Source organism: Streptomyces sp. NPDC005863 (genome assembly GCF_042871345.1).
GTDB lineage: Bacteria > Actinomycetota > Actinomycetes > Streptomycetales > Streptomycetaceae > Streptomyces.
On sequence record NZ_JBIAII010000002.1, the window covers coordinates 1,311,470 to 1,369,140 of the forward strand.

At 68.3% G+C, this 57,671-nt stretch carries 47 protein-coding genes and 4 pseudogenes (2 of these 51 running past the window's edge); 22 read left to right on the forward strand and 29 right to left on the reverse strand.

What is annotated here, in order from left to right:
- The 7 genes from ACFYO9_RS11860 to ACFYO9_RS11890 all read right to left on the reverse strand — a co-directional run.
- Positions 1-211: the beginning of an 8-oxoguanine deaminase gene (locus ACFYO9_RS11860; RefSeq protein ID WP_355805643.1), read on the reverse strand. Its footprint begins 1,199 nt before the window's first position; only the first 211 of its 1,410 coding nucleotides appear in the window; the start codon lies at positions 209-211; the stop codon falls past the left edge of the window.
- 49 nt (positions 212-260) lie between these two features.
- The gene (locus tag ACFYO9_RS11865) at positions 261-1,679 is read right to left on the reverse strand and encodes a nucleobase:cation symporter-2 family protein (RefSeq protein WP_358773494.1); all 1,419 of its coding nucleotides are present in this window, start codon (positions 1,677-1,679) and stop codon (positions 261-263) included.
- Between the two features lie 67 nt (positions 1,680-1,746).
- On the reverse strand, positions 1,747-2,679 hold the full coding sequence (gene pucL / locus ACFYO9_RS11870; RefSeq protein WP_355805637.1) for a factor-independent urate hydroxylase: 933 nt from the start codon (positions 2,677-2,679) through the stop codon (positions 1,747-1,749).
- Positions 2,680-2,684: 5 nt separating this feature from the next.
- On the reverse strand, positions 2,685-3,092 hold the full coding sequence (gene uraH, locus ACFYO9_RS11875) for a hydroxyisourate hydrolase (RefSeq protein WP_355805634.1): 408 nt from the start codon (positions 3,090-3,092) through the stop codon (positions 2,685-2,687).
- On the reverse strand, positions 3,089-3,634 hold the full coding sequence (gene uraD, locus ACFYO9_RS11880; protein WP_355805631.1) for a 2-oxo-4-hydroxy-4-carboxy-5-ureidoimidazoline decarboxylase: 546 nt from the start codon (positions 3,632-3,634) through the stop codon (positions 3,089-3,091). Before uraD ends, uraH begins: the two co-directional genes overlap by 4 nt.
- A gap of 179 nt (positions 3,635-3,813) precedes the next feature.
- The gene (locus ACFYO9_RS11885) at positions 3,814-4,191 is read right to left on the reverse strand and encodes a helix-turn-helix domain-containing protein (protein WP_358773491.1); all 378 of its coding nucleotides are present in this window, start codon (positions 4,189-4,191) and stop codon (positions 3,814-3,816) included.
- A complete protein-coding gene (locus tag ACFYO9_RS11890) occupies positions 4,188-4,466 on the reverse strand; it encodes a hypothetical protein (RefSeq protein WP_355805625.1) in 279 nt (92 codons plus the stop codon). Before ACFYO9_RS11890 ends, ACFYO9_RS11885 begins: the two co-directional genes overlap by 4 nt.
- A 125-nt stretch (positions 4,467-4,591) precedes the next feature.
- Here ACFYO9_RS11890 and ACFYO9_RS11895 point away from each other — a divergent pair, with 125 nt between their 5' ends.
- The 3 genes from ACFYO9_RS11895 (at position 4,592) to ACFYO9_RS11905 (ending at position 8,065) form a co-directional block, all read left to right on the forward strand.
- On the forward strand, positions 4,592-5,431 hold the full coding sequence (locus ACFYO9_RS11895; RefSeq protein ID WP_355805622.1) for a TIM barrel protein: 840 nt from the start codon (positions 4,592-4,594) through the stop codon (positions 5,429-5,431).
- Positions 5,432-5,484: 53 nt separating this feature from the next.
- A complete protein-coding gene (locus ACFYO9_RS11900; RefSeq protein WP_355805619.1) occupies positions 5,485-6,375 on the forward strand; it encodes a 2-hydroxy-3-oxopropionate reductase in 891 nt (296 codons plus the stop codon).
- A gap of 232 nt (positions 6,376-6,607) precedes the next feature.
- Positions 6,608-8,065 (forward strand): catalase, encoded by a 1,458-nt coding sequence (locus ACFYO9_RS11905; RefSeq protein WP_355805616.1) that lies wholly within the window; start codon positions 6,608-6,610, stop codon positions 8,063-8,065.
- Between the two features lie 341 nt (positions 8,066-8,406).
- Here the strand turns inward: ACFYO9_RS11905 and ACFYO9_RS11910 are convergent, their stop codons facing one another.
- A complete protein-coding gene (locus ACFYO9_RS11910) occupies positions 8,407-9,678 on the reverse strand; it encodes a Shedu anti-phage system protein SduA domain-containing protein (RefSeq protein ID WP_358773489.1) in 1,272 nt (423 codons plus the stop codon).
- 105 nt (positions 9,679-9,783) lie between these two features.
- Positions 9,784-11,571: a glyoxylate carboligase gene (gcl, locus tag ACFYO9_RS11915; protein ID WP_358773816.1), complete on the reverse strand. Its 1,788-nt coding sequence runs from the start codon at positions 11,569-11,571 to the stop codon at positions 9,784-9,786.
- Between the two features lie 424 nt (positions 11,572-11,995).
- On the opposite strand from gcl, the gene ACFYO9_RS11920 reads away from it, so the two are divergent.
- Positions 11,996-12,778, forward strand: a complete 783-nt coding sequence (locus ACFYO9_RS11920; protein WP_358773487.1) for a hypothetical protein — start codon at positions 11,996-11,998, stop codon at positions 12,776-12,778.
- Positions 12,779-12,824: 46 nt separating this feature from the next.
- Here ACFYO9_RS11920 and ACFYO9_RS11925 read toward each other — a convergent pair whose 3' ends face one another.
- Entirely contained in the window at positions 12,825-14,090 is a 1,266-nt protein-coding gene (locus tag ACFYO9_RS11925) for an MFS transporter (RefSeq protein ID WP_388666160.1), read from the reverse strand.
- A 120-nt stretch (positions 14,091-14,210) separates the two neighbouring features.
- On the opposite strand from ACFYO9_RS11925, the gene ACFYO9_RS11930 reads away from it, so the two are divergent.
- Positions 14,211-14,831 (forward strand): GNAT family N-acetyltransferase, encoded by a 621-nt coding sequence (locus ACFYO9_RS11930; protein WP_358773485.1) that lies wholly within the window; start codon positions 14,211-14,213, stop codon positions 14,829-14,831.
- On the opposite strand, the gene ACFYO9_RS11935 is transcribed toward ACFYO9_RS11930, so the two are convergent.
- Both ACFYO9_RS11935 and ACFYO9_RS11940 read right to left on the reverse strand, forming a co-directional pair.
- Positions 14,809-16,416: an AMP-binding protein gene (locus tag ACFYO9_RS11935; protein WP_358773483.1), complete on the reverse strand. Its 1,608-nt coding sequence runs from the start codon at positions 16,414-16,416 to the stop codon at positions 14,809-14,811. The genes ACFYO9_RS11930 and ACFYO9_RS11935 overlap by 23 nt on opposite strands.
- A 177-nt stretch (positions 16,417-16,593) precedes the next feature.
- Positions 16,594-17,502 (reverse strand): LysR family transcriptional regulator, encoded by a 909-nt coding sequence (locus ACFYO9_RS11940; RefSeq protein ID WP_358773482.1) that lies wholly within the window; start codon positions 17,500-17,502, stop codon positions 16,594-16,596.
- Between the two features lie 81 nt (positions 17,503-17,583).
- Here ACFYO9_RS11940 and ACFYO9_RS11945 point away from each other — a divergent pair, with 81 nt between their 5' ends.
- On the forward strand, positions 17,584-18,483 hold the full coding sequence (locus tag ACFYO9_RS11945) for a 4-hydroxy-tetrahydrodipicolinate synthase (protein WP_358773480.1): 900 nt from the start codon (positions 17,584-17,586) through the stop codon (positions 18,481-18,483).
- A gap of 131 nt (positions 18,484-18,614) precedes the next feature.
- On the opposite strand, the gene ACFYO9_RS11950 is transcribed toward ACFYO9_RS11945, so the two are convergent.
- The 4 genes from ACFYO9_RS11950 to ACFYO9_RS11965 all read right to left on the reverse strand — a co-directional run bounded on the left by ACFYO9_RS11950 (position 18,615) and on the right by ACFYO9_RS11965 (position 22,557).
- On the reverse strand, positions 18,615-20,354 hold the full coding sequence (locus ACFYO9_RS11950) for an AMP-binding protein (RefSeq protein WP_388666217.1): 1,740 nt from the start codon (positions 20,352-20,354) through the stop codon (positions 18,615-18,617).
- A gap of 315 nt (positions 20,355-20,669) precedes the next feature.
- Complete coding sequence (gene dmpI / locus ACFYO9_RS11955; RefSeq protein ID WP_358706466.1) at positions 20,670-20,852, reverse strand: 4-oxalocrotonate tautomerase DmpI; 183 nt, start codon at positions 20,850-20,852, stop codon at positions 20,670-20,672.
- Between the two features lie 184 nt (positions 20,853-21,036).
- Positions 21,037-21,939: a LysR family transcriptional regulator gene (locus ACFYO9_RS11960; protein WP_358773479.1), complete on the reverse strand. Its 903-nt coding sequence runs from the start codon at positions 21,937-21,939 to the stop codon at positions 21,037-21,039.
- Between the two features lie 111 nt (positions 21,940-22,050).
- Entirely contained in the window at positions 22,051-22,557 is a 507-nt protein-coding gene (locus tag ACFYO9_RS11965) for a carboxymuconolactone decarboxylase family protein (RefSeq protein ID WP_358773477.1), read from the reverse strand.
- A 205-nt stretch (positions 22,558-22,762) separates the two neighbouring features.
- Between ACFYO9_RS11965 and ACFYO9_RS11970 the strand changes: the two genes are divergently transcribed.
- Complete coding sequence (locus ACFYO9_RS11970) at positions 22,763-23,560, forward strand: SDR family oxidoreductase (RefSeq protein ID WP_358773475.1); 798 nt, start codon at positions 22,763-22,765, stop codon at positions 23,558-23,560.
- Between the two features lie 58 nt (positions 23,561-23,618).
- Here the strand turns inward: ACFYO9_RS11970 and ACFYO9_RS11975 are convergent, their stop codons facing one another.
- Positions 23,619-24,923, reverse strand: a complete 1,305-nt coding sequence (locus ACFYO9_RS11975; protein WP_358773473.1) for a winged helix DNA-binding domain-containing protein — start codon at positions 24,921-24,923, stop codon at positions 23,619-23,621.
- Positions 24,924-25,264: 341 nt separating this feature from the next.
- Here ACFYO9_RS11975 and ACFYO9_RS11980 point away from each other — a divergent pair, with 341 nt between their 5' ends.
- Positions 25,265-26,476, forward strand: coding sequence for a magnesium and cobalt transport protein CorA (locus ACFYO9_RS11980; protein WP_358773471.1), 1,212 nt, complete (start codon positions 25,265-25,267; stop codon positions 26,474-26,476).
- Positions 26,477-28,078: 1,602 nt separating this feature from the next.
- Positions 28,079-28,402, forward strand: a complete 324-nt coding sequence (locus ACFYO9_RS11985) for a hypothetical protein (RefSeq protein ID WP_358773469.1) — start codon at positions 28,079-28,081, stop codon at positions 28,400-28,402.
- 23 nt (positions 28,403-28,425) lie between these two features.
- Here ACFYO9_RS11985 and ACFYO9_RS11990 read toward each other — a convergent pair whose 3' ends face one another.
- The 3 genes from ACFYO9_RS11990 to ACFYO9_RS12000 all read right to left on the reverse strand — a co-directional run bounded on the left by ACFYO9_RS11990 (position 28,426) and on the right by ACFYO9_RS12000 (position 32,839).
- Complete coding sequence (locus ACFYO9_RS11990) at positions 28,426-28,671, reverse strand: hypothetical protein (RefSeq protein WP_358773468.1); 246 nt, start codon at positions 28,669-28,671, stop codon at positions 28,426-28,428.
- A gap of 171 nt (positions 28,672-28,842) precedes the next feature.
- Positions 28,843-30,696, reverse strand: a complete 1,854-nt coding sequence (locus ACFYO9_RS11995) for a toll/interleukin-1 receptor domain-containing protein (RefSeq protein ID WP_358773466.1) — start codon at positions 30,694-30,696, stop codon at positions 28,843-28,845.
- A 1,057-nt stretch (positions 30,697-31,753) separates the two neighbouring features.
- Entirely contained in the window at positions 31,754-32,839 is a 1,086-nt protein-coding gene (locus ACFYO9_RS12000) for a hypothetical protein (protein ID WP_358773464.1), read from the reverse strand.
- Positions 32,840-33,209: 370 nt separating this feature from the next.
- Between ACFYO9_RS12000 and ACFYO9_RS12005 the strand changes: the two genes are divergently transcribed.
- Positions 33,210-34,550 carry a hypothetical protein gene (locus ACFYO9_RS12005; protein ID WP_358773462.1) on the forward strand — a complete coding sequence of 447 codons (1,341 nt, stop codon included), beginning with the start codon at positions 33,210-33,212 and terminating at the stop codon, positions 34,548-34,550.
- Positions 34,551-34,904: 354 nt separating this feature from the next.
- On the opposite strand, the gene ACFYO9_RS12010 is transcribed toward ACFYO9_RS12005, so the two are convergent.
- Complete coding sequence (locus ACFYO9_RS12010) at positions 34,905-35,843, reverse strand: hypothetical protein (protein WP_358773460.1); 939 nt, start codon at positions 35,841-35,843, stop codon at positions 34,905-34,907.
- Positions 35,844-36,255: 412 nt separating this feature from the next.
- Here ACFYO9_RS12010 and ACFYO9_RS12015 point away from each other — a divergent pair, with 412 nt between their 5' ends.
- On the forward strand, positions 36,256-37,407 hold the full coding sequence (locus tag ACFYO9_RS12015) for an SAVED domain-containing protein (protein ID WP_358773459.1): 1,152 nt from the start codon (positions 36,256-36,258) through the stop codon (positions 37,405-37,407).
- On the opposite strand, the gene ACFYO9_RS12020 is transcribed toward ACFYO9_RS12015, so the two are convergent.
- From ACFYO9_RS12020 to ACFYO9_RS12035, 4 genes are all read right to left on the reverse strand, one after another.
- Complete coding sequence (locus tag ACFYO9_RS12020) at positions 37,314-39,146, reverse strand: ThiF family adenylyltransferase (protein WP_358773457.1); 1,833 nt, start codon at positions 39,144-39,146, stop codon at positions 37,314-37,316. The two genes, ACFYO9_RS12015 and ACFYO9_RS12020, sit on opposite strands and share 94 nt — an antisense overlap.
- Positions 39,143-40,150, reverse strand: a complete 1,008-nt coding sequence (locus ACFYO9_RS12025) for a cyclic GMP-AMP synthase DncV-like nucleotidyltransferase (RefSeq protein WP_358773455.1) — start codon at positions 40,148-40,150, stop codon at positions 39,143-39,145. The genes ACFYO9_RS12020 and ACFYO9_RS12025 overlap by 4 nt, the downstream gene beginning before the upstream one ends.
- Positions 40,151-40,782: 632 nt before the next feature.
- Entirely contained in the window at positions 40,783-41,301 is a 519-nt protein-coding gene (locus ACFYO9_RS12030) for an ImmA/IrrE family metallo-endopeptidase (protein WP_358773453.1), read from the reverse strand.
- Entirely contained in the window at positions 41,288-41,605 is a 318-nt protein-coding gene (locus ACFYO9_RS12035; RefSeq protein ID WP_358773451.1) for a helix-turn-helix transcriptional regulator, read from the reverse strand. Before ACFYO9_RS12035 ends, ACFYO9_RS12030 begins: the two co-directional genes overlap by 14 nt.
- Positions 41,606-42,052: 447 nt before the next feature.
- Here ACFYO9_RS12035 and ACFYO9_RS12040 point away from each other — a divergent pair.
- From ACFYO9_RS12040 to ACFYO9_RS12070, 7 genes and pseudogenes are all read left to right on the forward strand, one after another.
- Positions 42,053-42,238 (forward strand): annotated as a pseudogene (locus ACFYO9_RS12040) (CorA family divalent cation transporter); the annotation flags it as partial.
- Positions 42,239-43,031: 793 nt separating this feature from the next.
- On the forward strand, positions 43,032-43,613 hold the full coding sequence (locus ACFYO9_RS12045; RefSeq protein WP_388666162.1) for an alpha/beta hydrolase: 582 nt from the start codon (positions 43,032-43,034) through the stop codon (positions 43,611-43,613).
- Positions 43,604-43,849 carry a hypothetical protein gene (locus ACFYO9_RS12050; protein WP_358773447.1) on the forward strand — a complete coding sequence of 82 codons (246 nt, stop codon included), beginning with the start codon at positions 43,604-43,606 and terminating at the stop codon, positions 43,847-43,849. The genes ACFYO9_RS12045 and ACFYO9_RS12050 overlap by 10 nt, the downstream gene beginning before the upstream one ends.
- A 76-nt stretch (positions 43,850-43,925) precedes the next feature.
- Entirely contained in the window at positions 43,926-45,743 is a 1,818-nt protein-coding gene (locus ACFYO9_RS12055) for a stealth family protein (RefSeq protein WP_358773445.1), read from the forward strand.
- Between the two features lie 142 nt (positions 45,744-45,885).
- Entirely contained in the window at positions 45,886-47,190 is a 1,305-nt protein-coding gene (locus ACFYO9_RS12060) for a phospholipase D-like domain-containing protein (RefSeq protein ID WP_358773443.1), read from the forward strand.
- 1,015 nt (positions 47,191-48,205) lie between these two features.
- Positions 48,206-48,466: a CorA family divalent cation transporter gene (locus ACFYO9_RS12065; RefSeq protein ID WP_388666220.1), complete on the forward strand. Its 261-nt coding sequence runs from the start codon at positions 48,206-48,208 to the stop codon at positions 48,464-48,466.
- Between the two features lie 224 nt (positions 48,467-48,690).
- A complete protein-coding gene (locus ACFYO9_RS12070; protein WP_358773441.1) occupies positions 48,691-49,200 on the forward strand; it encodes a hypothetical protein in 510 nt (169 codons plus the stop codon).
- A 296-nt stretch (positions 49,201-49,496) separates the two neighbouring features.
- Here ACFYO9_RS12070 and ACFYO9_RS12075 read toward each other — a convergent pair.
- Positions 49,497-50,114 (reverse strand): annotated as a pseudogene (locus tag ACFYO9_RS12075) (tyrosine-type recombinase/integrase); the annotation flags it as partial.
- A gap of 105 nt (positions 50,115-50,219) precedes the next feature.
- On the opposite strand from ACFYO9_RS12075, the gene ACFYO9_RS12080 reads away from it, so the two are divergent.
- The gene (locus ACFYO9_RS12080; RefSeq protein ID WP_358773439.1) at positions 50,220-51,803 is read left to right on the forward strand and encodes a restriction endonuclease; all 1,584 of its coding nucleotides are present in this window, start codon (positions 50,220-50,222) and stop codon (positions 51,801-51,803) included.
- Positions 51,804-51,874: 71 nt separating this feature from the next.
- On the opposite strand, the gene ACFYO9_RS12085 is transcribed toward ACFYO9_RS12080, so the two are convergent.
- Positions 51,875-53,908, reverse strand: coding sequence for a UvrD-helicase domain-containing protein (locus ACFYO9_RS12085; protein ID WP_358773438.1), 2,034 nt, complete (start codon positions 53,906-53,908; stop codon positions 51,875-51,877).
- A 153-nt stretch (positions 53,909-54,061) separates the two neighbouring features.
- Positions 54,062-54,214: pseudogene (locus ACFYO9_RS12090) on the reverse strand (transporter); the annotation flags it as partial.
- A gap of 348 nt (positions 54,215-54,562) precedes the next feature.
- Between ACFYO9_RS12090 and ACFYO9_RS12095 the strand changes: the two are divergent.
- Both ACFYO9_RS12095 and ACFYO9_RS12100 read left to right on the forward strand, forming a co-directional pair.
- Positions 54,563-55,087: a hypothetical protein gene (locus ACFYO9_RS12095; protein ID WP_358773436.1), complete on the forward strand. Its 525-nt coding sequence runs from the start codon at positions 54,563-54,565 to the stop codon at positions 55,085-55,087.
- A gap of 95 nt (positions 55,088-55,182) precedes the next feature.
- Positions 55,183-55,665 carry a hypothetical protein gene (locus ACFYO9_RS12100; protein WP_358773434.1) on the forward strand — a complete coding sequence of 161 codons (483 nt, stop codon included), beginning with the start codon at positions 55,183-55,185 and terminating at the stop codon, positions 55,663-55,665.
- Positions 55,666-56,617: 952 nt separating this feature from the next.
- On the opposite strand, the pseudogene ACFYO9_RS12105 reads toward ACFYO9_RS12100, so the two are convergent.
- A pseudogene (locus ACFYO9_RS12105) lies at positions 56,618-56,809 on the reverse strand (hypothetical protein); the annotation flags it as partial.
- Positions 56,810-57,123: 314 nt separating this feature from the next.
- Between ACFYO9_RS12105 and ACFYO9_RS12110 the strand changes: the two are divergent.
- Positions 57,124-57,671, forward strand: partial view of a hypothetical protein gene (locus ACFYO9_RS12110; protein ID WP_358773811.1) — the 5' portion only. Its footprint extends 358 nt past the window's final position; the window shows 548 of its 906 coding nt (coding positions 1-548); its start codon is at positions 57,124-57,126; its stop codon lies beyond the right edge, outside the window.

Consider the following 57,671-nt stretch of genomic DNA (forward strand, 5'->3'; position numbering starts at 1 on the left):
GGTGGCCGGTGGCGTCGACGCGGCGCACGACGTTCGCCAGGCCCTCGGGGGCCTTGCCGGCGCCGATCGACTCGATCTTGTTGCCGGCGACGACGACGTACCCCGAGGCGTACTCGGTGTCCTGGGCGTCGACCGTGGCGATCGCGGCGTTCTCGATGACGATGCGCTCTACGGCGCCGTCGTTTCCGTTGGGGGTTGCCGATGCTGCCATGGTGCTTCCTTCTCTACTGGTGGCGATGCGATGTGGGCACGGCATGACCCTAGGAAGATTTGAGTGCCGCGGCGCTTGAGCCACGGGTGCCGAGATGGTGGAAGAACAGATTGAGCGAGACCGCGACGAGCGCGCCGGCGCTGATGCCGGAGCCGAGCACCGTCTGGGCCCAGGCGGGGAACTCCGCGTAGAAGGTGGGCGCGGCGAGGGGGATGATGCCCGCCCCGAGCGACACGGCCACCAGGATGATGTTGGAGCTGTCGTCCAGGCCCGCCTCGGAGAGCGTACGGATGCCGCTGACCGCGATGGAGCCGAAGAGGACGATGCCCGCGCCGCCGAGGACCGGCATCGGGACGACGTTGACGACCGCGCCGAGCACCGGGAAGGCGCCGAGGACGATGAGCGCGCCACCGGCGACGGCGACGACGTACCGGCTGCGCACCCGGGTCAGCGAGACGACGCCGACGTTCTGCGCGAAGGCGGAGGTCGGGAAGCCGCCGAAGACCGGTCCCACCAGGGTGGCGATGCCGTCGGTGCGCAGGCCGCGGGTGATGGTCCTGCCGTCGGTCCTGCGCTCGCAGATCTCGCCGAGGGCGAGCATGCCGGCCGCCGACTCGGTCATCAGGACCAGCATCACGATGCACAGGGAGAGGATCGCGGCGGGCTGGAAGACGGGGGCGCCGGCGGCGAACGGCGTGGGCAGGGCGGCGAGCGGGGCCGTCTGCACCGACGTGAAGTCGGCCATGCCGAACGGGATCGCGGCGAGCGTTCCGATGAACATGCCCGCGAGCAGGGCGACTTGCTTGAGGAAGCCGCGTCCGAAGCGCTGGAAGAGCAGGATCACGACGAGCGTGAAGGCGGCGAGCGCCAGGTACTTCATGGCGCCGAAGGTCGGGTCGGTGTCGTCGCCGCCCTGCGCCCACTTGACGGGCACGGGCATCAGCGTGACGCCGATGAGGGTGATGACGACGCCGGTGACCAGCGGCGGGAAGAAGCGGAGCAGCTTGCCGAAGAAGGGTCCCACGGCGAGGCAGAAGACGCCCGCGACCATCACCGCGCCGTAGATCGCGGGGAGTTGGTCGCCCTTGGCGTTGGTCTCGGCGATGGCGAGGATGGGCGCGATGCCCGCCGAGGACGCGGCGTTGACGAACGGCAGACGGTTGCCGACGAAGCCCTTGACGCCGAGGGTCTGCAGGATGGTGGCGAGACCGGCGATCAGCAGTCCGGCGGCGATGAGCCGGGTCTGCGCCACGGTGTCCAGGCCGCAGGCCTGGCCGATGATGAGCGGAGGGGTGACCACACCCGCGTACATGGCGGCGATGTGCTGGAGCGCGGCGGGGACGAGCCGCGAGGGATGGAGCTTCTCATCCACCGGGTGACAGTCGGGAGTTGATGCGCTGTCAGCTGTGTCCGATGGGGTGGAACACGGGCCTTCGGCTGCTGCCGGCCCCTTTGCAGGCTGTGCCATTGCGGATGTTCCCTCCGGTGTGGCGCGCCCCCGCCCACTGCGGTGGGGTGGGGGCGCGCATCCCGCGTCAGAGGTTGGTCATGTCGACCGGGATCTTCGGCTCGACGCCGTCCCGCAGAATCGTGGCCTCGATGAGGCCGTAGGGACGGTCGGCGGCGTAGTAGACCGCCCCGTCCTTGGCCGCGTTGTCGAGGCCGAAGGGCGAGAGGTCCTGACGGAAGTGGTGCTTGTTGGGCGCGGAGAAGCGGATCTCGTCGATCTCGCTGCGGTTGTTGATGACCCGCGAGCCCATCTGGTAAAGCGTCTGCTGCAGCGACAGCGAGTAGGTCTCCACGAAGGCGTGCAGGATGTGCTTCTTCGCCTGCGCGTAGGACCGCTCCCAGCTCGGCATGCGCTGCTCGTCGCTGGTCCAGTTGTGCCGCCACCAGGTGGAGAGGGAGGTGGCGAGGATGCGGTCGTAGTCTTCCTGGAGGGTCGTGTACTTGTCCTTGATGAAGCCCCAGAACTCGGAGTTCGTGGAGTTCATCACGGTCAGGTCCTTCAGACCCGAGAGGACCTCGAACTTCTCGCCGTCATAGGTGATCTGGGCGAGCCGCGTCTCCTGGCCCTTGCGGACGAAGGAGTGGTTGACCTCGTCGGCGCCGATGAACTTGGCGTTGCTGTCGGAGCCGCCGATGCGCTCCCAGGAGTACTCCTCGATCCGGATCCGCGCGCGGTGGATCGAGGGCTGGCTGTCCACGAAGTGCCGGGCGAGGTGGATGCCGTACTGCTCGGCGGACTCGATGCCGTATTCCTTGGCGAACGCGAAGCAGGTGTTCTTCGTCGTGTCCGTCGGCAGGCAGTTGGCGTTCGAGCCGTTGTAGTGGACGTCGTCCAGGTCGCCGGAGAGGGCGACGGAGACGCTCAGGTCCTTGATGTGATGGGTGTCGCCGTCCCGCGTGATCTTTACGACCCGGTTCTCAGCCTTGCCGTACTGGTTCTGTCCCAGAATGGTGGGCATGTCTGCTAGCTCCCTCGGTAAACGGAGTAGCCGAACGGGTTGAGCAGCAGCGGTACGTGGTAGTGCTCGCCCGGCGTGACGGCGAACGTGATCGCCACCTCCGGGAAGAACGCTCCGGTCGCACCGCTGTCCCGATTCGCGGGGGCGTCCTGCTGCGCCTCGGCTTGCTGATGGTTCTTGCTCAGGAAGTACGGCTCGGTCTCGAAGTCGAGCCGTACGTGCGAGGTCCCCTCCGGCAGGGCCGGCAGGTCCTTGCAGCGCCCGTCCGCGTCGGTCGCACTGCCGCCGAGCGCCTTCCACTCCTCGCCGGCGCCACTGCGGGCCGACAGGGAGATGGCGACGCCCTCGGCGGGACGTCCGACGCTGGTGTCCAGGATGTGCGTGGACACCGAGGCGGTCGTTTCCGTGCTCATGCGTCGTTTCCTTCTTCTACGAGGCGGGTCAGGCGGATGCGGTTGATCTTGCCCAGTTCGGTGCGGACGATCTCGCGCTCTCCCTCCGCCTCGTTCTCGATCCGGATCTTGAGCTGGCCGAGCATGAACTCGGCGGTCGCGCCGGTCGCGCAGATCAGGAAGACGTGACCGAACTTCTCCTGGTAGGCCAGGTTCAGTTCGAGCAGTTCGGCCTTGAGCTCCTCGGAGGCATCGGCCATGCCCCGCTGTTCGCGGGACGAGGTCGGGTCCCCGGGCTTCGGGCGCCCGATCGGCGGGTGCCCCGCCATCGCCTCGGCCAGGTCGTCGGCGGTGAGCTCGGCCATGGCGGCGTCGCTCGCGGCGAGGAGGTCGTCGGCGGTGGCGTAGGGGCGCTGGGAGAGCAGTCTGCTTCCCCAGGCCGAAGAGGCGCAGGCCTCGTGGAGGGCGGCGGTGGCCGCGGCCTCTTCCAAGGCGTTGAACCGGGTCAGACCCGCCGGGGGCGTGGGGGCCTCCCCCACAAAACGCTGTGTACTCGAAGTCACGGGAGCCTCCGTGGCCTTGTGCTGGACGGGCTGCGGAACAGCTAAGACCTTGAACAACACCGCGTCAACAGTTTGTTGAAATAACTTGAACAAAGAAGCCGTCACCCGGTGAAAGGGTGACGGCTCGGCCGCTCAGCGTGACGAAAAGGACGGGGTGCGCGGGGGTCCCACGGGGGGATTTACTCCCCCTTCGCGGCATTCTCCCTGTTCAGGTAGTTGTAGACGGTGAAGCGGCTGACGCCGAGCGCGCCTGCGACCGTTTCGACGCCGTGCCGGACCGAGAAGGCGCCCCGCGCCTCCAGTATGCGCACGACCTCCTGTTTGGCCTTGCGGTCCAGCTCGGAGAGGGGTCTGCCCTGCTTGCGCTCCAGGGCCAGCAGGATGTGGTCCAGCGAGTCGGCGAGCTGCGGCAGCCGTACGGCCACCACGTCCTCGCCCTCCCAGGCGAGGACCACGTCGTCGCTCCCCGCCTGCTCGGGCGGCATCATCTCGCCGCCCATGGCGTCCACCAGCGGTTTCACCGCGGTGACGAAGGGGTCGTCCCCAAAACCGGTCACTTATCCGCCTCCCCCGGGTCCGCCGGGCCGCCCGGCTCGCCGATCACGTTGACCTGGAGCGAGACGCGGGTGGCGCCCGCGCCCAGGGACCGGCGCAGCATCGCGTCGACGGCGGTCAGCACCGCGTCGACGTCCCCCTCGGCCGTATTGCCGAACGGACCTACGTCCACGGCGTCCAGCGGGGCCCCCTGGATGACCTCACGGGCCACCAGCGCATGCGCGGGGGCCTCGTCGAGATCGAAGGGTTCGGTCGTGAACTCCACTCTCAATCGCACGTCCACAACCTAATGCCGCCGATCGAATTTTCGGCAGCCCCCTCTTGACAGCTTCCGCAGACCGCAGGCAGTCTTCCATCAAGCAGAAATGAACTTCCGCAATACGGAAGGAGCGCGGAAGCCCCATGGGATACTCCGACCAGCGCTTCAATGTGAACCTGTCGATCCTCTTCACCGAGCTCCCGCTCCTGGAGCGCCCCGCGGCCGCCGCGAAGGCCGGCTTCAGCGCGGTCGAGCTGTGGTGGCCCTGGGTCGACGCCCCCACCCCCGAGCAGTCCGAGCTCGACGCCCTGAAGAAGGCGATCGAGGACGCGGGCGTGCGGCTGGTGGGTCTGAACTTCTACGCCGGGCAGCTGCCCGGTCCCGACCGCGGCGCCCTGTCGATCCCCGGCGAGGAGAGCGAGAAGTTCCGCGCCAACCTCGCGGTGGCGGCGGACTTCGCGCAGTCGCTCGGCTGCACGGCGCTCAACGCGCTCTACGGCAACCGCGTGGAGGGCGTGGACCCGGCCACCCAGGACGAACTCGCCCTGGAGAACCTGGTGCTCGCCGCCCGCGAGGCCGACCGCGTCGGCGCGATCCTGCTGATCGAGGCCCTCAACAAGCCCGAGTCGCCGCGCTGCCCGATCGTGAGCGCGCCGAAGGCGATCGAGGTCGTGGACCAGGTCAACGCGGCCACCGGCCTCGGCAACGCCAAGTTCCTCATGGACCTGTACCACCTGTCCATGAACGGCGAGGACCTGCCGTCGGTCATCGAGCAGTACGCGGCCAAGACCGGCCACGTGCAGATCGCGGACAACCCCGGCCGCGGCGCCCCCGGCACCGGCTCGCTCCCCCTGGAAGGCCTGCTCGACCAGCTCGCGAAGGCGGGTTACGAGGGCTGGGTCGGCCTGGAGTACAAGGCGGGCGACCGCCCGAGCGCCGAGGCCTTCGACTGGCTGCCCGCCGAGGCCCGCGCCGCGCGCTGAGCGCCAACTCACCGACGTACGACACGCTTGAGAGCAGTAGGAGAGACACCCTCATGAGCAACCTTCCCAAGATCGCGTGGATCGGCCTCGGCATCATGGGCTCCCCCATGTCCGAGAACCTGATCAAGGCGGGTTACTCCGTCACCGGCTTCACCCTTGAGCAGGACAAGCTGGACCGCCTGGCCGCGGCCGGCGGCACCGCGGCGAAGTCCATCGCCGAGGCCGTCAAGGACGCCGACGTCATCGTGACGATGGTGCCCGCCTCCCCGCAGGTCGAGGCCATCGCGTACGGTCCTGACGGCATCCTGGAGAACGCGAGGTCCGGCGCGCTGATCGTCGACATGTCGTCGATCACCCCGCAGACCTCGGTGGACCTGGCCAAGGCCGCCAAGGAGAAGGGCCTGCGCGTCCTGGACGCCCCCGTCTCGGGCGGCGAGGCCGGTGCCATCGAGGCCGTGCTCTCCATCATGGTCGGCGGTGAGCAGGCCGACTTCGACGAGGCCAAGCCGCTCCTGGACGCGCTGGGCAAGACCATCGTGCTGTGCGGTCCGCACGGCTCGGGTCAGACGGTCAAGGCCGCCAACCAGCTCATCGTCGCCGTGAACATCCAGGCGTGCGCCGAGGCCGTGGTCTTCCTGGAGAAGTCCGGCGTGGACCTGAAGGCCGCGCTCGACGTCCTGAACGGCGGTCTGGCCGGCTCGACCGTGCTGACCCGCAAGAAGGACAACTTCCTGAACCGCGACTTCAAGCCCGGTTTCCGGATCGACCTGCACCACAAGGACATGGGCATCGTCACCGACGCCGCCCGCAACGTCGGTGCGGCCCTCCCGGTCGGCGGCGTCGTCGCCCAGCTCGTCGCCTCGCTGCGCGCGCAGGGTGACGGCGGCCTGGACCACTCCGCCCTGCTGCGCTCCGTCGAGCGCCTGTCGGGCGCCGAGCTCTGAGCCACAGCGAGCTCCCCTGAACTTCCGGGCCGTGGCGGCGCTGACACCTGTCCTGTCGCGCCCAGGCGTCGCCGCGGCCCGGAACACCACGCGCACCACCCGCTCCACCCGTCGCACCAAGGCCCACCCAAAAACTTCAACAAACTGTTGACGTAGCTGCTCAGGGCTCCATACGCTCCCGAACACCGTCTGCAGTCGAAGCAGTTCCGTACGGAAGGTCAACCTCGCCACCATGTCGAAGCGTGTGCTCACGACCGAGTCCGGCGCCCCCGTCGCCGACAATCAGAACTCCGCCACCGCCGGCGTCGGTGGCCCGATCCTGCTCCAGGACCAGCACCTCCTGGAGAAGCTGGCCCGCTTCAACCGTGAGCGCATCCCGGAGCGCGTCGTGCACGCCCGCGGCTCCGGCGCGTACGGCTACTTCGAGGTGACCGACGACGTCACCGGCTTCACCCACGCCGACTTCCTGAACGAGATCGGCAAGCGCACCGAGGTCTTCCTGCGCTTCTCGACCGTCGCGGACAGCCTCGGCGGCGCGGACGCGGTCCGTGACCCGCGCGGCTTCGCGCTGAAGTTCTACACCGAAGAGGGCAACTACGACCTCGTCGGCAACAACACCCCGGTGTTCTTCATCAAGGACCCGATCAAGTTCCCCGACTTCATCCACTCCCAGAAGCGCGACCCCTTCACGGGCAAGCAGGAGCCGGACAACGTCTGGGACTTCTGGGCGCACGCCCCCGAGGCCACGCACCAGGTGACCTGGCTGATGGGCGACCGCGGCATCCCCGCCTCGTACCGTCACATGAACGGCTACGGCTCGCACACCTACCAGTGGACGAACGCCAAGGGCGAGGCCTTCTTCGTCAAGTACCACTTCAAGACGAACCAGGGCATCCGCAGCCTCTCCGCCGACCAGGCCGCGGAGACCGTGGGCCAGGACGCCAACTCGCACCAGACGGACCTGCTGCAGGCCATCGAGCGCGGCGTGAACCCGTCCTGGACGCTGCACGTGCAGATCATGCCGGCGGCCGAGGCGGCGGACTACCGCTTCAACCCGTTCGACCTCACCAAGGTGTGGCCGCACGCGGACTACCCGCTGCAGCGCGTGGGCCGTCTGGTCCTCGACCGCAACCCCGACAACGTCTTCGCCGAGGTCGAGCAGGCCGCGTTCTCGCCGAACAACTTCGTGCCGGGCATCGGTCCCTCGCCGGACAAGATGCTCCAGGGCCGCCTGTTCGCCTACGCGGACGCGCACCGCTACCGCCTGGGCGTCAACCACACCCAGCTCGCGGTGAACGCGCCCAAGGCGACGAAGGTCGACAACTACGGCCGCGACGGTCTCATGGCGTCCAACGCCTACGGCCGTGACCGCAAGAACTACGAGCCCAACTCGTACGACGGTCCCGCCGAGACCGGCCAGCCGCTGTCGGCGCCGCTCGCCGTCGCCGGCTACACCGGCACGCACGAGGCCGCGACCCACACCAAGGACGACGACTTCTTCCAGGCGGGCGAGCTCTACCGGCTGATGTCCGAGGACGAGAAGTCCCGTCTGGTGGCGAACATCGCGGGCGGCCTGTCGCAGGTCTCGCGCGACGACGTCATCGAGAAGAACCTCGCCCACTTCCACGCCGCCGACGCCGACTACGGCAAGCGCGTCGAAGAGGCGGTCCGCGCCCTGCGCGAGGACTGAGCGAGCGCGGTAACTCCCATGCTGTGCCGGTGGGTTGACGGGAGGTCGACCCACCGGTGCTGAGCCCGCACCGCCACGGACCCGGATGAGGGGTGGTCCCGTGCGCACCGCGGGCAGTCCGCTGACGCGGACAGGCACGGGTCCGCGGCGGCTCTGCGAGCCAGTGCGGTGGTCAAGGTCCGACGCTTCCCTTCTCGACCTGAGGGAGGGGAATCCTCGGTCCATCGCAGCCGGCCGCCGCGGCCCCGACCGATTCTCCGCCCGCCCCGGAGACACATGGACTCCGCCCGGCAGCGCGTATGCATGTTCCGCCAGTCGCGCGCGGTCGGGCGGTCACAACGTCACACGACGTCAGGCCAGAGCGCCGAGTACGGACGGTCCCGTACTCGGCGCTCTTCTGTGTGCGGGGCGCCCGCCAGGGAGCGGTGCGCGTTGTCGACGAGCTCCTTGTAGGTGAGGACCTCGACGCGGCTGACGTGGGAATTGAACGTCCGCAGCGCCTCGTTGAGCTGCTCCTCCGGCACGTCGGGCTGCACATCGGGGTGGCCGACCAGGACCAGGGCGCTCGCTCTGCGCGTCTCGATGCGGAACTGAGCACGGATGCGGTCACGATTCTCGTCGAGGCCCACGAGGTAGTTGACGGCCTGCCCCACGGCGTCGTGCACCTGCGCCGTCGGAACCCAGGCGTCGCGGTGCTTCTTCACCAGCGCTCCCTTCAGGCCCCTCGCGCGCTTCAGCTCCACGATGTGCAGGGCACCGTCGCCACGGAGCAGCGGAATGTCCAGCTCGTCACCGGGCACGAGGCGCCGCTGTGCGAGCTCGGCGACATAGCGGCCGCCGAAGATCCAGGGCTGCCCCTGGAGGGCCTGCTGCAGGTCGTACTCGGAAGCTTCGGGGTCCTCGACGACCTTGCGCAACGCATCAAGGCCTGCCGCCCGGCGCCGCAACTCGGCTGCCCGCAACACGAGTTGCCCTTCGTGGTCGGCGGCGAGCAGGGCGAGGGCGTCGGGTGAGGTGACGAGCCGCCGGGCCGCGTCGGCGGGGTCCTCGATGTCGATGCGGCCGTCGCGCAGGATGCGCTCCACCCAGATCGCGATCTCCGCGGCGCCGCGCGGGATCACGTACCGCCCCGGACGGTCGGGCGGGGCATCCAGGAACCGGGCGTCGCCCGCCAGGGACCGCAGGTGGCCGATCAGCTCCTTCGGCCCGGCGTCCGGGTGGCCGAACAGGAACTCCTCCCCGGCGTCCGCCGCGTGGTCGTAACCGGACGATGTCACGCGCGACAGATACGTCTGCTGGCTCACCGGTCTGCGACCGTCGCGGAACAGCCGCAAGCGATCCTGCAACTCAGGCTTGAGCAGGCGCCCCTCGGCATAGTCCACGGCGTCCTGCACGAGACGCACGACGTGCCACTCACCGGCCGCCGCGGCCGCCGCCCGCGCCTGCGCGAGCAGCACGAGCAGCTTCTTGTCGCCGCCCCGCAGCTTCCCTCCCCTGCCCCCGCGCAGATGCGAGCCCACGGCGTCGAGACCGCCACGCACCCCCTCATCCACAGCCTCTCCGGCCGCTCTCCGCACCTGTTCTTCCAGCGTCGCGTCCGCCCGTATCGCCATGGCGCCCAGTGTGCCGCCCGCCACTGACAACGCCCCACGTACGCACGCCGAAGGGGCGGCCCACCCCCCACGGGTGGGCCGCCCCGGCTTCGGAGGAGCGGTTGGTCAGACCTTCAGCGGGCGGATCGCCGTCGGCGCGTGGCCCGGCTCCGTCGCGATCTCCTCGAACTCCTTGACCGCGCTGATGTCGGCCGTGGGGCTCATGGAGATGTTCGTGATGCGCTCCAGGATCGCCTCGACGACGACCGGCACCTGGAACTCCTGGGCCATCTTCTTGGCCTGCTCGAACGCGGTCGCCAGCTCGTTCGGGTCGGTCACGCGGATCGCCTTGCAGCCGAGGCCCTCGGCGACCTTGACGTGGTCGACGCCGTAGACACCCAGCTCGGGGCTGTTCTGGTTCTCAAACTCCAGGTTGACCTGGAAGTTGATGTCCAGACCGATCTGCGCCTGACGAATCAGGCCCAGGTAGGCGTTGTTCACCAGGACGTGGACGTACGGGATGCGGTGCTGCGCACCGACCGCCAGCTCCTCGATCATGAACTGGAAGTCGTAGTCACCCGAGAGCGCGACGACCTGCGCGTCCGGGTCGGCCTTCGCGGCGCCCAGCGCGGCCGGGATGGTCCAGCCCAGCGGGCCGGCCTGGCCGCAGTTGATCCAGTTGCGCGGCTTGTAGACGTGCAGCATCTGCGCGCCCGCGATCTGCGACAGACCGATGGTCGTGACGTACCGCGTGTCCCTGCCGAACGCCTTGTTCATCTCCTCATAGACGCGCTGCGGCTTCATGGGGATGTCGTCGAAGTGCGTGCGGCGCTGCAGCGTCTCCTTGCGCTCGAGGTGGGAGGCGACCCACTCCGAACGGTCGGGCAGCTTGCCCTCGGCCTTGAGCTCCTTCGCCACCTCGACGAACAGCTCCAGGGCCACCTTCGCGTCCGAGGCGATGCCGTAGTCCGGCGCGAAGATCTTGCCGATCTGGGTCGGCTCGATGTCGACGTGCACGAACTTGCGGCCCTCGGTGTACACGTCCAGCGCGTAACCGGTGTGACGGTTGGCCCAGCGGTTGCCGATGCCGAGGACGAAGTCCGACTCCAGGAACGTGGCGTTGCCGTAGCGGTGGCCGGTCTGCTGACCGACCATGCCGGCGTTCAGGTCGTGGTCGTCGGGGATCGTGCCCCAGCCCATCAGGGTCGGCACGACCGGCGTGCTGGTGAGCTCGGCGAACTCGACCAGCAGGTCGGAGGCGTCGGCGTTGATGATGCCGCCGCCCGCGACGATCAGCGGACGCTCGGACTCGACCAGGAAGCGGATCGCCTTCTCGATCTGGGCGCGCGACGCGGTCGGCTTGTAGACCGGCAGCGGCTCGTACGTCTCCGGGTCGAACTCGATCTCGGTCTGCTGGACGTCGATGGGCAGGTCGATGAGGACCGGCCCGGGACGGCCCGAGCGCATCAGGTGGAAGGCCTGCTGGAAGACGCCGGGGACCTGCGCGGCCTCCAGGACCGTGACGGCCATCTTCGTGACCGGCTTGGCGATGGTCGCGATGTCGACCGCCTGGAAGTCCTCCTTGTGCAGGAGGTGCGTCGGCGCCTGGCCGGTGATGCAGAGGATCGGGATGGAGTCGCCGATCGCCGAGTACAGGCCGGTGATCATGTCGGTGCCGGCCGGACCCGACGTACCGATGCAGACACCGATGTTGCCCGGGTTGGCCCGGGTGTAGCCCTCGGCCATGTGCGAGGCGCCCTCGACGTGGCGGGCGAGCGTGTGGTCGATGCCACCGCCCTCCTTGAGCGCCTTGTAGAAGGGGTTGATCGCGGCGCCGGGCACACCGAACGCGTTGACGACGCCCTCGCGCTTGAGGATCTCAACTGCCGCACGGGCAGCGGTCATACGAGCCATGGGGTTCTCCTGCTTCGACAGCTTCGACAGCTTTTCGGCTGCCGGATACGGCTGGCGGATCCGGCTCCCGTCGCGCCCCGCGGTGAGCTTCTGTTTCCGCATTGTGGAAATTTAGTTCTGCTATATGGAAGCAATGTAAGCGGGCGTGCGGGAGACCGTCAAGAGAGGGACCACGAGAGGAGGGCGGTCGGCTCTTTCTCGCGGACCGCCGACCGCCCCGTGAGCCGTCCACCCCGGAGCCCGGTTCGCCCGTTGAGCCAACTTCCGGTCGCGGGGGACGCGTTAGGGGGAGGATGGGTGGGGACGGCCCGAAGGCGGGCCGCACGGCACAGCGCGACACGGCATAGCGCGGCACAGCAGGGCACGGCAGCAGGGCACGGCATTGCGGGGCGGGGCGGGGCGGTTACGGCAGGCGGTGGTTACGGTGACGGACAGCGGCGCGCCGATACGGTGTCCGGGGTGCCGGCGCGAGCATCTGTACGTTCCTCCGGCCTACCCCTGCGCGTGCGGGGCCCCCGTGACCCCTCCGGTGGACCGGGGCGCCGCGCCGGAGCCGGTGACGGACCGGGCCTGGGCGGACGAGTGGGTCACCGTGCGGTGCGGGGCCTGCGGCCGCCCGGGCCACTGGCCGCAGCCGGAGCTTGACTGCGTGTGCGGGGTGGTGCTGCGCGTTCCGGTCATTTCGGCCGGCGGGGAGGGGCTCGGCAGCGGCGGCCCCGGTCGGGATGACCCCCGCGAGGACGCCCCGCCCGAGCCTCCCGACCCGCCGGAACCGCCCGCCCACATCTCACTGCCCCGCACGGCTCCGCGCCCGCGCCCCGCCTTCCGCCCCGTGACGATCCGGGACGCGCGCGACGCGGTGACGGTGGCCGCCCTGTATCTGCGGTGGCTCGGCTACCCGGACACCCGCAGCGCCGCCCGGCGACCGCCCTCCGGCGCCCGGATCGCGGCGCGCGGCCTGCTGGCCCAGGTCGAGGCAGCGCTGCGGCCCACCACCCTGCGCGACGTCGAGTGCCTGTGGCTGACCGCCATGACCGAGGCCGGGGACACCCCGGTGACCTGCGCCTGCTTCTCCCTCGCCGGATATACGGCGGGCGCCCGCACCCGCGCCGACACCCTGGGCGTCCCCCTGTTCACCATGGACCTGACCGGCACGCCCCAACCGGTCAACAGCGCGGCGGACGAGCTGGTCGCCACGGGGGCGTGAGGGGGCCGCCTGAACCGTACGAGCCGGGCCGCCCTCCTCGTACCCCTTACCCCACGTCCACCGGCCGCCCCACCCGCATCAAATGCGCCACATGCCGGCCGAGCGCGAGGCCCGTCAGCAGGACCACGAGCCCGCACACCCCCGCCCAGCCGAACGCGCCGTACGCCCGTACCGCCAGCCAGGAACCGACGCTTCCGCCCAGGTACGCGCAGGTCATGTACGCCGTGTTGAGCCGGGCCCGCGCCTCGTCGCTCAGGCCGAAGATCCGTACCTGGTTGGCGACCGTGCCCGACTGCATCGCCACGTCGAGCAGCAGCGAACCCACCGCGAGCGCCACGAGCCCCACCGCCCCGCCGAGCCCCCCGAAGAAGAGGACCGCGGCGGCCACGAGGACGGCGACCATGCAGACGAGGTTCACCGCGTCGGAGCCCCGGCGGTCCACCTGCCGCCCCGCCACCGGCGTACAGATCATGGTCCCGGCGTTGACGAGGGCGAGCACGCCGACCGCCGAGGCGCCGAGACCGTACGTGGGACCGGTCAGGAGCAGCGCGACGCCGGTCCACAGGGCGGAGAACGCACCGAAGATCATCGCCTGGTAGAAACCGGAGCGGCGCAGGTCGGGCTCGGTGCGCAGCAGGCGCAGCGCCTCGGCGAGCAGCGCGGGGTAGCGCTGCCGGGACGGCGCGGTCGACCTCGGCAGGGCGCGGGCCAGGACGCAGGCGATGAGCAGGGTGACGACCGCCGTCATCAGATACGGGGCACGCCAGCCCAGCCACTCCCCCACGGCGCCGCCGAAGACACGGGAGAGCAGCATGCCGCCGATGGACCCGCTCAGCAGCGTGCCGGTGACGGCGCCGCGCCGCTCCTCGGGTACGAGGCCCGCGGCCATCGGCGCGATGACCTGGGCGATCACGGTGGTGACGCCGACGAGGACGCTCGCCCCGACCAGCGGCGAGAGCCCCGGCGCGGCGCCCGCCCCGAGCAGGCCGAGTCCGGTGAGCGCGAGGAGGGTGACGATGAGTGTCCGGTACGGGATGCGGTCGCCGAGCGGCACCAGCAGGAAGATGCCACCCGCGTACCCGAACTGGGTGGCCGTCACGACGAGCGCCGCGGTGTCGGCCGACACGCCGAGGCCGTCGGCCACCAACGGGCTGACGGCCTGCGGGAAGTAGACGTTCCCGACGGCCACGCCGCAGGTGACGGCGAGCAGCAGCACCATGCCGCGGCTGAGTCCGGGGCGGCCCGGCGCGCGCTCCTGCCCGGCTCTGGGGCTCGCGGGCTCACCGGTCTGGGACTGGTGCGGCTGGTGCACTCTCACCTCACGGAATCGGCTGCCGGGCCGGCAGGCACGCCAACCAGCTGAAGGACCGGCTCACGATCGCCGGTCGCCCCCTTGCCGCACAACCGGTTTTGGCCACGGCATACTCGCCGCATGCCCGCGCCCATGCCCATGCCCCTGCCCATCCTCCGTCCCGCCACGGCCGCCGATCTGCCCGCGCTCCAGGACATCGAGCGCGCCGCGGGCGAGGCGTTCCGCGCCCTCGGCATGGCAGCGATCGCCGACGACGAGCCGTTCACGATCGAGGAGTTGGAGCGGTACCGCAGCGCGGGCGGGGCCTGGGTCGCCGCCGGTGTTCCGGCCGACACGGACGCCACCCCGGTCGCGTACCTCGCCGGCGAACTCCTCGCCGACCCCCTCGCCGACCCCCTCGCCGAACCGGACGGCGCCGGTCCCGCGTTCCACATCGAGCAGGTGTCCGTGCACCCCCGCGCCGCCCGGCGCGGCATCGGCCGCGCCCTGATCGGGCACGCGACGGACCACGCCCGCATGCTGGGCGCGACCGCGCTGACTTTGACCACGTTCGCCGACGTCCCGTGGAACGCCCCGTACTACGCGCGGATCGGCTTCCGCCCGCTCGGGGACGCCGAACTCACCCCGGCCCTGCGACGGATCCGCGCGCACGAGGCGGAGTTGGGCCTGGACCGCTGGCCCCGCCTGTGCATGCGCCGCGCCATCCCGGACGGGCCGCTCACTCCCCGTACCGCTCCCTGAGCTCGATCTTGCGGACCTTCCCGGAGACCGTCATCGGGAAGGAGCGCAGGACCCGCACCCCGGCCGGGATCTTGTAGTGCGCCAACTGCCCCTTGCAGTACGCCTGGAGCTCCTCCAGCGTCAGTACGTCGTCGAGGTCCCGCAGGATCACGCAGGCCAGCGGCACCTCGCCGTACCGCTCGTCGGGGACGCCCACCACCTGCACGTCGGTGATCCTCGGGTGGCCGTACAGGAACTCCTCGATCTCGCGCGGGTAGATGTTCTCGCCACCCCTGATGATCATGTCCTTGATGCGGCCGACGATCTGCACGTATCCGTCCTCGCGCATGACCGCGAGGTCGCCCGTGTGCATCCAGCGTCCGTCGTCGATCACCTCACGGGTCTGCTCGGGCTCGTCCCAGTAGCCGAGCATCACGCTGTAGCCCCGGGTGCAGAGTTCGCCGGACGCGCCGCGCGGCAGGGTGACACCGGTCGCCGGGTCGACGACCTTCACCTCGACGTGCGGCAGGACGCGGCCGACCGTGCCGGTTCGGCGCTCCAGGTCGTCGTCGCGGCGCGTCTGGGTGGAGACGGGCGAGGTCTCGGTCATGCCGTAGCAGATGGACACCTCCGCCATGTGCATCTCGGCGACCACCCGCTTCATCACCTCGACCGGGCAGGGCGAGCCCGCCATGATGCCGGTGCGCAGCGAACTCAGGTCGTACGTCGCGAAGTCGGCGAGGTTGAGCTCCGCGATGAACATCGTCGGCACGCCGTACAGCGAGGTGCAGCGTTCCCGCTCGACGGAATGCAGGGTGGCGACGGGGTCGAAGGACGGCGCGGGGATGACGATGCACGCGCCGTGCGAGGTGGCGGCGAGGTTGCCCATCACCATGCCGAAGCAGTGGTAGAAGGGCACGGGCACACAGATCCGGTCCTGCTCGGTGTAACCGACGGTGCGGCCCACCCAGTACCCGTTGTTGAGGATGTTGTGGTGGGAGAGCGTGGCACCCTTGGGGAAGCCCGTGGTGCCGGAGGTGTACTGGATGTTCACCGGGTCGTCGACACTCAACTCGGCCTCGCGTGCCCGCAATTGCTCGACCTCCACCGTGCGCCCGGCGTCCAGGAGGGCGTCCCAGGAGCCGTCGCCGACGTAGTGGACGGCGCGCAGGTCGGGGCAGCGGGGCCGCACCTCGTCGACGAGCGCGCGATAGTCGCTGCTCTTGTGGGCCTGCGAGGCGATCAGGACGGAGATGCCCGCCTGGTTGAGGACGAACTCCAACTCATGGGCGCGGTAGGCGGGGTTGACGCTCACCATGATGGCGCCGATGCGCGCGGTGGCGTACTGCACGAGCACCCACTCGGCGCAGTTCACCGCCCAGATCCCGACGCGGTCCCCCTTGGCCACCCCCGCGCCGAGAAAGCCGCGGGCCAACTGTGCGACGGCCGCCCCGAATTCGGCGTACGTCCAGCGGGTGCCGGCCGCGACGTCCACGAGGGCGTCACGCTCGGGCCACTCGGCGACCGCCCGGTCGAGATTGCGGCCGATGGTGTCGCCGAGCAGCGGGGTGCCGCTGGTGCCGTGCGCGTACGAGAGTTCGCTCACCCGTAGTCCTCCTCACGGCACCGGGCACACCGGCCCGCCGCCGCACACAGATCGATGGAGGAAAAGTGTGACCCGGGGAGGCGCCGGGCGCCAGTACGTGATCGGGTTGCGGCCCGGGATGCGTTCGGCACCCGTCCGTGAACGCGCGACATCCGGGGCCCACCCCCGACGCACCCGTCAACGCTCCGGCACGAGTTCGGACGGCACGGCCGACCGCAGGGCCGTCACCGCCGCCACGACGGCGGGATGCCGCTCCGCGCCGCTGCGGTAGGCGACGGCGGTGCGGCGCTCGATGGGCAGGCGGGTGAGGACGACGTTGTCCGGAGGGCCGTCGGCGATGCCCAGATGCGGCACGATCGCGACGCCCTGGCCGGCCGCCACGAGGCGCAACACCGTCCCGAAGTCGTCGACTTGATGACGGATGCCCGGTGTGAAGCCCGCCGCCTCGCAGGCCCGGACGGTCATCGCGTGGCACAGCGTCCGCGGCGTCGCGGTGATCCAGGGTTCGTTCCGCCACGGAGCCGGCGACGCGAGCGCCCCGTCGCTCGCGGGGGCGGTGCGGGAGGCGAGATACATGGGCTCGCTGAACAGGGGCGAGGCGCCGAGGCCGGGCTCCAGGGGGTGCGGCACGAAGTCGTACTCGTGGAGCAGGGCCACGTCCAGCTCGCCGGCCCGCAGGGCCTGCGCCACCTCGGCGGGGTCGACCTCGGAGATCATCGGTTCCAGGCCGGGGTGGCTCGCCGAGAGCGCGGCGAGAGCGGCGGGGAGCAGCGCCTTGACGGCCGACGGGAAGGCACCGATGCGCAGGGGCCCGGCGGGTCCGGTGCGGAAGCCGGTGAGTTCACCGGCGGCCTGTTCGAGCCGCTCCAGGACCGCCTCGGCGTGACCGACCAGGCGGCGGCCCGCGGGGGTCAGGGTGACGCGGCGGCCCGTGCGCTCCAACAGTGCGACGCCCGCCTCTCGTTCGAGGATGCTGAGCTGCTGCGAGACGGCGGACGAGGTGTACGAGAGGGTCTGGGCGACGGCCGCGATGGTGCCCTGGTAGGACAGTTCCCGCAGCAGCCGCAGGCGTCGGACATCAAGCATCGGCGAGCATCAGTTCTGCTGACTCTTCACTTCAGTAAGGCGACCTGGACCCGCCGCGCGGGGCGGACCAGGCTGGTCGTCATGACAGACCAGACATTCCCCCAGGGTATTCACGTCCCTCTCATCACGCCGTTCACCGCTGCCGGCGGGGTGGCCCACTCGGCCCTCGAAGGCCTGGCGCGCCGGGTCCTGGACGCGGGGGCGGCGGGAATCGTGGCGCTCGGAACGACGGCGGAGGCAGCCACTCTGAGCCCGGAGGAGAGACGGGAGGTGGTCGACGCGTGCGCCCGCGTCTGCGCGGAGCGGGGCGCGTGGCTGACGGTGGGCGCGGGGTCGAACGACACGCGGGCCAGCGAGGCGGCGCTCACGGAACTGGGGCGCGGCCCCGCGCCGTCCGCCGCCCTGGTCACCGTCCCGAGCTTCACCCGTCCCTCCCAAGAGGGGGTGATCGCCCACTTCCGACGGCTGGCGGAGGTCAGCCCGGTGCCGCTGGTCGTGTACGACATCCCGTACCGCACCGCCCTCCCCCTCTCCGCGGCCACCCTGCGGACCCTCGGCACGATCCCGGGCGTGGTGGCCGTCAAGTACGCGCCCGGCGGCATCGGTCAGGAGACGGTCGCCCTCATGGCCGACCTGCCGCCCGACTTCACCGTCCTGGCGGGCGACGACCTCCTCGTCTCCCCCCTGCTGGCGATGGGCGCGACGGGCGCCATCCTCGCCACGGCCCACCTGGCCACGAGCCACTTCGTCGCCCTGGACGCGGCATGGCGCACGGGCGACGTGACGCGGGCCCGCCGACTGGGCCACGCGCTCGCACGCCTGTCGGCGACATGCTTCACCGAACCGAACCCCACGGTGATCAAGGCGGTCCTCCACGCGCGGGGGTTGATCCCGACGCCGGACGTGCGTCTGCCGCTTCTGCCGGCCGGAAAGGCGACGGTGGAGGCGGCGTTGGATCAACTGGGCGGGGTCGAGGCCTGAGGATCGCGGGGGCCGAGGGATGAGGGCCGGGGGCTGGGGGCTCGGAGCTTGCGGCCTGGGCTCGGAGCTTGGGCTCGGGCTCGGGGCCTGGGCCTGGGGCTGGGGCCAGAGAGGGGACGCGACGGCAGGGCTCAGCCCCTCCCCCGCTCCGTCCACTCCCCCTCCGACGCTCCCCCGGCCGCCGTCCGCTCGCGCAAGTCGACCCTGCGGATCTTGCCCGAGATGGTCTTAGGCAGTTCCGGCACGAACTCGATGCGGCGCAGCCGCTTGTAGGGGGCCAGCACCGTGCGCGTGTACGCGAAGATCGCGTCGGCCGTCTCCTCACCCGGCGACCAGCCGTTCGCCAGGACGACGTACGCCTTGGGGACCGCGAGCCGTACCGGGTCGGGGGCGGGGACGACGGCCGCCTCGGCCACCGACTCGTGCTCCAGGAGCGCGCTCTCCAGCTCGAACGGGGAGATCTTGTAGTCGGACGCCTTGAAGACGTCGTCGGAGCGGCCCACATACGTGATGTAGCCGTCCGCGTCGCGCGCACCGATGTCACCCGTGCGGTAGTGACCGTCCGCCATCGCCTCCGCCGTGCGCTCCGGATCGCCGTGGTAGCCGGCCATCAGGCCGACGGGGTCCGCGCTCAGGTCGAGACAGATCTCGCCCTCCGCCGCGCCCGGTTCGCCGGTCACCGGGTCGAGGAGGTCGACGACGAAGCCGGGCGTCGGGCGGCCCATGGAGCCCGGCTTCAGCTTCTGGCCAGGCGAGTTGGCGACCTGCACGGCCGTCTCGGTCTGGCCGAAGCCGTCGCGGATCGTGACCCCCCAGTCCCGCCGTACCTGCTCGATGACCTCCGGGTTGAGCGGCTCACCGGCGGCGACGACCTCGCGCGGCGGGGTGCGCAGCTGGGTCAGGTCCGCCTGGATCAGCATGCGCCACACGGTGGGCGGCGCGCAGAACGACGTCACGCCCGCCCGGTCCATCTCCGCCATGAGCCGCCCCGCGTCGAACCGCGCGTAGTTGTGGATGAAGACGGTGGCCTCGGCGTTCCACGGGGCGAACAGGTTCGACCAGGCGTGCTTGGCCCAGCCGGGCGACGAGATGTTCAGATGGACGTCGCCGGGCCGCAGACCGATCCAGTACATCGTCGCCAAGTGGCCGACGGGGTACGACACATGGGTGTGCTCCACGAGCTTCGGGCGTGCAGTGGTGCCCGACGTGAAGTAGAGCATCAGGGGGTCGTCGGCGAGGGTGATGCCGTCGGGCTCGAAGGGCTCGGGGGCGTCGTCGGCCCCGTCGTACGAGAGCCAGTCGCCAGGGCTGGCGGAGTCCCCGCCGATGACTTTCCCTGCGGAGGCGTTCCCGCCGGTGGCGTTCCCGCCGACGACGATGCGCGTGTACGCGCCCGGTACGTCGTCGAACTTCGCCGTGTCCTCGGGGCGTACGACCACGTGCCGGGCCCGGCCCCGCTCGATGCGGTCGCGCAGGTCGACGGGGCCGAGCAGTGGGGTCGCCGGGATGACGACGGCGCGCAGCTTCATCGCGGCGAGGGCGATCTCCCACAGCTCGACCTGGTTGCCGAGCATCACGACGATGCGGTCACCGGCCCGCACGCCGTGCGCGCGCAGCCAGTTGGCGACCTGGTTCGAACGGGCGGAGAGCCGCGCGAAGGAGAAGCGGTCCTCCTTGCCGTCCTCCTCCACGATGTGCAACGCGGTCCGCTCGTTGCCGTCGGCGATGACGTCGAACCAGTCGAGCGCCCAGTTGAACCGCTCGGGCCGCGGCCAGGCGAAGCCCTCGTACGCGGTGGCGTAGTCCTCTCGGTGCCGCAGGAGAAAGTCCCGTGCGGTACGGAACTGCTCCGTGGCGCTCGTCCCGGTCATCGTCATGTGCACCCCTACTCGATACCTGCTCATACCTGCTCGATACTCGAACGCGCAGTCCGGCTCCGGGCTGCTTCTGCAGGTTCCATCACCCCGGCCGCCGTACTCAATGCCGGACGCTACGGAACATCGTGTAATCCGGGAGGCGGATCTCACCACCCCCGGACGGGGTGTCGCAAGGTGGAGGGCGAATGGGTGTCGGCTGACGGGGCGAGCCGGTGGCGCGAGAGGCAGCGGCGCGGGAGGCGGCGGACCACCGCTTCCGCCACCTCCCCGGGGGGCGATCCTCACGGCCAGGCCCCCCGGACGCGCGGACTACTTGTCGGCGGTCAGCTTCCCCGCCGCGCCCCAGCTGTCCGCCGGGGTCTCGTGGATCCAAACGGTCACGGTCTCCGCCGGGATCTTGTACGCGTCCACGAACGCGTCGGTGATCTGCTTGACCAGCTCGCGCTTGAGCTCGACGTCGCGGGGGCCCTGCTGAACGGTCACGGTGGGCATGCTGAACTCCTGTGCTTCGAGGCCGGGTTCACCGGCCGGGTGGCCCCGGTGTTCGCCGGGGCGTTCGGTACGACTCCAGTCCATCGCGACCGCGCCCCGCGACCAAGGGGCAGCCCGCGACCACAGCGATCAGCGTTCGAGATCGCCGCAGGTCAGAGAGGGTAAGAGACGGACGCGGGACCAGTCAGGAAGCAGCGGGAGATACGGGGGCAGACGAAGGCGCCGCCGCCCGGCAAGCCGCAAGAAAGATGTCGAGCACCGGCGCCAACTCCCCACTCCTGAGCGCTAGTTGCGTCGGCAATGCCAGCCCCGGCGCACGGAACGGCAGGAACGCCACCCGCGGACTCCGCAGCACCCGCGCATGCGCCGCGTACACGACGGTCCACTGCCGCGCCACCCCCGCACCGATCGTCGCGAGCCGGTCCTGCAGCGACCCCTCGACCGGCCCGGGCACCGGCTCGAACCCGGCGTCATGACAGGCCCCGACGACCAGGTCGACCAGGGCGGGGTTGTTGCGCCGCGCGGTGATGGCCAGCGGAAGCCCGGCCAGGTCGCCGAGTGCCACGTCCGGCCCCGCCGCCAGCGGATGCCCGGCCGGCAGGACGGCGACCAGCGGGTCGTCCCACAGCGGCTCGATCCGCACGCCGGGCACGGGCTCCATGGACCGTACGAACGCGGCGTCGGCCCGCCCGTCGACGACCTGCTCGATCCGCTCGCCCGCACGGCCCGACACCAGCTCCACCGGAACCCCCGGCGCCCGTACGGCGAACTCCGCGAGGACACGTTCCAGGTGCTCGCCGAGACCGGTACTGGTGGCGAGCCGCAGCCCGGCGGGCGGCGCCACCGCGGCCCGCGCCCGCTCGGCCGCGGCGAGCACCGCCCGCGCCTCGGGCAGCAACCGCTCCCCCGCGCCGGTGAGCCGCACATGACGGGGCGAACGGTCGAAGAGCTCGGCGCCCAACTCCCGTTCCAGGCGCCGTATCTGCTGGCTGACGGCGGACTGGACGATGTGCAGCCGTTCGGCCGCACGCCCGAAGTGCAGCTCGTCGGCGACGGTCACGAAGTAGCTGAGCTGCCGCAGTTCCATGCGGGGAGCCTATGCAGCGGGCAGCGCCCCGGGGGTCGACGGGGCGCCGGCGCGGTCGGCGCGGTCGGCGCGGTCGGCGCTACTTCCGCTAAACCCTGAAAATTGCTTCCGCTACTTCCAGGGTTCGCTGAAGGAGCGGCCCGGGACCGGCTTGGCGATGAGGGCGACGGCGATGAAGAAGTTGACCTGCCCGATCGCGAACATCAAGGTGGCGAGCGCCTTGGCGTCATAGTGCTCGGCCGCCCGCGCGTACAATTCGTCGGACACCCGCTCACCCCCCGCGGACGGCTGGTGCACCGCCTCCACGAGCGCGAGCGCGGCGCGCTCGGCAGCGGTGAAGTACGGCGAGTCCCACCAGGACGCCACCGACGTGATCCGCTCCTCCGCCTCCCCGCCCTTGCGCAGGAACCCGGTGTGCAGAACGGTCAGATACGTGCTGCCCACGAGCTGACCCGCCCGCAGCTGGACCAGACTGATCGTGGCCCGCGGAACGGAGCCGTTGCCGACGAGCTTGAACAGCGCCGCCGACACGTCCGCCAGCTCGGGAACGAGCGCTCCAGGGTCCTCGGACATACGCGGAACCATAGGGACCTCTTCGGTGATCGCACGCGTTTCCATGGTCGACAACTCCTCAGGGTTGGGGTGCTGCTGCTTTCGCTTTCACCTCCCTGACGGATCCCGGCGGAGAGACGTGACAGATCGCCGAAGGCTTCGTACGAAAAAAGTTTTCCCGCTCACCGGTCACACTCTCGTCGCGCCACCCGTCATGGCAGTGAGTCCACAAGGACGGCCCACGAGGTCCACCTCTGCCAGGGAGAGAACAATGACCAACCCCACCCCCGCCACCGGCCCCACCTCCACTCCCTCCCCCATCCTCGTCACCGGAGGCACCGGCACGCTCGGCAGCCACGTCGTACCGCTGCTGCGCGAGGCCGGCCACTCGGTCCGCATCCTGACCAGGAACAGCCGCGAACCCGCGCCCGGCATCGAGTACCGGAGCTGCGACCTGCTGCGGGGCGACGGCCTGGACGACGCGCTCCAGGGCATCGAAACCGTGCTGCACCTCGCGGGCGGCCCCAAGGGCGACGACGAGGCGACCGAGAACCTGGTGCGCGCCGCACGCGCGGCCGGGGTGCGGCACCTGGTCTACATCTCGGTGATCGGCGCGGACCGGATCCCGCTGGCGTACTTCCGCGCGAAGCTGGGCGCGGAGCGGGCCGTCGCCGAATCGGGGATCCCGTGGACGACGCTGCGGGCGGCCCAGTTCCACGACCTCGCGCTGACGCTGGCGGAGAAGATGGGGAAGCTGCCGGTCGTACCGGCGCCGGGCGGGATGCGCTGGCAGCCGGTGGACGCCCGCGACGTCGCGGCCCGCCTGGTGGAGCTGACGCTGGGCGAACCGGCCGGCCTGGTCGCCGACCTGTCGGGCCCGGAGGTGTACGGCCTGGGTGAGCTGGTACGCGGCTACCTCAAGTCGACCGGCAAGCGCCGCCCCCTGATGCCGGTCCGCATGCCCGGAAAGGTCGGCCGGGCGTACCGGAGCGGGGAGAACCTGTCCACGGTCGGCGGCGCGTCGGGCACACGCACCTGGGAGGCGTTCCTGGCCGAGCGGACGAGTTGAGCGGACGAGTTGAGCGGACGGGGCGTGGGGACGAGTTGTGCGGACGAGTTGAGAGCCCTCACGTACGCCGGACGCTCCCGAAGCGGATGTCGTACAAGAAGGAGTCCGGGGACGAGGACGGGGACGGGGACGGGGAAGAGGACCGGGACGAACCCGGGGAAGAGGTCGACGTCACCATCCGCTCGGCCTCCTCCGTCAACTCGTCCCGCTGCGCCCGGCTTAACTTCCCGAAAGGCTCGATGGTGAGGGTGGCGGTCCCCGCCTTCGCGTCCTCCCGCAGCCGCCACACCCCGGCGAGGAACCCGTCGAGGAGGAAGACGCAGTACGGCTGGTTCCCCTCCCAGGTACGCCCCTTGTACTCGGCCGGTACGACGCGGCTGCGGTCGGCGTGCGAGAGCAGGAGGTTGTCGTACTCGGGCAGGAAGCGGGCCGGGGCCGGGGTGTCGGCGTCGGGGCGGGGCGCGTCGGGCAGGTCGAAGAGCTCGACGCCGTTCTCGTCGCGGAAGGTCCGCAGCCGGGGCCGGAGACGCTCGAAGACGTCCCGCATCCGGGTGAGCCGGGCCCAGGCCTGCATGTCCTTGACGGAGGCGGGACCGAAGGCGGCGAGGTAGCGGAGGACGGCGGAGTCACGTTGGGCGTCGATACGGGCGGAGTCGCTGAGGCCCTGCGCCCCGCCGCCGGAGGGCCGCGCCCCAGGCTCAGGCTCTCCGAGCTCAGACGCTCCGAGCTCGGGCTCGCCGAGCCACCGCTCGAGGGTGGTGAGGGCGACCTGTCCGCTGCGTCGCCAGAGCCCGCGCGGGGTGACCTGAACGAGCGGCAACGTACAGCGAGCGGCCACGGCGAGGGATTGCGGGTCGGCGTCGGGCCACCGGACGTGCAGGAGTTCGCGGAGCTGTTTCATCGTGCGGGGTTCGGCCTCGACGGCCTCGCGGGCGACGCGGGCGAGCACGGCCAGATCGACGCCGACCAACCCGCCCCGAAACGCGGTGAGTTCACGTTGGCGAGCCTCCTGGACGAGCGGCCGCAGCGTATGGGCGTCGGCGGCGGTGTGCAGGTGGATGGTGGAGCGGAGCGTGACGATGCGGACCAGTCGGCGCGACTCCAGGAGCGCGGAGAGTTCGGCGGGGTCGAAGCCGGCGAGCCGCGCGGCGAGGGCGTAGTACGGCGGTTTGACGTTCTGCGCCTGGAGCCCGACGAGATGGGCGACGGCATCCTCGACGGACAGCTCACCGGACCGGCGCAGGAGGAGCTGCCGGTCGAGCGTGGCGCGGTTGAGGGCGCGGGCGCCGAGCAGAGGTGCGGCAGCGCGGGCGGCGGTCCGGGACTGGGTACGGGACTGGGTCCGGGGCGTCGACTTGGTCATGCGGGCACGCTAGCGGGACTCGCGGACACGTACGGTCCGCGATGCGCCGGGCGGACGCCACCGGGACGCATATCCTGCCTCCGGGCCAGGAGGTGGCCCTTCCGCGACCGCGCCCTGGTCGACGGGACAGGCGTTCGACAGAGGAGGCGGCCAGAATGGCGGAGCGCCGAGCGCGTCCTACGGGGTCGACGGGGCGGGAGGAGTCGGCGGGGCCGGAAAGGTCGACGGAGCCGACGGGGCCGAGAACGCCGGCGCGGCGGGAGACGCCCACGACACCCGGGCAGCCACCCACATCCACCCCGTCCAACCCGTCGCCCGCGAGGAAGCCCTCGTGGCTGCGCATGACGCGCCCTCAGGCGAGGCCTCAGCCGGACGGATCAGCCAGAGGATCCAAGGCTGCAAGGGGCACGAAGACGGACCGGAACGGGGACCGGAACCGGAACCGGGGACCTGCGAGAACGACCAGAGCCGGGGCAGGGGCTGGGGCCGGAGCCGACGCCGTCACCGGCGTCGAGGCCGCCCGTCCGAACGGGGACACCCTCGTCCAGGCGGCGCTGTACCGGGACGGCGTACGGGTGGCGACCCCAGCCACCCTGGCGGACACGTTCCGCGAGCTGCGTGACCAGCCGGACGGCATGGCGTGGATCGGCCTGGCACGCCCGACGGAGGCGGAACTCCTGTCCCTGGCGGCCGAGTTCGACCTCCACGAGCTGGCCGTGGAAGACGCGATGGAGGCCCACCAGCGCCCGAAACTGGAGCGCTACGGCGAAACGCTCTTCGTCGTCCTGCGCGCCGCCCGCTACCTCGACGCGCCCGAGGAGGTCGACTTCGGCGAGCTGCACGTCTTCGTGGGGCCGGACTTCGTCATCACGGTCCGACACGGCGCGGCCCCCGACCTCACATCGGTCCGCCGCCGCATGGAGGACTCCCCCGACCTCCTCAAACTCGGCCCCGAGGCGGTCCTGTACGCCATCCTGGACGCGGTGGTCGACGGTTACGCCCCGGTCGTCGCGGGCGTCCAGAACGACATCGACGAAATCGAGACCGAGGTCTTCAGCGGCGACCCGGAGGTGTCCCGCCGCATCTACGAACTCTCCCGCGAAATGGTCGAGTTCCAACGCGCCACCCGCCCCCTGGTCAGCATGCTGCACGCCCTGATGGCGGGCTTCGCGAAGTACGGCACGGACGAGGAGCTCCAGCGCTACCTGCGCGACGTGGCCGACCACGTAACCCACACCAGCGAACGCGTCGACGGCTTCCGCCAGGCCCTGACCGACATCCTCACGGTGAACGCGACCCTGGTGACTCAACAGCAGAACGCAGAGATGCGAGCACTGGCGGAGGCAGGCTTCGAACAGAACGAGGAAATCAAGAAGATCTCGAGCTGGGCGGCGATCCTCTTCGCGCCGACGCTGGTCGGCACGATCTACGGCATGAACTTCGACGCGATGCCGGAACTTGACTGGACCTTCGGCTACCCGTTCGCGATCCTGCTGATGGCAGTGGTGTGCGTGAGCCTGTACTTCATCTTCAAGCGGCGGGACTGGCTGTAGCTACAGACCTCACCGACTTGATTAACTTCGCGTACGCGAAGTCCCTATAGATCCTCTCCCGACTTCCTGGGGAGAATCAGGGGAGAATGCGCTGCGCTGGGGAGTGCGCGATCACCTCCCCAACCTGCGGTTCCACACCTGACGAGCGTCCCGGCTCCAGTCGAGTACCTGCAGTTGACCGTCACCGAGAGTGGCTGGCGGGGCGTTCGGCATCGGCCGAAAACCCATTGCTCGCCGGTCGCATTCCTGGGGCGATGAGGGATTTCGATGGCGGGAGGGGACGGCTTGGCCGTGCGCGGGTTGAGGTGCGGTGCTGACGGAGGCGCTGTCGGAGGTGACACTGCCGATCCACGTGAGCGACACCCACTGGGAGAGGCTGCACCCACCATCCCTGGAGGCGGTGGCCTACGCCGTCGACCCCGACCCGTACGGTCCACCCCGGCGGCCTCGGCAAGAGATCGGAACGCAGGAGGCGGCCGCGCGAGGGATCTTCACCCCGTCCGGCAACCGGACCGTCGGACACCGTCCTGCTCGCGCCCGGTGACATGCGCGGCACCAGGCTGATGCTCGAGCGAGCCGCAGGTTACTGCACGGGGATAGACGGGAGGGACAGACCGAACCTTCCCTGTGTGGGGTGCGATCTGCCGATCCGAACGAGGATGGACGATTGCGGATGCTGGCAGGTCGTCCGACTCCTCCCGCAGGCGATCGTGCGGCTGCCCGGCCGGCGGATCGGCCCGTCATGGACTGGCCGGAACTGCTGGCCACCGGCGCACTTTGGCAACGGCTCAGCGAGTACCCGGACATCCCGGCGGGCGTGGCCCTCGCCCACGTGGTGGTGGCCGCCAGGGGCTGACCAGTAGAGGTGGTGCCCGGGCCTGTCGCCGAGCTCCTCAGCCTGGTTCTCGCCGAGCTACTGCCTGCAGGAGAGGGCACGAAACGGCTGGACCTGGCGAGGCCGGGGCTCAGTGAGCCGACCGCCGAGCTGGTGCTGGTGCGGTACATCCGCAGACCGGCGAGATGTGGCAGCCGAGAGCGGCGGCGTGGCTGTGCCCGTCGAGGCCACGGGGCCGAGTTGGTCTTCCCGCCCCATCGATCCGCTGCCGCCACACCCGTGGTTGCCATTCCGGCCCTCTGGCGAGGCCCTCAGGCACACGCTGGCGCGGATGCCGCCGTCCTGGAACCGTGGCTACGGGAGATCTACGACCGCGGTATTGACCCGGCAGCATTGGATCCTCATTGAGGTGGCCGATGAACAGTCGAGTTCGAACAAACCAATTCGCGGGTCACTGCGCCCGGTGCAGCGCGGAAGTCGCGGCTGAGGCCGGCGTACTGCTCCGCAGCGCATGGGGTGGCTGGGTGGTCTATCACCCAGCGCACGCGCCGGCACCCGATCCGGACGGCACCACGTCGGACCCCTCCGCGATGCGGCCCAACCGGAGGGACGGGGAGTGCGAGGTGTGTGGCTCGATCGTTCCGGCAGGGCTCGGCGTACTGGTGGACACCGCCTTCGGCGGATGGGACGTGTACCACCGCGAACATGCCCGCGAGCCTGCACCGCCACCCCGCCATCACCACCCGGGGTGGCACCGACGTCGCCTCATGGCCCTGGACATCGCGACCACGGGAAACCGATACAACGTCGATCGGATCCTCGGTGCCGCGCTGCGCACGAGCGACGGGACGGAGCAAACCTGGCTCATCGATCCTGGCCCCGGCCCGCTGTCTGTCACGCCTCGCAAGAATCACGGCATCTCGGTGGAGCACGCACGTGCTCGCGGGGAGCCTGCCGCCCAGGCGCTGGAGGAATTGACAACCACGCTCGTCGGGCATCTGGTGACAAAGGAGCCTCTGGTGGTCTGGCACGCCCCGTTCGTGCTGACCTCGTTGGAGACGAGCTCCTCCGGCACGGGCTCACGTCACTGACCGATCGCCTGGCAAACGGCCTGTCACCGATCTGCGACCCACTCGTCCTGGACCGGCACGCCGAACCCTTCCGCTTCGGCCGGCGCTCCCTGGAGGCCGTCGCCGAGTGGTACGGCATCCCGCACGAACGCCCCGGTGATCCCTCCTGCGATGCCGAAACCGCACTCGTCCTCGCACAGGTCGTCGCGGCCTGCCATCCCGCCATCGGACGATTGTCCCGACCTGCACTCCACCGGGAACAGGCCCACTGGAACGAGCAGTTCGTACAAGAGGCGGAGGCTCAACACCCCGACAGGAACCGGGACCGTCATTGGCCCCTTGAGACAGTCCAGGTACTGGCCTGGATGGAACACGATCCCGCCTGACGCACGGTGACTCCGGCCCCTGAGACGCCCGCACGGGCTCAGCAGGGAGACCTACAACTGACCCGGAAGGACCACTCAGACCTCAGCTGAGATCCCGAACTCCGCCCCTGAGATCCCCGCCAGCGAAGCAGTCACCCCCCGGAGTGGCTCCTGCAAGGCGTTCAGGTCCGTGCGGAACGTGTCAGCCTGATCCCAGGCGCTTTCGTGGTCCAGCGGGCTGGTGTGGGGCGGCCGGTCGGCCTCCCAAGCCTTGAGGAGGGGGTGCCAGCGAGACAAGAAGGGGCGGAGGATCTCGTTCAGGAGATGGTCCGACACCGACTGGACGGAGGGCGCCGTGCTCGGTTCCAGCCCGACGCTGTAGCGGTGCAGTGTGTCGCGGGTGAACGGGAACAGGCTGTTCAGGGAGGTGAGCGCCTCGCGCAGACTGCCGCTGCCGTCCGGGAGCTGCTGTACGCCGATGCGGCTCACCAGCTCAACCTGCAGGTCGAAGGCGGCCATCCGCTCGGCCTCGCTGACCGTCATCGGCATGCTCTCCTTCCGTACGCCGGGAACCGAGGGCCCGGGAGCGCCCAGCGTAGTGGCCATGGCTCCGAGACTGGAGAGGACCGCACGGCGCAGCGTCTCGGCGCGGGCAGAGTCACCATCGTGATGGAGCCAGGAATGGGCCGTGACCGGGTGCAGGCGGTACGGGAAGGGCGTGAGCAGTCCGCGGGCGGTCAGCTCGGCCAGGCCAGCACTCGCACGGCGCAGAGCTACGGCACGCGGCAGCTGGTCGACCGCAGCCAGGACAGTGGCCGCGGCCTCGGCGGTAACCGGCAACGGTGACAGGGCCATTGCGCAGCGCAGCACATCCTGGGCCTCGGCTGGTGCGGTAAGCGCGTCGTGCACGTGATCCGCCGTGAACTCCTCGCCGGCGAGGACGTCGAGCAGAGAACGGCCCGGTTCGTACAGCCGCCTGGCCAGGACCGCGGGATCCTGGCCAGCGCCCACCGCGCGGCCCAACAGTCCGAGCGCCCCGGGGTGCCCGGCAGCGGCATCGGCGATCTCGGAGGCACCCGCCAGGACGGCGGCGACCACATCGGGGAGCGGTTCCAAGTCGAGGTGTTCGCCATGTCCCCCGTAGGCGCGACTGCGAGTGACCAGCAATGTGCGGACCAGGGGGTGCGGGGAGGTGAGCTCCGATACAGCGCGGGGTGGCAGACCGTGAGGCACGTCGTCCAGGACGTACAGACAGGGGCTGTCGGGTGAAGGCGGCGGCTGTGGCGCGTCGGCACGTGCCCAGTGCACGCCGCCGGGGAATGCGGCGCCGAACCGCAGCGCGTACTCCCGTGCGAGCCGGGTCTTGCCGATGCCCGGCATACCGCGCAACTGCACAGGTCGGGCCGACGTCCGACCAGTGACGAGGGGTGCCTCTTGGACGTGCAGGGCGCTGTGCAGGCGCCATAGTTCGGGCAACCGGCCCGTGAACTCCCCTACAGCAGAGGGGAGCGCGCCGTGCACACGCGGGGGCGCGGAGCCCAGCCGCATGGGACCGGGCACCTGCCGCAAGTGGGCGAGAACGTCCGGGACGAGGGTCTCCGGTTCACCGTGCCGGGTGTCGCGCAGCTCCACAGGGTGGATGTGTGCGGTGTCCGGCTCGGGGTTGACCACCAGGACGCGGCGGCGCGGATCCCCCTCGCCGAGCCCCGCGAGGAAGGCGGCGGTCAGCTCCCATTGGCAGGCCGGGCGTTCGGGGTAGCCGGTGGAGTAGTACGCGAGCAGGACGCGGGAGTCGGCGAGCGCGCGGCGGATGGTGTCGCTGATGCCGGCGAACCCGGCGACCGCGGACTCGTCCGTGAACACCGTCAGCCCGGCCGCGATGAGCTCCTCATGGAACCGGCGGACGTGCCCGGCGTCTTGGCGGCTGTAGCTGAGAAAGACGTCCCACACGGTGTCATACCCTACTGTGGGGAACCGGGGAGGCGATCATGACGCAGTCCGACGAGGCGCCGCGGCGGGGGCGTACGGGGCCATCACAGGTCACCGCGAAACTGACGATCCCGTTCGTCGGTGAGGTGACGGGCCTGTGGGAGCCGGCCGACGCCGAGCGCACGGCCGCCTGGGAGCTGTACTTTCAACTGGCCAGTCGGATCGCAGTAGTTCCCCTGGAGCGGGACGAAGGTGTGCTGCGCGAGGCACTCACCTCGCTGTACTCCCTCTATGACGTCACCCGCGGGATCCTGCACGAGCACGGCCCGGCTGTTGCACCGCCGGTTCCGCCGGGCCGACTCACCTTCGGGGTACTGGCGATGGTGACGCTCAACCGCGTGCTGCGGCCGCTGCTGACGGTGTGGCATCCACGGCTCTCGGCGTACGAGGCGCTGCGGCCAGAGGGCACGGATCCGGTGAGTTACGAGCGGGCCTGGTCCGAGGCCGACGAGCTGCGGCGCCAGCTGGATGCCACCCGACAGGCACTGCGGTCACTGGCACGCACGCTCCAGCAGGTGGCCGAGGTAGGTGACCTGATTGATCTGCCAGTGCCCAGGTCACCGATTCCGCCACCGGCTCGTGCACCGCAGCCGCCCGATCACCCAGGTCCGCACGACGGTTATGGGCCCATTGGGGGCCCCCCGCTGATTAAGGGCGGTACGGCATTCTGCGGAGTTCCATGCTGTTCCGGCCCTACTCTGTCGGGACAGGCGCGCAGCATCCACATGAGCCGTCCTGAAGTTCACCCGGCAGCGGCCACGAGAGCACCTCGGAACCGATGGCCTTCATCCGGGTTCCATAGGACCGGGCCAGACCCCCGATCGCGTCCATCTGGGCCGAAGGATCCCCAGCTATCGACCGTTGAGCTCGCAGCGACACACCGCGCAGTACATGGCCACATGGCGTCCGTGCCGGCGCATCAGCTGACCGCAACCTGCACATAGCCCCAGCTCCCAGGGAGGGCACGCCAGCGCGGCCGAGGCGGCAGCCCGCTCGACGGGCGTGATCAGGGTCGGCTTCACGGGCCGCTGCAGCGGCATCCGCGGCAGGGTGACACCACCGGTGGGCTGTCCCAGATCCCGGATGGGCCGGGTATCGCTGACGAACCACCGGCACGGCACGTCCGGTCGATCTCCTGCTCGGCAAATGTGATCCGGTCGTCCTCCTCCTGCTCCGGAGCGATGGGAAGCGGCTCCTTCTCCTCGACGAGCTCCCGCCATAACTCGCAGTCGTCCGTCGGCACCCACATGTGCCGTCCGGCCCGCCCGTTGCCCCGATTAGGCACGTAAACGGGCACGCTCTCGCCCGTCGCACTGGAGAGAACGAGATCCTCGATATACACGGGCTTCCTTTCCGGCTGACACAGAGCGGGCAGGAACCAGTCGGCATGGATTCCGCTGCAATGGCCGACTCCCTCGGACAGCGGGCAGTGGCGATCGCTGCTAGGTACGCACTTCCAGACTCGGAGGTAGCGGTACCCACCGCGGATGACCATCTCTTTGCCGTCGGTGATGTCCTTCCACGGCATGTCGTCCACGCGAGCCCAGGGCGCCCGGTCGATCAGCGAGGCCGTGCGGTCCTTGGCCACCCACAGGGGCGTGATCTCGTGGTGCACGGCGTTGACAGACCGGCGATGAACACTACTGGGGCTGATGTGGTGGTACTGGATTTCCCAGCCGATGCGGATACCCCCAGGTCCGGCTACGAGGGCGTCAGAAATGGTCCGTCGGTTCCCTGTGGAAACTTCGGTTTCTGCGTCGAGACCGCATCGTGAAGCAGTCTCGACGATCCGCTCCTTCGTGGCCTTGTGCTGAGCGCTCTCCGCTGAGGTCGCCTTGTGCGTGATCGGCAGATGCGCGGCAACCAGAGGGGAGCGCCCGCCGACGCGAGCACGCCTGAGGAACATCCAGGGCGACTTTCCGCCTGCTTCTGACGCGCATTCCTTTCCCTGGTGGTGAGCAAGGCATTCGAGCAGTTGAGGGTTCCGATCGGAGACGCTGGTCATGATCTCTTGGAGTAGACCGGGGTAGCCGTCCACTCCAAGATCAGGTTTCGACAAGTTGATCTCAATGCCGTACTCGGTGTGCCACACGCCATTGGCCATCAGTCCAGCATAGGAACGGCCTCTGACATCCGATAGAGTGCCTGAGCATCTGAGGATTCGACCACCGATGGCGATCTTGGTGACCGCTTTGACCGAGCCGCCACCGTCGTGGCCATTCCCTTGCCGTCCCCCACTCGCAGGAATATTCCCGCCCGAAGTCCCCTCCGGCACCCACTGTGTGCGGCGAAAACCCGCCCATGCACGGCGCAAGTACGTCACCATCCCGACATGGACTGGGGAGGAACGTGTGGGTAAGCGCGAACGCCGCCGTAGACGGGAACGAGCAAAGAAGCAACACCGACCACATCAGCCGACTGCTCCGCAGCCGATCATTCGGGAGTACCCGGAAGATTCCCCCCGCATCCGCGTCGTGATCACGCATGACGCTTCCGAAGATGCCCAGAGGATCAGTGCCCTCTACTGGGAGATCAAGGACGACGGCACGTGGACTCGAACCGTTACCAGCATCGGAGTGCCCGCCAACGTCGGAGCGGTGGCAACGGCTCACTCTCACGCCATCCTCCTGCGCTCCCCGTGCGCGAACTGCTCCGAACCAATCCATGTCGCCAACCGGTCCTGGGCCAACAAGGTTGGCGGCAAGTACCTCGACGTCGAAGCACCCTCCTACCTCTGTGGGGACTGCTCGGCAATCCAGAAGCGTGAGAAGGCTGAGCGGCAGCAGCTCGCCGATGAGCAGAAACGTGCCGAGCAGACACGTGAGAAGCAGAAGGCCGAAGAATTCAAGCACCTGGTTGCCGGGGCCATCGAGGACGAGGAGGCGAAGACCGAGTCCGCCAGCTGTCTCCCGGACGACAACCCTCGGGCCCTTGCCCTCTACGTGGCGCTGGTCAGCTACGCCACCCGAAATCCTGGCAAGCAACTCCCGAGTATCACGGGTATCGGCGCCATGGGTTGGACTGGTGACAACGCGCAGGACAGCGAACTCCTGCTGGCGCTCTACTATTCGAACCTACTTGCCATCTCCCGGGAAACACCGCCGTCGGCCTTCGTCCTCGCCAAGGATGGTGACGACATCACGTTCCGCGCCAATGATGTCGTATGGCGGCTCATCGGCGACCGGTCAGTCGCTCAGGAGCGTGTCAAGGACATCACGAGCGGATTCAAGACCCGACTTGGCCCGCAGGGAGCCACCGCGCGCGAAGCCGTCGCCTTGTTGACGGACGAGATCGAGGTCGCCAACATCACCTCGTATCTCAACGGGCTGCTCACCAGGAGATACGGCTACCCCGAAGTCCCGGAAACACGGCGGAAAGAGCTCACGGACATCATCCGCAAGGGTTTCAACCATGGATACACCGCTGGGCAGATGATCACTTTCGTATGGCGGGCCGCCGACTCCGCCGCAGCCTGGAAAGAGCGCAACGCGCGAATGGGGCCGCCGGAAGCCGCCTCTGCCTCGGTGACCACTCTCAACGGGAAGATCGACAAGGCTATCGAGCTCCACCACGCTGTTCCTGAGTACGAGGTCCCCCGCTGGCACTCGGCGCCGCTCGCACTCAGCAGCTTGCGGCGACTGGCCGCAGATATTCGTAGGGTGTACAACCGCGAAGTCATCGAGGCATGTGCCCACTGCGACCACATTGGACTTAAGGAAGTCGTTCATCCCGAGACCGAGTCAACCGCCATGGGGCGCTGCACCCATGCCGTCGAGATCCCGGCCCAGGCGCGAGAGGAGGAACCGAACTGGTAGCCACGGGGCATACTCGCCAAACTGACCTGACGCCACCCGAATGCCGATCGTCCGGTTCGAACCGTCTCGGGCCTGCCTTTAGCCTTCGTCCACGACGCGTGCACACCCGCAGCCGGCGGCAACCGCTGCCCGGCCCTGCTGGTGCTTGCTCGGGGGCGAGCAAAGCTGAGGCAGCGCTGGTCAAGAGGTGACGGCACCGGCCCCGCGCCAGGTCGGGACACACGCATCCCCCGGCAACGACCGAGCACATCACCACGGAGGCTACGGCGTCCCCCAGGCCCGTACAGGGTTCCCCGCCCCCGGCCGCGAGCGGCAGATGCTGATCGGCGACTTCTCCTTCGAGGACTGCGACGACTACCTCGCCCGCCGCCTCTCCGTAGACGGCCGCCCGGGGCCGGTGAAGTCGAGCTGCCCCTGGAGAGCTTCGTCGGCCCACTGCAGGCGAGAGCGGCCAGTGATGACGAAGAAGGCGTTCGGCATCAACCACACCAGGCGCTGCAGGAGTCGCTCGAAGTCTCGGTGAGTACGGTCTCCGATCTCCTCGAAGGCGTCCAGCAAGATCACCGGCGTAACCCTCTTCTCGGCCGGTAGCCGGGCGATTTCCCAGGCGAGCAGGTGCGGATAATAGGAGAGGGAGTGCAGATCCGGTTCGCTCTCCAGGAGGTCGGCAAGGCGTGCGCAGCCGGCGAGCGCGCGCACGGTCTGCCGACGCTCGCGAAGCGCTCCTACAAGCGCCCCGGTCACCTGCCCGATGGCGGAGCCCATCGTGCCGGGCAGCAGCAGGGCTTGGGCGACGTCGGCGAGCGCGGACTGCATCTGCTGCGGCAGCGCCTTGCCGAACCGCGCGGCCAGGCCCCCTCGGTTGAGATGGTCCTCCAGCGAATCACCCGGGTGCTGATGCTCCCAATAGCGGCGCAACGCCAAGTCGAAGGCAGGCAGAGGCTGGCCGATAGCGGCCAGCGCGAGGCGCACGGAGAGCACGACCTTCTCGAAATCGGGACTCGCGGAGCGCGCGAGGTCGATCCGTACGGGCAGGATCCGCGCTCCACCCCATGCGGGAGCACCCCACTGGGCGGGGCGCTGCCACGGGTCGGCGAGGGACGCCTCGAACTTGCGCGACAGCGTGGACTTCCCAATGCCACCGATCCCATGGAAGACCACCACGTTGTCCCTGGCAGCCTCCAAGTCCTCAGGGTCAAAAGCAGGGCTGTTGACGTGCCGCACATGCTCGGTGAGCGCCGCCACCGCGAACGCCCACTGTGCCTGGCGATTCGTGAACGCCTCCGCAGTCACCAGCGTCCGGTCGTTCGTACTGAACAGTGCTCGCAGATCCCGACCTGGCACCGCAGCCCCCAATAGAGATCACCTAGCCGCCAACATACGTCCACCCCAGTCCTGCTGGGGAACAGGCGCCCCGTCGACTCAGGGCCGATGTCGACCCCGGACTTCACTGTGGCGCACGACGCTGATTTGACCGGAGCGCACGGCACCGCCCCGGAGTTTGTCAAGTCCACTCGAGGTAATGGCCGTTGCAGCTTAGCTTCGAAGAGCAAGTGTCAACTGGTTCGAAGGGTGGTGCACCGTGAAGAGACAAGGCAGGACACGAGGTGCGAGCGGCAAGCCGTCCGAACCGGTACGCCGGGAGGTATGGGTGCGCAGTGGGGGCAGGTGCGCGCTCTGCAACGCCTACCTGTTGGAGGGTTCCATGTCGTGGCGAACGCTGAATCTTGGCGAGCTGGCTCACATCGTCGGCCGCGGCAGCAGCGTCCGCTCTCCACGGGGTGAGCATCCACTGGACCGCACGCAGAGGGAGGATGCGGAAAATCTGATGCTGTTGTGCGCCGATCAGCACGATGAGGTCGATGCGGCAGGCGGGTTGGATCTGTTCACGGTGGAGAAACTGCGCCGGGTCAAGCAAGAACATGAGGACCGGATTCGGCATGTGACGGGTCTTGGTTCGGACCGCGCAACCACGGTGGTGCGGATGGTGGGTTCGGTGCACGGAAATCAGGTCGAGTTGTCCCGGCAGACCGCTGCGGCTGCGGTCATAGCCAGGGACCGATATCCGCTGTTCCTGGAGTCCTACACGCGCCATGGCGTCGAAATCGACCTGCGTGGTGTGCCCGGCGAATCGCTGGCCGCCCCGTGCGCGGCGTCGCAGGCTACTGGCAGTCGTGCGTACTACCGCATGGCGACCCAGCTGGTCGACGACGTGATCGAACGGCAGTTACGGCCCGGCATCACGCGCGATGCCGTGCGGCATGTGAGTGTGTTCGGCTTCGCACGCCTGCCGCTGCTGGTGCATCTGGGTTCCCGGCTGGACGACACGGTGCCTACGGACATCTACCAGCGGCACCGTGAGGACGAGTCGTGGGTGTGGCGCGAGGAGGACGGTCTGGCCCCAAGTTTCGCCGCACGGGTCGATCACGATGTGCCGTCCGGGAGTGAGGCCGTAGTGCTCATAAACGTGTCGGGGGTGATCGGGGCACAGGAAGTGCCGGCGCCGCTGCGTGGAATGCGTCGCTGGGAGATTCGTCCGGTTGGGGCGCCGACGGGACCGGACATCATGGCTGCTCGCGGCTGCCTAGAGCGCTTCACGGACGTGCTTCGGGGCTTCTTCGCCGAACTGGAGTCAGAGGCAAAGATGTTGAAGCGCCTGCATGTGCTGCCCGCCCTGCCCATATCCGCCGCGATCGTACTGGGCCGTATCCATCACCCGCAGGTTCACCCTCAGTTGATGGTCTACGAGAGGCTGGCCGGATGTTACGTGCCGACGCTTGAAGTGGGCGGAGACAGCGGGTCAAGTGAGGGGACAGTGACCAGCGCGGCTGGCGGGTCTTCGGGATGGGCGGTGTAGGGGACGAAGTGCTGAGCCGGTTGGGTTCCGGTGTGCGGCTGAGCACACAGATGGGTTCCGGAAACTGGGTGGTGCATCTGCCTGCCCAGAAGGGTGATGAGACTCGCGGCGATGGCGGCGAGGTCAGCAGCGGATCCGTGGAAAGTGGGCACGGAGCAGCCACGCGTGGGTCGGATCTCCTGGCCCGACTGTGGTTCGCTCCACAGCGAGTGGTACGGCTCCAGGGTCGGGTCGGCCAGAACATGTTTGCCGGTGGTGTGATCGATGAACGCTGGGCCGTGGCTGGTGTCGAGGGCTGAGACCGAGAGGATGCCATGACTGGCTGTGGTGACGTCGGTGGCCATCTGAGCGAGCACTGCTTTGCGGCCTGGGAGGCGTGCCAGAAGGTCGAGGAATCGTCCCGCGGTGACGCTGACAGTGGCGTCGATGACGACGTCGGCCTGGTGGGCTGCGTCGAACAATTCAGGTGAGGGTGGCGACGGGCAGATGTCGACGGTGAGGTCGTCGCGCAGGCTGAGAAGGCGTTTGGCCAGGGCTACCGCTTTGTTCTCGCCGATGTCGGCCTCAGTGTAGTTCTGTCTCACGAGCAACCCCCCGGTGATGGGGGTGCCGGGATCGCTGAGGCTGATACGGGCCGCTCCTGCGCGGGCAATCAATTCTGCGGCCCAGGAGCCGATTCCGCCGCAGCCCCAGAGATGAACATGTGTGTTGTAGAAGGCGTTGACGGGTCGTTGGACGTCACGTCGAGTGGTCACGGCTTCCCGTTCGTCAGAGAGGTAGCACCATTCGATGGCGCTGTCGCGTACCTCGGCTGGCAGTGCGAATGGACCTTGTTGGACGCTGGGTATGCGACGGAGGGCGTCACTGGCCGGGGTAGGGAGGCGGCCGGCCAGGAGGAAGCGAGGGTCTGCTGGGAGACGGGGGTGGGGCACGGCGAGGACGAAGTACTGACTGGTTCCCTCGGGGTTACGGCGGGCTGTTTGAGTCAGAGCCGTCAAGAAGGCGGATGAGGAACGTCGGGTCTGGTGGAGGGTTCTTGTTTCGTTGGGCGTGGGGTTGTCGATGCGGTCGAGGAGAGCGGCGAGGGTTTGACCAGCTGCCAGCGGCAGATGATGTCTGAGGGGTAGTACGGGCAGGCGCTGACTGTCCTCGTTGACCCGGTGGCTGGACAGGTCGAGTCGCTGACCGGAGCGTGGGGTGAGCCAGGCGGTGTGCGCGGTGCGGTGCTCGTCCGGTTCCCGGGCAACGATGGTGGGTGTGCCATCGGTGCGGTGGAGGACTCCCCCGACTGCGTGGTACAGGGCGGTAGTGGCGTCGAATCGGTTGGAAGCAGCGTCCGTGAGCCACTGCCACAGTCGGTTCAGGACGGCGGCAATGCCTCCTTCGGGGTTCCACTCGCGAGCGGCGTCAAGGTAGATGCACAGGCGCACTCCCTCCAGCACATGCGGGGTGCCGGCGAAGCGGGTGTGCGGGGTCAGTACCTGCGGAGGCACCCGCTCGGTGGGCGGGAGGCAGAGGATGAACTCCTCTGCCTCGCCCAGAGCAAGACCGCCCTCGACGTGCGGGATGCCGGCGGTGAACAGGCAGATGGAAGCCAGAGCCGTGCCGTTGGGCAGGATTTGGGGGCCGCCCAGGACCCGGAGGTCTGCTGGGTACTGGGCGGCAAGAGCTTTGAGACCGGACAGCAGGTCCTGCTGCCACGGGTTCGCCTTGAGAGCGGGGGGCTTGCGCTTGGTCATCCGGCACGTCCAGTCCGGGTGGGGGTGATCAGGGGCGGCACCGGGAATTTGGGACCGGCCGCCGGGGTAGCGGACGACGAGGACGCCTCGGGCGGCTCGGGGAAGCGGTCGCCGAATAGATCCCGCCACAGGCGCAGGCTGGCAGTGGGGCCCGTCTCCTCGTAGGCCGCGCGTATCTCTCGTGCGTGGGTGTGGATCCGGTCGCGGAAGTAGGCGTAAGTGGCCTGGTTCCAGCGGTGGTCGAAGGTGAGGCCCGATTGGGACGGGTCGGGGATGGAGGGCTTGTAGGGGCGGGCCTGCAGCCATTCGTCGAGGTCTTCGACAATGGTGAGGAGTGCGGTGGGCACGTTGGCGTAACAGCCCGCCTCAAGTAGGGCGGTGGCCTGAGTGACGCGTTCGCCGAGGAGCGTGGTGAGGATGATGGAGCGGGTCCCGGTGAAGGAGTTCCTGTGGTCACGCAGGTACTTCATGAGGCGGATGACCTTACGGAGGTTGCCACCTGCGATGTCGTCCTTCTCTTTCATCCAAGCCGTGAACCCGGCGGGGTTGGTCGGCTCGAACCGATCCTCGTCACGGTTGACGATGACTTCGCGGCCGTCGGCAAGGCACAGGGAGGGGACGATGTCGACGTGCATGGAGTTGGCGTAGGTCAGCTGCACGCACCGGCACTTACGGGTGTGCGGCATGCCCTTGTAGGTGCTGTTCCGGTGGAGCGCGGCATAGATCTTGTCGATGTAGGTTGCGGGGTTACCCGCCCAATCCAGGACTTCCTGGAGGTGGAGCATGAAGTCGGCGTCGAACTCCTTGTCTCCGACCGGGTTGATGATGGTGCGCTGTGCCCACGAACCCTGGGGCTTCTTGCCGAGGATGAGCGGTCCGAGCTCCGGGTCGTTCTTGAGTGCCTGGTAGATGGCCTCCACCCGGTAGCTGAGGAGATCGAGTTTGGCTTGGCTGAGGTTGACGACGTCCCGCAGGAACGTGGTGAAGCAGTTGACGTGCTGCATGGAGGTCTCTCCTTTGATTACACGGCGAGTTGCCCTGCTCTCCGTACGACGGCGTGGGTGCCGTACATGTCGGGGGATGCTGCGCGGTCCTTGGGCGTGGGCAGCGCGCAGGCCACGTGCCGGCCGGATCGTCGCGATGGGCACACGGAAGAGGTGTGCGCCGAGCTGTCCGCGCAGGGCAGAGGTGACGGAGTGGCCGCGTATCCGAGAAGGTGCGGGATATCACGGCAGCAAGTGAGTACATCTGACGGTGCTGGCGCCTTGCGCCCCGGGCGTCGTGATCAGAGGCCGACTGGCGACTGTGCTCCGCTGGCTGGGGCGGCGTCTATAGAGCAGACCGCGCGTGCAGTGGTGCCGTCCGGTCAGTGCCGCGGTCCGTCGTCACGGCCCGGCATGCAATGCGCGGTACGACCCTGGTCAGGTGGTTACCTGCCCGGCAACATGCTGGGCAAGATGCACGTTGTCCCCAAAGAGCTTGCCTGCTCCCTGGCGTAACAATGACAGCACACACGGCGAGCAGCACGCAAGACATCTTTTGATGGTCAGTTTCGCTGACATCGCTTCACCGGGCGTGCTCCTGGGGCGAGTCGGGCCGGCGGCGGCCTCCTGTGAAGACGCGGAGCGCCTGAACTCTATTGCGGTGGACCCGAGATGATGCCCAGATTCATCAAGCGATAGGTCATCGCGATCTCGCTCAGCGCGAATGTGCGCCCCAACTGGGTCACCAGCTCTCCGACGGTTCGGAAGGAGGTCTGGTGCACCGCACCCCGGACCAGCGCCTCGGGAGCGAGCAAGGCGGCGGCGAAGCGGTTGGCCTCAACCTCCTCACGATCCGTCGCCATACTCGACACCGTATTGCGGTAATTCACCCGGGTGTCTGTATCCAGGATCAAGGGGCGGCCACGGTGTATCCGCAGGTGCCCGAGTTCATGCGCCACGGTGAATCGCTGCCGCAGGGGGGAATGCGTACGGTTCACACCGATCACACATCGGCCCTCCCGCCGCAGCAGCATGCCTGAGATATCGTCGTCCAAGTCCCTCAGTACGACCTGAACATCAAGGCTCCCCGCCAGTGCAAACGGGTCGATCGGAGCGGCATTGATCTCGAATTCCTGCAGCAGAGCCCGCGCGGCGGTGTCAGCCCTGGCCATGAGTATCTTTCAGCTTCTCGGAGTCAGACCACACCGAAGCGACGTCGGCCGCGTACTGGGCCGGAAGACCAGCGGCCTCCGCTGGCAGAAGCTGCGGAAGGAGTTCGGCCGGCTGCACGCGCAGCGCCGCCGCGATACGGACGAGCCGGTACAGCGGAGGCGCCTGCGTCCCGCTCTCGATGTTCGTGATCGACGCCCGCGACAGCCCGGCCTGGCGCCCTAGCAGTTCTTGCGTCAGCCGCGCTTTGATCCTGGCCTCCCTGATGCGCCGCCCCACAGCGGTGTTGAATGCCTTTTCCTCCACGCTGCCCCCCAAGCAATGCCAGCCTCACTGACAACCTACTTCCCCAGCTACGGCGCTACCAGGCCCGAGACGAACGGGTGATCGATCACGTAGTACGCCTCCCCATCACGGCATGGCTCACAGAAGGCCCGAGCTTCTCTGCTCCCACCTTTGCTGCACACGTTTCTCGCGGCACCCCGCGGTCATAGAGGGCGCCGCAGGGCTGACAGCGACGGAGTGTGACCGACACTCCCGGGTGACGCAGCATCGTGACGCCGCCTAACCGGGTTCCGGCACGACCCGCGCCATGGGGAGAATCTGGGGAGAACGAAGCCTCGTCGGGGAGCGCCTGGGGAGAATCGACCGCGCAAACCGGCAGCACGACGAAAGAGCCGGAAATGGCCATCGCCCCAGGCCAAAGCGCGTCACCAGCAAGTCCGCGCAGGTCAGCGCCCCGAGAGCGACGACTTCAAGAAGATCTCGTCGTGGGCGGCCATCCTCTTCGCCCCCACACTGGTCGGCACGATCTACGGCATGAACTTCGAGAGGATGCCCGAGCTGAGCTGGAGCCTCGGATATCCCTTCGCGGTGGGCTTGATGGGGGTTGTCTGTACGGGTTTGTTCGTGATTTTCAAGCGGCGGGACTGGCTGTAGAGGCGAACCGACCCACTTGTACCGTGTACGCGGTTTGCTACTGCACCTCATCACAAACCCCCGATGGCCTGGGGCGGACCGACGCCGTGACCGAGTGTGGTCGTTTCTCCTTCCTGCCGGAACAGCGCGTCACCCCCCAATGCAGGTGAATCGCCTTATCCACACCGCCATTTCGCGCGGCCGGCACGACCACGGCCTGCAGGAACGTGTCGTAGCCCCACGCCGAGCGGCTCTCGCTCGCCGCCCGGCACCTGGCACCTGGCACCTGGCACCTGGCACCTGGCACCTGGCACCTGGCACCTGGCACCTGGCACCTGGCACGATGCCCCGGAGGAGCCACCCGGGACCGTCACACCCCAGCATTCCGGTGGTCGCCCGGGAGATCTCGAAGACCCCTTTGCCGCTGCCAAGGACCACGCGCACCAAACCGGCCCGCACCGCCCCGTTCAGCGTCGCCTGCGGCTCCGCGATCATCGTGTCGGTCACGCCGTCTCGGTTGAAATCGAAAGAACAGGATCATCTCCTGCTGGTCAAATTGTGAGCAAGGCGGACAAATTGCAAAATTACGCTTGACGGACCATCAGTCCGAAGCACATAGTTTCTTCACCGCGAACTCGCAGGCTGTTCGCGTTTTCGGCACTCCAGAGGATGTCGAAAAGGTTCGCAAGGGGGCGAACCGGCGAATTTTGCAGGTCGCCTGCTCGGGGGCCGAGGGGACGCAAAGCCTGTGGAACGCCTGTGGGTGCGCCTAGTTGCATATGCGGCAATTGTCGCGGCTTTGCTAGTTCTTGACGTGTACCCCAGCACCGCCGCAGAGCGCAGCGAAGCGACCGATTCGTACGGGTCACGCGCCCGGCAGGAACTCGACGTCTATCGGAGTACCTCGAACTCGAGCCAGCCGGGAATTGCCATCCTGCACGGCGGCTACTGGTACGAGAACTCCGGCTGGGCCACTTGGTCGCGCTACTTCGCCGACCAGGGATGCGCCGTCTCGTCCATCGACAATCGGCTGAATTTCGACGCCGCCTGGCCCACTCCGAGGACCGACGCCATCTCCGCCATCGACTGGATCAGGGGCAACGCCCCGCAGTTCGAACTCGACCCGGACCGGCTCGTCGTCCTCGGCTCCTCGGCCGGTGGCCGGATCGCAAGTCGCTCGCCACCCACGGGGTCGGCGGCGGTCGCGTCAGCGAAGGCGTCGCCCTGTCGCCGGTCGCCTCGCCCTACCGGGCGTGTAACGACGGCAATCACGACACCGGCACGGCCAAGCAGCGCAAGGTCCGCGACAGCGCCACCATCCTCGCCCGCTGCTTCCCCGACTCCACCGACACCAGGACCTCGCTGCGTGCGGCCTACGGCGCCGCCATGTACCTGATCCACTCCGAAGGCGACTTCGTGCCCATGCAGCACTCCCTCGACCTGGAGGAAGCCGAGGAAGTCGGCCACTACATGCCCACCGACGGCGTCACGGACGAGACGGTCGCCGACAGCCGTGCCCACGGCGGCGCCCTCTTCGGCATCCCCCGGCATGCCGGACAAGATCCTCGCGTGGATCGAGGCCGACCTCTGACCTCCCGGAGGACAAGACCGCAACACCGGCGACCAATCTGACCCAGCAGGTGCCGTCACGCCGACGGCTCGACGGGGTGGCACCCGCACCGGCCACCACCCCAGGCAGGAAACCCTTATGCCCCCCCGCATCCATCGACTCGCCGACCGTCTGATGCCCGGGCGCGCCCGCGCCCGCGAGGAACAGGCCGCACGAGCCAAAGCTACACAGGCCGCCGAAGCGGCCCGAAGACAACAGCAGAAGATCGCGGATCGGCGACACGCCCTGCTGGAGTCGGACACCACGGTGCGCACCATCCCCTTCGAGGGCCGCACCTACTACGGCCGTACCGTCGACCGGTTCACCGCAGCCGGCGCCAGCGCCCACAACCTCGCCCTCATCGCCGACGCCCTGGAGCAGACCGGAATCGACTTCTTCCTCGTCCCCGGCCGCTCTCGCACCCGCCACGTGGTCGCCGTGCGCCGCGCCGACCGCAAGAAGCTCCTCGACGCCCTGCGGGCCGCCTACGGGACCAGCCCGCTGTACGCGCTCAGGCCCACCCGCCACCCCCTACCGGACGATGCGGTTCTGTACGCCGACGGCTCCCTGCCCACCACGCTCAAGCGGCAGGACATCATCCGCTTCGGCGAAATCCTGCTCGGTCCGCACGGGCAAGTGCTCGCGGACCTCACCTACGGCTGCGACGTCGAGTTCTGGCAGGACGGCCAGCGGCTGCTGGACGACGACCGCGGCGCCACTCGCATCGAGGCTCTGCGCACCCAGGCACCGCCCGCGGTGCTCGCCGACGCTCTGGTCGCACCGCGTTCCAACGCGGTCACCGACGTACTGCCCTCGGTCGCTCGCACCACGGCCGTCCGCACCATCGAGCGCCGCGACTACCCGACATACGAGAGCCTCACCCAGCTCCGCATCGACGCCGCCAACTTCCCCATCGACCTCGTCTACACCTGGGTCGACGGCTCCGACCCCGACCTCACGGCCCGACGCGAATCCTTCCGCACCGGGCCCGACGCCCCACGCATCCACGCGCGCGAGACCGGCACCTCCCGCTACACCAGCCGGAACGAGCTCAAGTACTCCCTGCGCTCGGTGGAGATGTACGCCCCATTCATTCGGAACATCTACCTGGTCACCGACGGCCAGAGGCCCGACTGGCTCGCCCCGCACGCACCCGGCATCCAGGTGATCGACCACAAGGACATCTTCGCTGATCCGACCGCGCTTCCCGTCTTCAACTCCCACGCCATCGAAACCCAGCTGCACCACATACCGGGCCTGTCAGAGCACTACCTCTACCTCAACGACGACGTCTTCTTCACCCGCCCGGCCACCGCCGGACAGTTCTTCCACGGCAACGGCATCGCCAAGCTCCCCTTCTCTCCCTTCCAGCTCGGCGTCGACGCCCCTCACCCCGACGAACCCGCACCGAACTCGGCGGGAAAGAACGTCCGCGAGCTGTTGCAGAAGACCCACAGCCGCTTCACCGTCTCCAAGTTCAAACACACCCCGCATCCTCAACTTCGCAGTGTGTTAACCGAGTTGGAAGAACTCTTCACAGAGGACGTGCAGCGGACAAGCCGGTCCCGGTTCCGTGCCACGACGGACATCGCCATGGCAAACTCGTTGCACCACCACCACGCCTACCTCACAGGACGCGCCGTACCCGGCACGTTCAAACTGCGCTACATCGACGTAGGCAAGCCGGGCATAGCTGCGGCTCTCGACGAGTTCCAGCCGGGGCACCCACACGATTTTCTGTGCCTCAACGACGTCAACACCGCCGCCCCTGAGCTGGAGCGCGTAGCGGGCGCCCTCCGCGACTTCTTGGAGAGTCAATTCCCATTCGCCAGTCGCTGGGAAACGCCCAACACGCAGGGCTCTCCGCTGGTTCCAGGCTCACTTATCCGAGGGCGTGTTCAACCGGACGGTGACTAGGCAGCCCGCCACACCAACCAGGGTGAACAGGCCGGTACCACTAGGTCCTCCACCTGGCGACCTCTGAGTACCACTCACTGCTCGATCAACACAGCAACACCCCTGTTTTGTCACCGTCAACAGCCCAGCAGGAGGCCCATCCATGAAGCGAACACTCACGTTGATCACCGCGCTTGCCATGACCGCGCTGTCGCCGACTACGGCGCACGCGGCAGTCAAACGGGCCAAGCCTCCAATCAGCTGCGAGTCGCGGACGTTCACCTCAAAACCGGGACCGAGCTTCAGCGATCCGGAGGATGCCAATGCCCGGATGAACGTCATGGGTCCGATCATCGAATCGATAAACAGCGCCGGTTGCGGGCAGACCATACGCGTCGCCATGTATTCGATAGGAAGCACGAACCCGGGCCCGGAATTCGCGAGTGCCCTGATCGCCGCACACCAGCGTGGCGTCATCGTCAAGGCGCTGATGGACTCCCACAGCGACAACGCGACCTGGCAGTCGATGGTCAGCGAGCTGGGCAACGACCCACAAGCCGAAAGCTTCGCCGCGCTGTGCCCGGGCGGCTGCCTGACCCACTTCTCCGGCTCCGCCCTGCACGCGAAGTACTACATGCTCAGTGGCGGCAGCGACGCAAACAGAACGGTGACCGTCAGCAGCGCCAACCCCACCTCCGCCCAGGCCAACACCGCGTGGAACAGTGCCGCCACCGTCAAGGGCAACGTCGACCTGTACAACTCCTATCTCCGCTACTTCACAGCCATGTCCAAGGGGGCACTCAACGGCCCGGGCCCGCTGGTGCCCGACTATTACAACTCCGACAGCGGTCTGGCGGCCCGAAAGCTGTATCCAGCCTCCTATCAGTGGCCCAAGGCGCGCGACAGAAGCGACACCTGGGTCGACTTCCTGAACAACGTCAAGGCGCCGGCCACGATCAACATCGCCATGTTCGAGTGGACCTCTCACGGCGAACCTGGCGACCGGAACTATCTGGAGCTGCCGAAGAAGTTGGTCAGCCTGGCAAAAACTGGCGTAAAAATCCACATACTCGTCACCGCCGGCATGGTTGATGACAGCGTGCAGGACTACCTGAAGGACCGGCCGAATATCAAGGTGCACGACACCACCCGCGGCACTGACGCGAACGGCAACGCCCTGCATTACACCCACGACAAATACATGCTGGTCAGCGGCGGTTACGCGAGTGCGTCCGACACCAGAATCGTGTTCGTCGGCTCCTCGAACTGGACGAGCAACGGCATCTGGCACAACGACGAGTCGGACCTGCAATTCATCGGCCAGTCCGACTACGACGCGTTCATGACGGACTGGCAGAGTCAGTTCAACCGCTGCTGTGGAACCAGGGCGCGGCAGTTGGGTGCCGAGGAGCGCGCCGAGAGTACGGCACGCGAGATTCCCATCGATCCTCGGCAGGCCCAGGAGTAGGCAGAGTGGGCTGTGACGCAGCTAGCTGTTCGACTGGTTCTCTGACCTGAGGCCGAGCGTCCAATGGCTACACGCCCCACCCTAGGATGCGGCATCCAAGAGGTCGAGCCCCCACCCCTGCGTGGGGGCCTTGGTCTTTGGGCTATCCAGGAGCAGCAGGCCCGGGACCGCTGCTCCGTCGTCGAGGTCAGCGGCCAGGGACAGGTCAGCGGTAACCCAGGAAGAAGAGCACCTCCGACTCTGCCCCCAGGGCTTGGCCCCAGGGGCCGGGTGCCGGGTGCCGTCGTAGAACGTAAGTTCACTGTCGTTGATGGTGATGGCGTCCTTGACCCAGCCGCGTTCACGGTAGCGGTGCGGGAATTCGTTCTTTCGCTCGGCGGACAAGGCGCATCGCCGACGAAAGTAAGCGCAATTGTGTCAATTGCGGCGGCTCTTGGTGCCTGGCCAAGGGGGACGTGGTGACGAGGCCACGGTCGCGCGCCCGAACCCGGGCCGTCCTGCGTGCCCTCGATCTAATTCTCCATCGGAGGAACGGACGGCTCGGCCTGCCCGGGGAGGCCGACGTGGGAACCGGCAGGCTACGCGACGCTGGAACGGGTCCTGTCGACGACCCGGTAGCGTTCACCGCGCGTCAATGGCCGTGCAGGGCCGATACCCAAGCCCTCCCGCCGCGTCGAACTCCGATGCGTGTGGACGTTCTACGGACGCGACCACACACGGCGCACGCGCGTCCAGCAACCGCACCTCGTTACGGGCGACTGCGGCATTCGGCCAACGTCCGGATGATGAAGCGTGACGCCATCCGGTAGACGCTTGGCCACTGATTAACTGCCCTAAGGTCTCGCACTCTGCGACTACCCATCGTGATTGCCTCGCCTCATCAGACGGCCCCAGATACGCTGCAGCCCCGCATCTCCGAGGTGACCGCCTGTGGGGAGAATCTGGGGAGAACGACAGCCGCTGGGGAGCGCGTGGGGAGAACGAACCACGTAGCCACAGATGCAGCCGAAAGCCCCTGAAAGATCGGTTCAGGCAGCTCAGAGAGCAACCTGACTCCATCACTGCAGTTCAGAGCGGCGGGGCAGACAACTTCAAGAAGATCTCCTCGTGGGCGGCCATTCTCTTTGCTCCCACGTTGGTGGGAACGATCTATGGGATGAACTTCGACGAGATGCCGGAGTTGCACTGGGCGTTCGGGTACCCGTTCGCGATTCTGCTGATGGCAGCCGTCTGCGTGAGCCTGTACTTCATCTTCAAGAAGCGGGACTGGCTGTAGCGAGGAGTCGAGAGTCTTGATCGACTTCGCGTACGCGAATGACTCCGAGGGCTCCGTCGAGCCCCCTGGGGAGAATGGGCGGCGCTGGTGAGCAGCGCACCGTCCGCATCGCCGGCCATTCCACAAGCCTCGCCCAGCCAACTTCCGCCGACTGCCCTGCGCCGACCGTCACAGTGAGTGTTGACTGAACGGCTACATGGAACCGCGTACGCCGGGAGGATCGGTTGGAACCGAGAAGCGCCGCGCAGGTAGGGAAGGACTTTCCCTACACCGCACGTACGACGTGCTACATCGAGGTCCACGAGGGCGGAACAGTGACGCACGGGGACGACCGCGCCGCGTACGAACGAGCCGTGAACAGCAAGTCACGCCTGTTCGCGGTCTGGCCCGGCGAGTGGTCGAGCCACTTGTTCGTGATCGACGACCTGGACGAGTACGCGAAGGCCCACGGAATCAAGCACGCCGAGGAGCGCACCGGTCTCAAAGAGCATGTCCACGATGTGCGATGGAAGCCGGACCCCTACGCGAACGACAGCCCTCGAAGCCCCTACATCAGCGTCGACCTCACGCTGGACTGCGGCTGCGAGATCCACGACCGTCGCGCCTTCGCCACCCAGATGAAGGAACAGCGAGGATGGGACATGGCCAAGAGCGGCGGCTGGAGCATCAGTGGTGCGCCGGGGGGACGGAAGACGTACTCCCTGCGTGTTCGCCGCACGAGCCTCACGAGCTGACCCCGACGAACCGCCACAGAGTCCGCACAGCGAAACGGGTGGCACAGCGTGTGCTGTACCACCCGTTCCCTCACGCCCTGGAGAGGATGTCTGGAATGCACTCGGGGACCACACCGAGCAGCGCGTCGACGGCCGCTCGTCCCTTCCCGCCAGCCTCCGGCATGAAGTGGGCGTAGTGGTCGAGGGTGATGGTCGGGCTGAAGTGGCCGATCAGCAGGCCAAGGTGACGACGGACTCGTCCGTTCGACGATCATCGAGGCGAAGGTGTGCCGGAGCACGTGGAATCCGTCCTTGCGAGACGCCTTCCAGCGCTTGCCCTTCTCCCGCATGGGGATGACCCCCGCCGCAGCAAGGGCGGGCTTCCAGACCTCGTCGTTGAAGATGTTGGCGCGCAGCGCGTTGCCGTACGTCGTCGTCAGGACGAGCGGGAAAGTCCGCTTTTCCCGCTCCGGCTCCGGGCCACCCCACGGCAACTCGACCTCGACGGCCGCGTACTGCAGGAAGTGCGCCGCCAACTCGGCAGCGACGAAGCCGGGCATGTCGACGATGCGCGTCTTCCCGGCCTTGGGCAAGGTGAAGTACAAACGGCCGTTGAGTAGTTGGACCTGTCGGCGTACGCGGATGACCCCGCGCTGGAAGTCGACGTCCTCCGGCGAGAGACCAAAGACCTCTCCCTGCCGCAGCCCACAGCCGAGTGCGACCACGACCGCGATGCGGTAGCGCGTTCTGATCGCGTCCCGCATGCGCTGCGCGGTCTCAGCGGCCACGCCTCCCGCTGAGCCTCCGGCACCTCGGGCCACCGCACCGACTGGCGCGCATGGGTTTGCGTACGAGGTGCCTGGCGCCGACGGCCGTCTCGAAGGCGTTCGAGAAGCTCGCTCCCTTGCGGTCCAACAGCACCTCTTTCCGGCCATGTCACATGAACATCGCCACACTTTCCGAGCCAACTGACGCTGCCCCGGGGGTAAGAAATACTGCGGAGGTTCGGCCGAAGGATCATGCACTGACCTGGGGGCACAGTGGCAAGTAGGACTGGGGCGGGCGGGAACGATCCGTATGCCAGGGAACTAGCGCGGCAGGCCAAGGAGCAGGAGAGGGCGCGTAAGGCTGCTGAGACCGAAGCCAAACGCAAGGCGCGTGAGGAGAAGGCCGCCTACGAAACGGCACGGGCGCAGGAAGCGATCGACCGTACCTACGTGGTCGAGAACGACGTCGAGCAGTTGTCGTCGCTTCTCCGGACGGCCGTGCTGGACGGAAACGCACTGACCTTCGACCGGCTCAAGCAGCAGTTCACCCCCACGCCGTACCTCCCGCCCAGGGGACGAACCAAGGCAGCCACGCTGCCGCGTTGGGAGGAATTCGAGCCCGAGCCACCACGCGGTCTTCTCGGCGCACTCGGTTTCGGGCGCAAGGGGTACGACGCCGAAGTCGAGGCCGCCCGTAAGCGGTTCGACCGAGCATTGCGTGACCACGCACGGGACGAGAAGAAGCGGGCCGAGAAGGTGAGCGAGGCCCGTGCCCGTCACGAGGAGCAGAACCAACAAGAAGCCAACCGGGTCGATGAGTGGAACGGTCGACTCGAGGAACGACGCAGCGCCTACCGCGAGCGGGACGTAGATGCCGTCGAGTGGTTCATCGACCAGGCTCTGGCCGCCTCCAAGTATCCGCACGGCTTCCCCAAGGCTCACCGGGTGTCTTACCAGGCGGACACCGGTGACCTGCTCGTCGAGATGGACCTGCCGCTGGAAGACATCGTGCCTGCGGCTCGGGCGTACCGCTACGTGAAGACCCGCGACGAGATGAACCCCGTGCCGCGTCCGGACAAGGACCGCAAGGAGCTGTACGCCTCCGTCCTCGCCCAGACCGCCTTGCGTACCGTCCACGAGCTGTTCGCCGCCGACACCGAAGGCGCCGTTCAGTCCATCGCCCTCAACGGACACGTCGCCACCATCGATCGGGCCACCGGGCGCGAGGTACACCCGTGTCTGATCACTCTCCAAGCGGGCCGAGAGGAGTTCGGCGAGCTGGTCCTGACTCAGGTGGATCCACGAGCCTGCTTGAAGCGACTGCGCTCGCTGGTCTCACCGAACCCTTACGAGCTGGAGCCGGTACGTCCGCTCGTCACGTTCGACCTGAGCAAGTTCCGGCTCATGGACAGCCTGGACGTCGTAGCCGGCCTCGACAGCCGCCCAGTCCTGATGGACCTGACGCCCACCGAGTTCGAGCACCTCGTCCGGCAACTCTTCGAGGCCATCGGCCTGGACAGCGTCAACACCCAGCCATCCAAGGACGAGGGTGTGGACGCTGTCGCGATGAATACCGCCCCGGTGATGAAGGGCCTGTGCATCATCCAGGCCAAGCGCACCAAGAACGTGGTGCCCTTCGAGACCGTCTCCGCCCTCGCCGGCGTCGTGGAGCACAAGCGGGCCGCCAAAGGCATCCTCGTGACGACGTCCTGGTTCGGACGGGCCAGCGAGGCGTTCGCCAACCAGCACGGCCGCCTCGAACTCCTCGACGGAGCGAACCTCGTCCACCTTTTCAAGGAGCACATGGACCTCGACGTCATCCCAGGACCGGTGCCGCCAAAGCGCCGACCGCAGTAGACGCTTCGCTTCGGGTGTCCGCCTGCACGCAGGCGACTAGGCTGCTTTCGACTGGACGACGCTCTGATGCCCTACCTGGTCACGCTGCCCAGCCACAGCAAGTCACGCGCCCGGGTCATCGCCACGAAGAGCTGGCTCCGTAGCAGCTCTTCGCGTTCCCGAGTCGTTTCGGCCACGACAGCAGTGCTGGAGCCGTCGGCTGACGGCCTGTTCGACAGAGCTGCATCGTGCTGGGGCAGGTACACATGCTTGAATTCCAGGCCCTTGGCCCTTCGGTAGCTGCCCAGCTTGATCGCGTCGGTGGGGCGGCCGTCGTAGTGCTCCAACAGGCATACCGGGAAGTGCGCCTGGGTGAGCAGCCGCTGGTAATGGCCGATGGACCGCATGGAGGGGCACAACACCGCGGCGTCGGCCAGCGCGGAATCGGGCAGGGCGCGCAGAGCCTCCAGGAGCACCTGATCGTGGGCGCCCACCGTCTGCCTCGTGACTCGGACCACCTGCCCGTCGTGGTAGGTGAGGTCGACCTCGCGGCGTCCGGGCGTACGCAGACCGTCAATGTCTTCGAAGGCATCGTCGGCCACGACCGTGAGTGCCGCGTCCAGGATCTGTTTGCTGTTGCGGTAGTTGGTGTGCAGCACCTGTCCGCGGTCGCCGCGAATATCGATGCCCGCGTCAGCAAGGCGGAACCCGCCCGGATAAACGGCTTGCTGGCCGTCACCGACCAGGAGTAACCCGTTGGCGGCATCACCGGTCAGGGCGTGTAACAGTCGTACCCCGACGAGCGTGAGGTCCTGGACCTCATCCACGATGACGGCCGAATAAGACGGCTGGCCCGTGTGACGCACCGCTTCTGCCAGAGCGAGGGACAGTACGTCGTTGAAGTCGTGGACGCCGCGCTCGGTGCGCAGCGACTCGTATGCCTCGTACAGCGCCCACACCGCTTGCCGGTGCGGGCGGCGCAAGCTCGCCCTGCGCCGGCGCCGCGGCACGGTCGCGTACTCCTCGAAAGTGGTGATACCGCGGCCCTTGATGACGTGGTCGATCTCCTCGCGCCAGTAGACCGGCGCCGGGTCGATCTCGGCCAGGCAGCTGTCGCGCCCCACGTGCTTCCAGGCGAGGCTGAAGGCGGTCTCGGCCTTGTCTCCGTGCAGCCGCACCGGGACATCTCGCGCCTGCAGGAATTCCTGCGCCCAGGAGTGCAGGCTGCGGAAGTCCACGCGATCCGCGATCGCCGGGGACATGGTCCTGAGGAAAGTGCCCTGTACTCGGGGCAGGTTGTTGGCGAACGTGACGTACAGGACCCGGCCGCCGGTGCGCCTGGCGAGGTGGGCCGCGCGGTGCAGACCGACCACGGTCTTTCCCGTGCCCGCCGGACCGCTGATGCGCGCAGGACCCGACCAGTTGCGGCGTACCAAGGCAACTTGATCGGGATGGAGGAAGGTCATCCATTGTTCGATCGGGGCCCGCAACGCCTCCTCCAGGGCCGCGTCCCGCAGACCCTCCAGGTCGAACAGTCCGTCGGGCACGGCCTGTTGCGACTGCTCCGGCGCCGGAGGCACCTTCTGCGCAACCGCCGATCCCTCGTAGTCGGGGAAGACACGTTCCAAATGGTCGGCAATTGCGCGGACCGACTCCGTACGCAGTCGGCGGCACTCCGACAGCAACGCGGGGCCAACCTCGTGCTCGCCCAGGAGCCGGATCCGGCCGAGGCCAGCGTCGACTCGTTGCCCTGCAAAGACCATGAGCGGCTGGACCGCCACCGGAGACAAGCCGAGCGATGCGACTGCTCCCTCGGCGGCTTTCGTCACCGCAAGCAGCCTCGCTGCGTGCTCGTCACGCGGCTCACCTCCGGCGCGGAGCTTGCCATCCGAGACCTCTGGGGCAGAGCGCCAGTTCTTGACGTCGATGACGAACACACCGCCCGGCCCCACCAACAGCATGTCCACATTGGCGCTGCGGGTCCCTGGCCATCGGCGATCCACGAGCAGCCGCCACCCGCGCTCCGTGAGCACCAACAGCTGAGCGGCAACCCGGCGTTCGCCCTCGCTCCCCGCTTCCCACTGACGCGCCTGCTGGCGAGCGGCTTGCCACTGCTCACGCAGCACCCGCTCCTGCCGTCGTGCCTCCTGCGCTCGTCGCGACGCCGACCCGCCTGCCGCCATACCCAGCCCCCTCGTACGCGGAGTAGCGATCATAGAACGGTCCGCGACCGTAGCGGCAGGGTGCACACCGGCTGAGGCAAGAGGCCCTCCCTCTGCTTACGCAGCCGAGTATGCGAGTTGGGACGGGCTTCCGGCGCGCTCCAGGTCCTTCTCTGAGCGCAGCCGCACCTCCAGCGATCCCGTGCCGTGGTGTCCGATGCCGGTCACGTCGCGCGTGAAATCCGAGACGAGGTCGACTTCGCTCACATCCCAGGCTCGGTCCAGCTGAACTATCCGCGCACACCTGACATCTGAGTGACCCCATCGTGACGCGGAGGCCATCCCGTAGTGGGATCACATAGGGGTCACCCCGAAACGAAGTGACCGATTCGCCCACGTGTAGGTTGCATGCGACTTTAGTGATGATCGTCACGCAATGGTGATTGGCGGCATCTCTGAGTGGTCCGTTATGTTCATGATCATTCCGCTCGGAGCCCAGCCCAACTTCGCCCCGAGGTACGGAATTAAAGGCGGATGCGGGCGCCAGTGCACAGGTTTCGCAAGCCCAGGTGCACTCGTGACGCCCGCACCCATTTCACCTTCAATCAAGGAGCATACGTGAACCGCAAGGGACTGCGCATAGCCGCCACCGTCGCCATGGCCGGCGTCGCCTTCGGAGTCGCCGCCCCGATGGCATCGGCTACCGAAGCCCACCGCGCACAGGAAGCAGCCGTGCAACTCGACGAGTCGCTGCGCCCGACAGCGAGCGACGTGCGAGACCTCATCTCGCGCATGCGCACCGATGGCGCGAACGAGCAGGAGATCCAGCAGTTCGAGCTGTACGCCCAGCAGTTGGAGGACCCTCACCACCGCACGAAGCGGGCCTTGGGAATGGGCACGATCGTGCGCAAGCTGATCGTCGCGGGTCTGCGTCACGGCGGCACTTGGGCCGGCAAGATCCTCGGCAAGGTCAACAAGAAGACCGGACGGTACGTCGGCAAGTACGGCAACAAGATCGCCGACGCGATCGAGGACGTCGAGGGCTGGAGCGAGACCGCCCTGAGCATCGCCCTGGTCCGCGCCGGCGTCCCGACCGACGTCGCCCATGACCTCGCGCACGCGATCATGCTCGTCGCGATCTGAGCCTTTTCTCATGAGCATCGGGCCGCACCCTGCCTGCCCCACGAGGGCGCGGCCCGCCTCAGGAACTGCCCACTCGCGCCAGGAAGGTGTCAGCGATGAGCGACGAACGTCGGCCAGATGATGAGAAAGAGCCGACATGGGGTTCCTTCAGCACCGGGGGAAAGGTCCTTGCCGCGGCCGGGTTCACCGGGCTGGGGCTCGCTGTCGCAGCCCTCGTCATGCTGTTCCTCCTGCTTGTGGTCCTAGTGGTCACGGCTCTGTTCAGCGACCTGATCGAGTTCGACGGATTGAGCGCGCTGTTCTGGGCCGCACTGCTGTCTCTCCCCTGCGGAATCCTCGCCGGTCTCTTCACTGCTCCGGTACGCCTGCTCCTGCGGCTCAGCAACTCCGCAGAGCGGACCAAGCGGGCAGCAGAAGAGGTCATTTCATGCCTGACGACGTTCCTGGCCGCCCTGTTCGTCCTTGAGTTCACCCCGGGGCTGCACGCGACCAACCCATGGCTTCCGGCGACAGCGGCAACTGTGCTCGGGGTCGTGGCGAACCTCATCGTGAACCGAGTGGAGTCGCACAAGAGGTGAGAACCCGGCGGGCCGGGGACGGTGTTCTGCCACCGGCAAGCATCCGCGCCCCACGCGCCCGCTCCGCGCCCGACTTACCATCCCTGCCAACACCACCGTCACAGTGCTCGCCAAGACCGGGATACGCGGACCGACCCACCGCCGCTCGCGCCCGTCACGCCGGGCCGGCCGGCTGGTCCGGGCTCGGGCCGCTGCGTGCGGCCGCCGTTCTTGCGCGCCACACCGTTCACGGCCGCAGGGCAATCCGGGTGCCGCTCGGGCGAGATGCCCTCACGCAGCCGAGGGCTGCATGGATAGGCAGGCTGTCGGTGCACCCTCCGGGGAACTCGCCGCCACCTACCGGGGCGAGAGGGACGCGGAGGGTGTGACGCTTACCCTGAAGGCGTCGGAGAGCAAGCAGGCAGCGGCACGGTCACCGTGCACGACTCCTTGCCTGTCGCCGAGGGCGACGGACGCACCCATCTCTGCACGGAGGACGCCCCGGACGCCTGCCCCGCATTCCGGCTGCGGCTGCTGGGCGACTGAGCCCGTCGCGACGCGCGCCGGCCGGTCAGAGCGCCGGGCCTCGACCAGGTCATCAGACCGATGCCGCCGTCGACTCGTCAGTGTCGGTGCTACCGACTGGTCCACCAGGCTGCCCCTGTGCCGGTAGCAGCGGACATCAACGTAATCAGCCACATCGGTACGCGCTGAACAGTCAGGTGCAGGCCGCCGCAGCGGACCTCGAAGTATGGACGCTGCTTGCTGTCCATGTTGCGGGTTCCCGTCATGACGTGCGGTCCTCTCGTAGTCCTGGCGTATCGACGTGTACATCCATGGCTCCCGTCGCGCGCCGTTGCGCGACATGCCGCCGTGCGGTGCGACGTAGAGATGACGTAGGGATCTGGACGCCTGCTCGCGCCATCAGGCGCTTTACCGCCGGGGGCCCGCAGAAGCCACCGTCGAGTCCCGGATGCAGGATCTCCAGCAGCTTGCCGGTGATGTCACGGCGCACGGCGAACTGGGGGTGGATGGCCACGTGGATGCCGCGGTCCCTGACTGGTCAACTCGTTGGCGACCGCATCGGCCAGAAAGGCATGTCGCCGGTGACGACCTCGGCGACGGTGTGGCTGCAACACCAGCCGTTCACCTCGACGCTCGAGGTGCCGGCGCCCGACGGTCCGCCGCCCGCTGGAGGGCGGCGGAAGAGCGAGGGGACGAGCACAGACATGGGCGGCATGAACTTCGGCGCGATGCCCTGGCACTGATCAGCAGCCCGCGACACTCGGCATACGAGCTCACGCGCCAGGTAGGCCTTCCGGCTGTCGCCGTTGGCGCGGATGGTGCTGAAGCAACGCGGCCTCCACGCCCGCTGACGCCACATCGCCCATCCGTCACCACGGGTGGAACCTTTCCTGGCGCAGACGCGTCAGAGGGCAACACATCCCTGCCGCCGTCACCGACCCAGCCGGAGGTCGTATGTGTACCAAATCCTCGCGCATCGCCGGCCGGCTGGTAGCGACGCCCTTGCTCGCTTTCGGCTTGGCCGCCGCGTCCGGTTGCGGCGGCCAGAACGAGACCGGTGACGACAGTGGCGGCGCGGATCTGCTTGCACGTCGCTCTCGGCAGGTCGCCGCGGCCTGGAACGGGTCGACCGCAGCTGCTGCGTGGCGTGCCGGCTACCACCCGATGGGTGAGGTCGTCCAGCTACCGCGCGGCGGCCTGCACAGCAAGGCCGATGAACAGGCTTACCAAGAACGGAATTTCGTCCTGCGGAGCAAATTGCCCGACGCCGCACCGAAGGCCGAGCGGGTGACCTGGCCCGGGAAGGGAAATGAGTCGCTCACCCGGCCGTTGATGGAGGTGCGTGAGTCGTACGAGTCCCTGGCCGGCGGCCGAGCCGATAGAAAGCCGCACCTCACCGTGACCAGAGCGAAGTTGGGCGAGATGAGCCTGGCTACCAGCCGCGGAACGGCGACGGTCCCAGCATGGCTCTTCACCTTGGACGGTTACGCCTCACCACTGAA

Bases quoted from the DNA above. Each gene is read 5' to 3' on its own strand.
- ACFYO9_RS11865 (WP_358773494.1), bottom strand. From the start codon at position 1,679: ATGGCACAGCCTGCAAAGGGGCCGGCAGCAGCCGAAGGCCCGTGTTCC.
- pucL (WP_355805637.1), bottom strand. From the start codon at position 2,679: ATGCCCACCATTCTGGGACAGAACCAGTACGGCAAGGCTGAGAACCGG.
- uraH (WP_355805634.1), bottom strand. From the start codon at position 3,092: ATGAGCACGGAAACGACCGCCTCGGTGTCCACGCACATCCTGGACACC.
- ACFYO9_RS11895 (WP_355805622.1), top strand. From the start codon at position 4,592: ATGGGATACTCCGACCAGCGCTTCAATGTGAACCTGTCGATCCTCTTC.
- ACFYO9_RS11900 (WP_355805619.1), top strand. From the start codon at position 5,485: ATGAGCAACCTTCCCAAGATCGCGTGGATCGGCCTCGGCATCATGGGC.
- ACFYO9_RS11905 (WP_355805616.1), top strand. From the start codon at position 6,608: ATGTCGAAGCGTGTGCTCACGACCGAGTCCGGCGCCCCCGTCGCCGAC.
- ACFYO9_RS11910 (WP_358773489.1), bottom strand. From the start codon at position 9,678: ATGGCGATACGGGCGGACGCGACGCTGGAAGAACAGGTGCGGAGAGCG.
- gcl (WP_358773816.1), bottom strand. From the start codon at position 11,571: ATGGCTCGTATGACCGCTGCCCGTGCGGCAGTTGAGATCCTCAAGCGC.
- ACFYO9_RS11930 (WP_358773485.1), top strand. From the start codon at position 14,211: ATGCCCGCGCCCATGCCCATGCCCCTGCCCATCCTCCGTCCCGCCACG.
- ACFYO9_RS11940 (WP_358773482.1), bottom strand. From the start codon at position 17,502: ATGCTTGATGTCCGACGCCTGCGGCTGCTGCGGGAACTGTCCTACCAG.
- ACFYO9_RS11945 (WP_358773480.1), top strand. From the start codon at position 17,584: ATGACAGACCAGACATTCCCCCAGGGTATTCACGTCCCTCTCATCACG.
- ACFYO9_RS11950 (WP_388666217.1), bottom strand. From the start codon at position 20,354: ATGACCGGGACGAGCGCCACGGAGCAGTTCCGTACCGCACGGGACTTT.
- dmpI (WP_358706466.1), bottom strand. From the start codon at position 20,852: ATGCCCACCGTGACCGTTCAGCAGGGCCCCCGCGACGTCGAGCTCAAG.
- ACFYO9_RS11960 (WP_358773479.1), bottom strand. From the start codon at position 21,939: ATGGAACTGCGGCAGCTCAGCTACTTCGTGACCGTCGCCGACGAGCTG.
- ACFYO9_RS11965 (WP_358773477.1), bottom strand. From the start codon at position 22,557: ATGGAAACGCGTGCGATCACCGAAGAGGTCCCTATGGTTCCGCGTATG.
- ACFYO9_RS11970 (WP_358773475.1), top strand. From the start codon at position 22,763: ATGACCAACCCCACCCCCGCCACCGGCCCCACCTCCACTCCCTCCCCC.
- ACFYO9_RS11975 (WP_358773473.1), bottom strand. From the start codon at position 24,923: ATGACCAAGTCGACGCCCCGGACCCAGTCCCGTACCCAGTCCCGGACC.
- ACFYO9_RS11980 (WP_358773471.1), top strand. From the start codon at position 25,265: ATGACGCGCCCTCAGGCGAGGCCTCAGCCGGACGGATCAGCCAGAGGA.
- ACFYO9_RS11985 (WP_358773469.1), top strand. From the start codon at position 28,079: ATGGCCCTGGACATCGCGACCACGGGAAACCGATACAACGTCGATCGG.
- ACFYO9_RS12000 (WP_358773464.1), bottom strand. From the start codon at position 32,839: ATGGCCAATGGCGTGTGGCACACCGAGTACGGCATTGAGATCAACTTG.
- ACFYO9_RS12015 (WP_358773459.1), top strand. From the start codon at position 36,256: ATGTCGTGGCGAACGCTGAATCTTGGCGAGCTGGCTCACATCGTCGGC.
- ACFYO9_RS12020 (WP_358773457.1), bottom strand. From the start codon at position 39,146: ATGACCAAGCGCAAGCCCCCCGCTCTCAAGGCGAACCCGTGGCAGCAG.
- ACFYO9_RS12025 (WP_358773455.1), bottom strand. From the start codon at position 40,150: ATGCAGCACGTCAACTGCTTCACCACGTTCCTGCGGGACGTCGTCAAC.
- ACFYO9_RS12030 (WP_358773453.1), bottom strand. From the start codon at position 41,301: ATGGCCAGGGCTGACACCGCCGCGCGGGCTCTGCTGCAGGAATTCGAG.
- ACFYO9_RS12050 (WP_358773447.1), top strand. From the start codon at position 43,604: ATGTACCTGATCCACTCCGAAGGCGACTTCGTGCCCATGCAGCACTCC.
- ACFYO9_RS12055 (WP_358773445.1), top strand. From the start codon at position 43,926: ATGCCCCCCCGCATCCATCGACTCGCCGACCGTCTGATGCCCGGGCGC.
- ACFYO9_RS12060 (WP_358773443.1), top strand. From the start codon at position 45,886: ATGAAGCGAACACTCACGTTGATCACCGCGCTTGCCATGACCGCGCTG.
- ACFYO9_RS12100 (WP_358773434.1), top strand. From the start codon at position 55,183: ATGAGCGACGAACGTCGGCCAGATGATGAGAAAGAGCCGACATGGGGT.